We start from the raw sequence: 57671 nt of genomic DNA on the forward strand, positions 1-57671 counted from the left end.
AGGTTGGCAAACATCTGTTTTAAGCGCCGGTTTTCTTCTTCCAAATCCTTCATTCGTTTGATGTCCGAGGCTTCCATTCCACCGTACTTTGCCTTCCAATTGTAATAAGTAGCATCGGAAATACCGTATTCCCGGCAAACGTCCTTTACTAGTCTCCCTGTTTCTACTGCTTTCAAAATACTAATTATCTGGCTTTCGCTATATCTCGATTTCTTCATCTTGTTCTCCTCGGGTCATGATTATACACGGAGAACTCTAATTTTAAGTGGGACAATTATAAGGGGGGATTACAACACCGCTGGCTTCCTAAAAATCTTATTGCATAAAGCACGGTATGTAGGCGAAAAACGCATTGTAGAGGTTTGGCCAGGATCCTGACGAATCTGTCAAAGGGAACTCATTTTACGATTCATGCCACAAGCTCCACTTTTTTTATGCCTAATAAATTACATGTAAGTACATAAGTCAAATGTATCCTTTTCAAGCTCCAATGGTGCTTTCTCCACCGCACGCTTATCCAGAGCTTTTGTAAGTTGCTCCGCTAGCTTACTAGTTGGTGTAACCCTGGTATCTACTATTTCAAAGTCCAGGTTAGACTTTTGTTTGATTTCCACAATGGCAAATGATCCATCGCATAACTCAAAGACATTATCAAGATACTTATTTTGTTCTAGTGGAATACATTGAGTCATACGTTTAACTTCAGGCAAATCTAAAGGTTCATCTAAAAAGCCGCCCACAAACACTTTGCCACAATTATCTAGTAACATCTGTACTGATAAACCGCACCCTGAATTAGTTGTAATGTTATATACACCAATATCAATGATTTCTTTAAAGGGTAATTTTTGTAATTTAGCAGGCTTATGGCAGGTATGAATACAATTATTATCTGGTTGCACATAAACTTCACCCGTATCGGCCAAGAACGCAGTAAAATCAGTTGTTGAATGAATTTTAGTTATAGGTGGAAGGCCATAAAAAACTCTTGGTTTTATGGGTGAGAACATCGCAGAATGATCAAAACTGCCACTGTAATAAACTTTACCTTCCGTACTCAAGAAAAATGCTGCTGCATGCCAATAATGAATTCTTGTTATATTGCACCCTTTTAAAGCCGTCACTTCTTGAGGTATTGAAACATTATTTTTGTGCCCTAAACCCAATTGACCATACCGATTTTCACCAAAACTATACACATTATTATTTTCATCAATGAGAAATGAAGACATATGACCCAAAGTAAAATCTTTGATTGGCGGTAATCCTTCAATTTTAGTTGGTTTTTTTCGATCGTTTGTATCACCAAGGCCAAGTTGTCCCTCATAATTACAACCTAAAACGTAAACTGAACCATCCCCTGTTAAAGCCATCGAATGAAGATCCCAACGTGCATTATCTTGTTTTTTGATATTGGCCACACTGGGAAAATCGTTATTTTTATCGAGTACAAAAGTTGCGTTGCTATTATCAACAGCTTCTTTTTTATAGATTATTTTAGTCATTATTACTCCATTAAACTGTTTTTAATTTATTGATGTTGGGATGCATGTTCAAACATTTTAGAAGAGTGGCAACACGATATGACAACCTTACTCAATCTTTTATCGTTCGTTTATATTGCTGCCACCACCCTTTTGGTTAATAAATGTCGACAGCACCGGGGCAATTTCGTTATTAATTAAAGGTATATTACGATTTTCACATCCTTCAAGTTTCCAAACAACAATGACATCAATTTGTCGCCCTTGCCTGGTTAAGAAGCTCATCGCGCTTTGCCTTTCTTTTGCACCAAGAGCCTGCTTTCATACTTGGCCAAAAACCCCTTGAAATTCGTCTGTCGAAAACCCTTTAAATATAAGGATAAAAAGTCTTGATTTTTGTATGGCCATAAACTACTGTTTTCGGCCGCTGTAAAGATAACCAAACTGCAATACATGAAACTCTATTCCAGATAAAAACCACATGCTACACTGACAGAACTTGAGACAAACTTCAAGCCAACATTTGATGAGATGGCTATCTTAATCGATTTGGCTCAGCCCAAACTGGCAATGAAGTAATTTACTCTTAATTTGATGGTTATTAATTTAGTTGCGTTTATCTTGGGATTAAATCACTTTGCCTCCCAGGCTACTCGCATTTTTTACATCGCACTAGTGAATTAAAAATTAAGAGGATTTTATTCACTCTCTTCATCATTGACATCTGGTTTGGGTTCTTTACTTTTAAGTTCGTTAAATAATAATGCTCCACGTTCTTTATCTTGCTGCGATAAAGTGGGTTCAAGTCGGGCAAGCTCATTAGCTGCTTGCTCATTATTATTGGAGGCCGCTAATTTTAACCAAGCGTAAGCTTTGCCAAGATCTTTCTCTACACCTAAGCCTACCAAATATAAATAGCCTAATTTTCCTTCAGCCATCATATTACCCTGCTCAGCAGACTTGGCAAACCAGAAAGCAGCCTGATTATAATCTTTATCTATTCCTGTGCCTGTTAACAGCAATTGTCCTAATTCGGCTTGAGCTTGAGAATTTCCCTGTTCTGCAGACGCTTGAAACCAATGTGCTGCTTTTTGGGGATCGGCTTCTACACCAAACCCATTAAGATATTGATACCCTAAATAAGCTTGAGCATTTTTATGGCCTTGATTGGCCGCATTGGCAAACCAATAGGTTGCTGCTTTTTGATCCTGGGCTATCCCATATTTACCTGTATATAATAATCCTAAACTGTATTGTCCCTTGGCATCACCCTGCTCAGCAGATTTTTCATACCAATAGAACGCTTTTTCTACATTTTTTTCTGTTCCTAATCCCATCATATATTGATAAGCCAGGTTAACCTGTGCTTTTGAATAACCTTGTTCTGCTGATTTTTTAAACCATTCAAACGCTTCTTTTTCGTTAGCCTCTACGCCGTCACCGACAATATACATTAAACCTATATTGCGCTGCGCAATGGCATTGCCCTGTAAAGCAGCTTTCATATACCAGGCGAATGCCTGTTTCAAATCTTTCTTGACTCCTTGTCCATTATCATAAAGAAATCCCAGGCTTAATTCTGCCAATACATTATTTTTGGCTGCTGATTTCTCATACCATTCATTCGCTTTAACATAATCTTTATTGACACCATACCCATTTTGGTACATACGTCCCAACAAATACATCGCTTCATCGTTTCCCTCATTCGCTGCCTGGACCAGATGAGAATAAGCAGTAGTGTAATCACCGTTTTCATAAGCAGAAAAACCAATGATTACATCGGCAAAAGCCGAATTAATATAAAGACAAGCAGCGAAAATGAGCAGTCGCATGCTTACTCCCAAATATTTCCTTATCTAAATAGTAGAATATTAGAGCAACAAATCAAATAAAAGAACAATATTGGTTATCAACTCTACGTGAAAGATCTCTTCATTGATATGTTTAATATCTTCAATTCTGTTTCTTTCATCGGAGGCTATTCCTTGGCATATCCATAATTTATCGAATGTCTATTGAATACTACCCATGATAAGTGTAATATTTGAAAAATATGTTTCTAATAATGGCATTACGATGAAAAATTTATTAGATTTAAGTTTGGCAGAAGTTCATGAAAAGTCCTTCAAATCTCAAGCAAAATTAATCTCGTCTGAATATAATGATCCTCCCAATAAATTATTGCAATATTTAAGAAAATTTACTTATCAGGGGCAACCACTTAACTTTACTTTATTGAAAAAATTAACTACAGAAGAAGCATTCATGGCTTTCGGTGATAGTTATTACCGGCCCTTCAAAGATTGCTTTCAGTCTGGAAAGCAATCTGGAAAGTCTAAAAATAATAGCCTGTCCCAAACAATTACTTTTCAACTCGTTGATAATTATTATATTAGCACTGTGCCCATAGACAATGAGATAGGTAGCGCATTAAATAAAGCAGCCTGTTCTTTAGGCTTAGGCCAAAATTTCTTTGGCTATAAAGTAAATGACTCCGTTATTAGGCTCTCCACGGAAAAATATACCCGTTGGCAAACTTTGACACATAAAAATAATTCATTTGAAGTTGAAATGAATTTATCTCAAAAAGAAAATAATTCCATTAACTCTCTCCAGCCATCAACTCCCGACAGGGATGAAATAGATGATCTTGCAGAGATATTATTTGATAACAATCTGCCTCCTCTTCAATCGACATTCGTAATGAATAGTGATCTGCTGAAAAATAATAATTCAGCACTATCCGAAGATATCATTGAATCTGATTTCAACACGCCTGTTGCAATAAATGGTAATCCGTATAGATTTTTCTCCCAAACCCAGCAATTAAACGGAGCAAATGGCAATGATGCTCTGCCCATAGAAAATAGAATCGTTAAAAGAAATTCTCCATTTGATTCACTTCAAGAAGACAATGAAGCGAGAAAAAAATCACGTGTTGGCTTTTAATTCTCTTAAAATTTTACCAAAATTGATAATCCAGTCGCGTTCATAGTCATTTATGTTCAGTACAAAGCTTTCTTTCTTAAGTCAACGTCATGGTATGAACAGTTACCGTAAGTGTTCACGGGATATGCAAATTTTCTCTTCCAGACTGTGTTCCATGACTCGTCTTTCCCGCGCAGGCGGGAATCCATTCATAAAATTTAGCACCGTGTCTAATTTGTAGATAGTTTCCCGCCTGCGCGGGAAAGACATTGACGTTATATACTTCTTAATTACCTATTCCGTGAACACCTACCAGTTACCTATCATTAGATAAGCTTACTTTTTTACTCGCTTCATTAATCTTTTTTTCTTTTTAATCTGTCGCTCTGTAAGTTGATTTTTTTTGTCCTTAAAGGGATTTGATCCTCCTTTAAATTCCAGCTTTAAAGGAGTACCGATCAAATTCAGATGAGAGACAAAAGCATTGGATAAATAGCGTTTATAGCTGTCTGGTAACGATTCAAGTTGATTACCGTGAATTACGATGATAGGTGGATTATGCCCGCCGGCATGAGCATAACGCATCTTGATTCTTCTTCCTTTTACTAATGGAGGAGTATGTTGAGCGGTAAGATCTTGTAACAATCGAGTCAATTGGGGCGTTGAGAAATTTTGCGTTGCTGATGCATAAGCCTGCTTAATATCCTTAAATAATAAGCCAACCCCACTCCCATGTAGCGCAGAAATAAAGCGGATCTTGGCAAAATTCACAAAGTGTAGTCGTCTTGTTAATTCAGCACGGACATGTTCTTTATGCTCTTCATCCAAACCATCCCATTTGTTAACTGCAATAACAAGTGCTTTACCCGCCTCTATGATAAAGCTTAGTATATGCATGTCCTGCTCAGTCAACCCTTCCTGAGCATCAAGCAACATCATACAAACATGAGATTCCTTGATCGATTGGAGCGTTTTTATAACAGAAAACTTCTCAATCTTTTCATCAATACGGGAACGTCGACGTACACCAGCTGTATCAATTAAAACATAAGGTGTATTGTCTCGTTCAAAAGGAATTGCAATACTGTCACGTGTAGTACCTGGCATATCATAGACTACTACTCGCTCTTCACCGAGAATACGATTAATTAAAGTCGATTTACCTACATTGGGTCTGCCTGCAAAAGCAATTTTTATGGCTTTAACATCCGTATCTTCGACAGCTAAAGAGTCTGTTTCAAGAGGAATAGTATTTAATAAAGCATGAATTCCCCGACCGTGCGTTGCTGATACAGGATGAATTTCTTTAAAACCTAAAGACTGGAATTCAGAGCAGGCAATCTCTTCATTAATACCGTCTATTTTATTAACAATAAGATAAACTGGCTTATTAATTTTCCTTAAACGTAACGCAATACTTTCATCGATTCCTGTTAAACCAACCCGCCCATCCACTAAAAACAATACCAGATCAGCTTCTTCAAGTGCTATTTCTGACTGTTTGGACATTAGCTCATCGACAGCTAAATCATCAACACCAATACCTCCTGTGTCAATAACAATAAATGGTTTGTTTTCAAAAGACGCTTGTCCATATTGTCTATCACGCGTTAGCCCAGGAAAATCAGCAACCAGAGCATCCTGAGTTCGTGTTAAACGATTAAACAAAGTGGACTTGCCCACATTAGGGCGACCTACAAGAGCAATAACAGGTATCATCAATTAACTCACAGAAAAACGGCTTAGTTTGCCATTTGTAGACATAACGTAAATATTATTACCTGCTACAGAAGGAGCAGTTGTTACGGCTCCACCCACCTCGGTGCGGGACAATAAATCACCATTTTGTGTTGCTATAATATGGAGTAATCCGGTTTTATCTCCCACCACCAAACGATCGCCCATTAATACAGGTTCCGTCAAACCTCTTGCCTTTAAAGCGACCTGTTTCCAGCTGACCTGACCATTCTGACGATTAATAGCCCAGATGATGTCCTCACTATCGGTTAAATAAATTGTTTTACTATCAATAGCCATATTTTTATACACAGAAGCTGGTTTTCGCCACAAAAACTGACCATTATCCAACGATAAAGCGCCGACATAACCTTGATAACTCGCCAGGTATGCTATATTACCGCGGATAATAGGATCAGCATCAATATCAACCAATCGCTCAACGTCACTGGAACCGCTCGCATAAGCAATACTACGCTGCCAAATCAAACGCCCTGTTGCTACATCCACAGCGTCCATTTTGCCATCGGAGTAACCTACCAGAGCTAATTTGTTATCAACGACCACAGGAGACGAACTTGCCTTCAAAATAAGGCTGGGTGCACCATGATCAGACAACCACAATTTTTCCCCATTCGCGAGGCTAAATGCATACAAATTACCGTCAATGGTTTTAGCGATTAGCTTATTAGCAGCTATAACAGGCTTGGACAGTACTTCACTCGAAACTTTTTGCTGCCAAAGTTCGGTACCATCCGTTTGTTTTAATACAACGATTGTTGAAGCATCAGTTCCCAAAGCAAGAACACCCGCTGCGACAGTAGGACCACTAATTATTCCGGTAGTTAATTTTTTAGACCACAGTAATTGACCTTTATTCTTATCTACAGCCTGGACTAAACCGCTTGCATCGGCTGTGTAGACAATATTACCTATAATTTCTGGTTTTAATTTAAAATTTGCGCCTGTTTTTTGGGATCTGCCGATAGGCAAAGACCATTTTTCAACTAATTTTGCTTTAGCTTTAAGTGGAGTTAACGCAGTTGGCGCAGGCGTATTATCCTGGCCCAATAAATAATCATCCACTTTGGAACATGCCTGTAATAACAGGCATAAAACCAAAAATAGTAATTTTTTGTTGTGCAACATATTACCTCTTTAATTAATGGCAATCGGACTAAAAATAATAACCTGTTATTCAGTCAAACTGTTTATATCGCTATTCAGACAGATTGCTCTTTAGTATCAACAGGCGATTGAGTAAGCGCGGCCAATTCATTAGATTTCATCTCAAGAAAAAGATTGACCATCCCATTTGTATGAACCTCCGCTACTGCGTCTTTATAAGCAGCAACTGCCTGTTGGTATTTTCCAGTAGCAGTGTATATGTCGCCTCTTAGTTCGTTAATAATGGGCATATAAGCTTTATCATCAACAGTGGTCAATTGAGCCAGTGCCTTATCATAGGACTTTTCCGCCGCAAATAAACGCGCCATCCGAATTCTCGCCACCTGTTTTAAAGACAATGCTCTGGAATTATTAGCCACATGTTCTAATTCTTTTATTGCTTTATTATAATTGTCACTGGTTATAAAGAGCCTGGCCAGGATCAGACGAGCTACATCCGAATAAATTGTTCCATCATAATTATTAATCAGACGATGGGCATAAGACTGGACAGCCTCATTATTTTGATGAGAAAAAGCAACCATGAGATGCTCATAAGAAGCAGAAGCTTGCGTTTTGATCTTCGCGGTATGCCAATTCCAGTATTTAATACCTGCAACAGTTAATAACACCAATGATAAAAGGATTGTAATAAGGTTGCTGTATTTATTCCACCATTTTTTTATAGCTTCTAACTGCTCTTCTTCTGTCATATAAACAGACATTGTATTCTCCTACGGCAATCTATGAATTAATCTAAATTAACAGGCGAACTATCGATAGATTTTAAATGGCTTCGTAAATAATCAGGCAAATCTTTCTGTAAGATAGTTATTTGTTCATCGCGATTACGTAAATTTTTAATACTAATTTTTTCATGGGCTGTTTCTTCTTCTCCCAGAATCAAGGCAAAATCAGCACCACTTTTATCTGCTTTTTTAAATTGACTTTTAAAGCTCCCTCCCGCCGTATTAGTAATAATTTGCCAATCGTGATTATCAGCGCGCAGTTTTTCTGCAAGCAACAACGCAGTTTGCATTGCTTCCTCATTAGTGGCAACAATAAAAAACGAAGGTATTTTATCTGTTTCTGGGGATATAGCCAGCGTTTCAAGCAACAAGAGCAATCGTTCTGCACCCATAGCAAACCCCACCGCCGGGGTTGGGGTACCACCTAAATGTTCAACCAATGCATCGTAACGACCACCTGCACAAACAGTTGCCTGACTACCTAACTTATCGGTTACCCATTCAAAAACGGTATGACCATAATAATCCAGTCCACGTACTAAAAAAGGATTAAATGAATAAGAAATTCCTAATTTTGTTAATCCTTCACAGAGCGTTTCAAATCGTTTTCTACTATCAGAACCGAGTGAATCAATCAATTGAGGAGCATTGCTGATTAAATGTTGCATGTCAGGATTTTTACTATCGAGAATGCGCATAGGATTTCTATCCAGACGTCGTTTACTGTCTTCATCAAGTTGTTCAAAATGCATCTTGAAATAAGTAATTAACTCTTGTCGATACGTTTGCCGCTCTTCCAATTCACCCAGTGTATTGATTTGCAAATGAACTGCTTTATCAATGCCTAATATTGTCCATAAGCGCTGACAAATAGCTATAAGTTCTACCTCAATAGCAGCACCAGATGTGCCTAAAGCTTCAACTCCTAATTGATAAAACTGACGATATCGCCCCTTTTGAGGTTTCTCGTGGCGAAACATAGGACCTGTATACCAAAGTTTTTGTTGCTGGTTGTATAGTAATCCATGTTCCAGGCAGGCACGCAAACAGCCTGCTGTCCCCTCTGGTCTTAGTGTTATACTTTCCCCATTTAAATCATTGAAAGTATACATTTCTTTTTCAACAATATCAGTGACCTCTCCAATTGTGCGTTTGAAGAGCTGTGTGTTTTCTAATAAAGGGAAACGAATTTCCTGATAACCATATTGCAATAGACAATGAGCAAATAGTTTTTCAAGTCGCCGCCATGCAGGAGTTTGATGAGGCAAGATATCATTCATGCCTCGTATCGCCTGAATTTTATCAACCATCGTGACTCTCCATAGGGGGCACTTGATTCTCGTTATGTGAAGTCGAGGTAATAACCGACTGCATTTTTGACAGATCAGTAAGTTTTAACTCTGTGTCAGTTTTGAATGGAATTGTTTTTGCCTCTGCGTGAGCGTTTTTTGTGGGAAGCCGTTGGCTCTCTTTATTTTTTTGCCACCAGAAACCCGCTGCAATCAATGCGCTTATTGTAATTAATCCCGTTAACAAACGTACGGCTCTTTCACTTTTATTCGATTCTCGCTTACCTTGCCATAAAGCCTTTTCAAGTTTCCGTTCACTCGAATACATGCTGTTAAAAACTTCAAGTAAAGGTTCGGCTGGAACGGCAAGTAATTTCGCATAAGCACGAATATATCCTTTAATAAAAACGGGTTCAGGCATTTGATCAAAATTATTGGCTTCCAGGAGTTCGATAATTTTGACTCGTAAGTGAAGTTTCCCGGCAACATATTCCTGACTATACCCCTTTGCTTCACGTACATAGGCTAATTGCGTTCCTGGTTTTTCCTGAGTTCTATTATGAATTTCATCCATTGTTATTGTTGTATTCATGTTTTGCTCCGGTATAGTCAGTAAAAGGGTTTAATTGACTTAGACGCTGCTTATAAACAGACTCAGCGTCCGGCTTGTTTGCTGTATGGGCTACTTTAATAGCCAGACTAAGCAGGCTTAAATCCTCTAAAGTAAGCTCAGGGTATCGTTGCAAATAAAACAACGCCTTGACCGCATGATGTTGCCCCAGTTCTATTTTAACTAATTCATACAAGGACTGTTTGCGTTGAGGATCCTGATTTAATGCTTTAGAAAAATAATATTTGGCTTTAGGATAATCAGGAATAGCTGCTGCGCACAATCCAGCGTTTTCATAAGCGCCTGCGGTATAAATATAATGAACATCTTTGACTGCTTTCAGAAAATAGCTCTCAGCTTCTTTATATTCACCCAATCGACATAGAAAGGTACCATAATTATTCAATTGAGCGCCACTCCCTGGTGCCAGGGATAATGCTTTTTGGTAATACGTGCGAGCTTCTTTTGTGTCTCCCGTTTTTTCAAAATAATAGGCCATGGCAACATTAACATCAGGGGAGTCAGGAGCCAAATCCAGCGCTGTAAGTAACTTATGCTTGGCTCTGACGCTATCACCTTGCTTTAAATAAGCAATACCAAGCTGTGTATTGTAAGAAGCTGCCTCTTTCAGTTTTTGTGTATTCTCTGTGTTTTGGGCTCTTTGTTGGCAGGCCTGTAACACGATAAAGCTGAAAAACAGTAATAGGCGAATTAAATTTAACACAATAATTATACGTTCTTAAGAGATGGGCTATTATAGCGCTTTAAAATAAGTTAAGCATCTTTTTCCTCAGAAACACAACAGGATAATGGTCTATTCTAAATAATATTGGAGCAGGTAACCCTCTCTAACCTATTAATTTACGAAGAGCGTATTATGAAAGTCATCCTGTTTTTAATATTAAGCGGCCTCTGTCTTGCTTCTGTCGGGGCAACTATCATCATTAGAGGGCAAACATCTCCCCTGGAATACCAGCATGAAGCGTATTACTTGCCTTTAAATTTTGTTATTCCTCCTGGCACTACGAACTTATTCATTACCATGGATGGGGTTGATAAGGTGTGTTTTTTAGATAAAGCTCATCCAGGAATGTTCGACCAAATTTCTGAGGTTAGTATAATTATCAATGGCATAAAAACGGAATGGAATTGTTTTCCCTATAAAACGACTGTTTTTGAAGTTCGTCCCTAGCCAATTATTGTCGTGAACCTTCTCTCATGTCCTCAGAAGAAGTTTGTGGTACAAAATGTAATTTTTGCCAGCGTCTTGCCCGACTTGTTCTGTCCTTCACTTCCCCCGCAAGTTGACCACAAGCTGCATCAATATCATCTCCTCGCGTCTTACGGGTAATGGTGTTGATTCCTTTGGCAATTAATTTTTCGCGAAAAGCATCAATGGTAGCCTGAGAAGAGCGTTGATAGTGTGTTAAAGGGAAGGGATTAAAAGGAATCAAGTTCACTTTGGATGGGATATTTTTTAATAATTTAATAAGTTGTTCAGCATGCTCGGGTTGATCATTGACATCTTTTAGCATGACATATTCAAATGTTACCTTTCGCTTGGGTTCATTTTTAAAATAATGTTTACATAAGGCCATTAATTCAGCTAAAGGGTACTTCTTATTAATAGGAACCAATTCATTACGCAGCGTATCATTAGGAGCATGTAAAGAAACGGCAAGAGCAACAGGACTTGTCTCGCGCAAACGGGCAAGCTCCGGCAGAACACCTGATGTGCTTAAAGTAACACGTCGTTTGGATAAACCATAGGCAAAATCATCCATCATAATGTCCATGGCGGCTACCACATTATCAAAATTAAGGAGAGGCTCTCCCATTCCCATCATCACGACATTGGTAACCCGCTTATCATGCGCCCCTTTATCCTGTGATAATTCACGCACGGCTAACCACACCTGACCAATAATTTCAGCGGTAGTTAAATTACGATTAAAACCCTGTTTTGCTGTTGAACAGAAACTACAGTTTAAAGCACAACCAACCTGTGAGGATACACAAAGCGTACCCCGATTGGTTTCAGGAATAAAAACTGTCTCGATACAATTGCCGCAATCGAGCTTTAATAACCATTTATGAGTGCCATCATTTGACTTTTGGCAGGTTATAATTTCAGGCAAACGAATTTCAGCAATCTCTTGAAGTCTTTCACGTAATACTTTTCCAAGATTACTCATTAAGGAAAAATCCTGAAAACCAGCCTGATGAATCCATTGCATCAGCTGTTGAGCACGATATGGCTTTTCACCCAAAGAGCTAAAAAACTCGCGCATTTGCTGATAATTAAAATTCAACAGGTTAGTTTTCTGGTTCATTATTTATTCTCAAACGGCGTTGAAACCGATTATCGTTTACAAATTTCATGAGGTTCAAAGAAAAATGCAATCTCCTGTGCGGCAGTCTCAGCACTATCGGAACCATGAACCGCATTGGCATCAATACTGTCAGCAAAATCGGCACGAATGGTACCCAGGGCAGCTTCTTTAGGGTTGGTTGCGCCCATCAATTCACGATTTTTGGCAATGGCATTATCACCTTCCAGTACCTGAATCATTACAGGACCAGAAATCATGAAAGAAACCAAATCATTAAAGAAAGGACGATCCTTATGAACAGCATAAAAGCCTTCTGCCTGAGGACGAGAAAGTTGAACCATTTTGGCTGCTACAATCTTTAATCCGGCTTTTTCAAAACGAGAATAAATTGAACCGATAACCGATTTGGCGACAGCATCGGGTTTGATAATAGAAAGAGTTAATTCATTTGCCATAACGCACTCCAATTGACTAGGTAAAGCGCGATATTATACACGAGGTTATCCTTTGGTGGTAGAGCCTGATTTTTCTATCTGGCTTTTGCATTCCAAATAACACTTAAGATTCTCCAATATCTTGATCAAAATACAGTGACTCCCGATTTTCTTCGCTTTGCACCTGATCATAGTGATATTCGGGAAGTTGTTTTATCAAATCATTGACACGAAGAATTAACTTATAAAAATCGGTACGCCAATTTTTTAACTGAGCACTTAAATCCGATGTTTGATTAATAAAATCAGCCAGAGGTGTTTCAATTTCCGACATAAATTCTTCAAAACCGACTACCTTATCGATAAAGATCTGTTTTTCTTCTTTTGTTAACTTTTTTCCTGCAATAGTTTCAATTCTTGGCCATATATTATTTTCTGAAGCGAGTGTTCTCTCTGTAGAAAGCAAACCATTAAGAACCAGGGTAATTAAATTTTCTTCGATAGTAATCCCATAAGCCTTTAGACTTGCATGAATATTTCTTGCTGCTTCAGCTAAAATTTTTCGCCACTTTTCGGCATATTGAATAAGACTTTTTTGAGTTTCAGCAATCAGCTTATTATGATCCAGTTCACACGCATGAAAAGCTTCTCCCATCGCAACTAAAGCTTCACGCTCTTTTTCGAGATCCTCCCGCGCAAGACCTCCTGGAGAGTCTTCTCCTTTGCCATTTTCACCCGACAAAAGATAATCAATAAATAATTTTTGAGCATAAATTTGATAGTCACGCGCTTGTTGCAGAATAATACCATTGAGAACGTTTTTTAAAGGGACGCGCAATAATCGGTGATAAAAAGTGGTTGGATTTTTTACTGTATTTAACAGATCTTCGGGTTGAAGACGAATTTTATAGTATTCTAAAATTCGCTCGACAGTGATTAAACCATAGGTTGAAAGCCAACTCGTTAATTCATTTCCTGCTTGTTCTTCGCTCATTATTAATCCAATTTGATTTGTAACAGACTGTAGTATATAAAGCACTATTTAATTATAGTGTAGATCTACCATGCTAAGCCCGGACACTAATGATTTGCAAATGTTAATTCGCTTTCTACAAACACCCACGCCCCAAGCGTGGCTGGATATGGCCATTAATAATTTGTCTACTCTCTTGATTGATCATGCTCATTGTGAGCGAAAAGCCGCGGCAACGGCAATTAATTTTATCGCGAAGTACCCGGAAAAATCAGAATTAGTGGAAGTCATGTCCCCGTTAGCGCGAGAAGAATTATTACATTTTGAAAAAGTACTGGCTTTATTAACGTCACGACATATTCAATTTGGTCCCTTGCCTCCCTCTGATTATGCGCAAAAAATGCATGATTTTGTGACAAAAGGAAACAATAAAGAACGTTTGCGAGATCAATTAATAATTGGAGCAATTATAGAAGCACGGTCTTGCGAGCGCTTTAACACGCTGGTTCCTTATCTTTCAGACGCTTATCTAAAAAAATTCTATGCTTCATTAGTAAAATCAGAAGCGCGCCATTTTCGGGATTATTTATACCTCGCCGAGCTTTATGGCGGAGATATAAAAAAACGTATTAATTTTTTTATACAAATAGAAAATCAATTAATTACTTCAGACGATAAGGTATTTCGTTTTCATAGTGGAGTTCCAGCTACTTCCGCATAACCTTGCAGATAAAGGCTATTTGTAGCTTTCCTTGCTAATTTTGTGCAGGAAAAGCTACCTCTTGACCTGATTCTTCGGAAACTGTTTTAAGCAGCAGGAGCGGCGCTTTTAACCGCCATATTAAAACGATTAGACAAGAATGCTTCAAGCCCATGGTCTGGATCTTCGTTTAAAGCGTTAAAATCGCCCTGAGTCATCTTGTTACCCGCTTTATCCACTAATTCAAGTTTATCTTTTTTCGGAGGTACCCCAGGCGTTGCAATAGCTTCATAACCATGAAGTTTTGCCCATGCAATGATGCCTGTGTCAAAGGATTCCTGTAACTTTTGACTTACTTCGTCATTTCCCAGGGGTTTATTATTCTTACTAATAGTTGTTACCAAACCTTTAGCTTTATTAATCTCAACATAAAATTTAACATCAGGCAGTTTTCCATCTTTCAATAATTTTTTGGTAAGAGCATCAGAAACAATGCCTCCTGTTCTTTCCCAAAGTTTGTGAGTTAATGGATTATTTACCACAGGATTTTTCGTAACAACCTTCCATATTACATCTTCCTTGGCTATAGCTTTATTTAAATCCATCAGCGCATGTACCAGACCCATCATGCCAATTGCCCAGTCGTTATATCCAGCAAAATCTTTTTCAACAAGTTGATTTGCATTGATCTTTACCTTATCCCAGTAAGAACAAGGCTTGCCACTCTGATCGGTGGTAGCAGTATTAATTTTGTGCTGCTTCTTCTCTTCTCTAATTTGTGAATTAAGTGCTTTCATCTCTTTCTGGGCTTGCAGATATTCCTGTTTCAAAGACTCTTTTAACAGATTGTCTTTTTCATTTTGAATTCTAAGTTTTTCGCTTTCTGAAAGAACCATATCTAATCCCTCACACAATTAAATTCTATAATATTTGTCTTATAATAACACAAAACTTGAGGACTTTCGTCCCAGTCGCTTAACACATATTGACTATACCTATTACTATTATATACATGATTACTTAAGCCAGGCTTATGTGTATGGCCATGAATTAACATATTTACTTTATGTTTAGCCATGTGTTTAAGCATTGGCTTTTGTATGACATCCATTTGCGAACGGGATTTCTGCTTATTCATTTGACTGTGTCGTCTTACTTTATTGACCATTTGAACGCGGATACTAAAAGGAATAGAGAGAAAACACTTTATAAACAAACGATTTCGTGTCAACCAGCGAAACCATTGATGTGTCTTATCTTTGGTACAGTATCTATCGCCATGGACTAATAAAACTCGTTTATCACCCAGCTGGATAACAGTTGGCTCCGAAAGGATTGTTATACCGGCATGCCGGGCAAAATCCTTACCGACTAAAAAATCACGATTACCGTGCATAAAATAGACATTAACGCCTTGCGTAGTCAGCCATTTTAAACGCAAAGCAATATGACGCCCCCAGTCATCAAGCCCATCATCGCCCGCCCAGGCATGAAAAAAGTCACCGAGAATGTACACTGACTGCGTATTGATAGCAGCCCATTCAATAAATGCAGTAAATCGCTTCAAAATTAAAGGTTCATCAGGGTGTAAATGTAAATCAGAAATAAAAACCGCTTCACAGGCTTTATCTTGTAACGTTAACATAAAGGCTCTACATTGATGTGTTCATTTTCCAAATAAATCTGACAAGGTCCCGCGTGCGATTCAATGGCATCACTCAAGCGATAAAAACCGGCAATAGATACCAGTTCAGCATCCAGAGATTGACAAAAAATTCTCGCCTGTGTATCACCGGAAATACCTGCCAATGCCCTGCCACGTAAAGTACCGTAAACATGAATATTGCCATCAGCAAGAAGTTCTGCACCATGACTTACTGACGCGGTAATAACCAAATCCCCCCCTTTACTGACTACCTGTTGACCGGAGCGCACCGGTGCCATTTGCAGTTTGGTTCTTATTGGTTCTGTTACTACCTGCTCCTGGGCATTTTCTTCAACAAGCAGTTTATCATGAGCAGAAGAGCTATTTAGAACAGCAATTCCCTGACATTGGGCCAGCGTAGCAAGAAAAGGATTAGCACCCTGAATAGCAACAGGCAAAAGATTATATTTTCGCATGCATTGAAAAAAGATCTGCAAATCAAATTCTACATCAGGCAATGCACTGCAATCGAGAATGATTGGGGTTTTGTCAAAAAAACGAGGTGCTTTTGCAACAAGTTCTTCCAGGTTTTGTTCAAATTGAACACAATCCCCACTCAATAATTGCATGACTGTTAACGTATATAACCTGCCCTTTAGCTTAAATGTCTGTGATTTCAATACATTATCTACCATAACCAAGATATCCATCGCTCTTTTTTTTGTTTATACTATCATGTGAGGATCAATAACAGAAGGACATCGATGTGGATAAAGTGTGGTTAAAGAGCTATCAAAATAATGTTCCCTACGAAATTAAAATCGATGAGCAAGCCTCTCTTGTCTCTTTATTTGAAGAATCATGCCACAAATTTTCCAGGCGGATTGCTTACGTTAATTTAGGTTGTGAGTTAACTTACGAAGAACTGGAGAAAAAAAGTCGTCATTTTGCCGTTTATCTCCAACAGCTAAACTTAAAAAAAGGAACACGTATTGCGCTCATGATGCCTAATTTGTTGCAATATCCTATCGCCTTATTTGCCATTTTGCGTGCTGGCTATATTGTCGTTAATACTAACCCTTTATACACACGTGATGAAGTAGTCCACCAAATGAATGATTCCGGTGCGGAAGTACTGGTTGTTGTGGCTAACTTTGCCCACACCGTTGAAAAAGCGCTTCCCTCCATTAAAACCCTTAAACATGTTATTGTGACGGAAATTGGTGACATTTTCCCACCTGTTAAACGCTTTATTGTTAATGCAGTAGTAAAATATATAAAAAAATTAGTGCCCACTTATCAGCTTCCCCATTCAGTAAAATTTAATGAGGCTTTAAAACAGGGAGAAAGCGGTACAATAAATTCAGTTAAACTGACCAGTCAGGATATTGCATTTTTACAATATACGGGAGGCACAACAGGCATTGCAAAAGGAGCCATGCTTACTCATGGCAACATGATAGCTAACCTGCTTCAAGCCTCTGCATGGGTTGAACCCTTAAAAATTAATGAGCAGGACATTATTGTTACCGCTTTACCGCTTTACCATATTTTTTCACTTACTGCTAATTGTCTTGTCTTTCTCAAAGCCGGCGCAAAAAATATCCTGATAACCAATCCGCGTGACATTCCTCATTTTATCAAGGAAATTAAACACAGTGGATTTACAGCCATTACCGGTGTAAACACCTTGTTTAACGCGCTTTTAAATAATCCAAAAATTAAAGACATCGATTTTTCCGCCTTAAAACTTGCTCTGGCAGGCGGTATGGCACTGCAAAAAAATGTCTCTCTTAAATGGCGTGAAATAACCAAAACACGGGTTCTGGAAGCCTATGGTTTAACAGAAACGAGTCCTGCGGTGACCATTAATCCTCTTTATCTTGAAACCTATAATGGGAGTATCGGCTTACCCTTACCTTCGACCGATGTTTCCATCCGTAATGAAGACGGTGTAGAGGTACCTGTTAATGAAACAGGCGAGCTTTGTGTAAAAGGACCTCAGGTGATGCTGGGCTATTGGCAACGCCCTGATGAGACTGCCCAAGTTTTTTACTCTGATGGCTTTTTGAAAACAGGTGATATCGCAAGAATTGATGAAAAAGGTTTTGTCTATTTGGTCGATCGAAAAAAAGATATGATTGTCGTATCAGGTTTTAATGTTTATCCTAATGAAGTAGAACAAGTTATCTCCATGCATCCCGGCGTACTGGAAGTGGGCGTTGTTGGCGTAATGGATAACGATTCGGGAGAAAGAGTAAAAGCTTGTATCGTGAAGCGCAATCCCGACTTGACTGCTGAACAGGTTATTGCTCACTGCCGGGTTCATTTAACCGCTTATAAAGTCCCCAAAATTGTAGAATTCTATGACGAACTTCCCAAAACAAACGTGGGTAAAATTTTAAGACGTGCATTAAAAGAAGATAAAGAGACAAGTGCTGCCTAATGTAGATCCGTGCAGCATTCTCAACACTTATAATGAAATGTTCCAATAGAAAGACTTGGTTTATCCTTGGCTCTTATCTATGGTTATTTCACAAAGCCAGGTATAAAAATAATTGCTTATGGGTCCCGTTTCTGTTTCCGAGACTGGATTTAAATCAAGTCATTTAAAATCAAAAGCAGTGTACTTCTCTTGCAAGCTAAATAACCCTGTCGATTCACCCATTTATCCTAAAAAGCATATCCACATCTTGAGTGGATATCTGCTTTTGGATACGTTTACTTGCGATTAATTCGTTTTCAGATCAAATTTTAATCAAATTAGTGTATAATTAAACATTATGGCGTTTAATTAATAATACTATGTTTGAAGCCCTGCCTCAATCAATGCTTTTAGATCTTTTTAATTATCTGGATAAAAAAGATATCGTCTCTATTTTAGCTGTTAATAAGGGGCTGCGAGAGCAAGCTAATTTATATTGGCGAAATCAATTTAAACAGGATTTTCCTGCATTTTCTCGTACTTTATTTAATCCCGACGTCCAATGGATAGTAATCTATGAAACAGTAAAAAAATTAGAACATAATAATAGAGAAGTCAACAAAACAACCATTAAGGACTGGACCACCCTCCTCAAGGCAGTACAGCCGACCCACATTAATCATATAGAAAATTGGTTAAAAAATGGCGGTAAAACAAGTATGTCGCTCCTCCATTTTGCTATGAAAAACGGATATTCTGAAGCCACTACATTGCTGATAGAAAAAGGAGGTGAGCTTCATACTGATCAGGATGGTAATACCCCGCTTCATCTTGCTGTAAAATATAAACATTTCGAAGCGGTAAAGCTTTTGATAAGAAAAGGAAGTGATATTAATCAAATTAACAAGCATGGCAATACTCCCCTTCATCTTGCCATAGAAAATAACGATAAAGAAACGGTCAAATTTCTACTTGAAAATGGCGCTGCGCTTAATCAAACTAATTATGTCGGTGACACTCCACTTCACATTGCCATGGAAAATTATGATAAACAAATCATCGAAATACTGTTCAAAAAAGACATTGACCTCCATAAAAAAAACTTAAGAGGAGAGACATTTCTTCATAAGGCCGTAGACCTTGGAGACAGTCATTTAATCGATTTTTTCATAAAAAATGGTGTGGAAATCAATGAAAAAAGTATAGAAAATAAAACAGCCCTTCATTTAGCTGCTCGTAAAGGCCATTTTGAAGCGTGTAAAATTCTTCTAAGAAATGGCGCTATGACGAATGTAAAAGATAATTATGATAACACGCCTTTCTCCGAAGCAAACCGTTCAGGAGAGTCCAATATTATCAATTTATTCAAATTAGATAACTACAGAAAAACTTTGTTAAAAAACATAGAAGAAAAAAAATCAGACAATAAACCTTATCATTATCGAGGAAATTTTGCTTCCTTTTTTAGTTCCCTAGGTGTTGATTTAGCCAGTCATTCTATAGAAGAAAAAGAAAAAGCATCAACCGTTTTATGGAAAGTAGTTACCGGAGAACTAACAGGACAGGCTGCAAAAGATGAACTGAAAAAGCATCAAAAAGCATTTACTAATGGTGAATTATGTTCTATTTATAATGACTTAAAACCAATAATCCAACAACAGGTTTCAATCAAACTAAACGAAATCCCATCAGAAGAACCTGATTCCAACAACAAGAGTAATTATACTATTTAGATACACCTCATAGCCTAAAAAGGCATTATTTTTTCTTTAGCCGGCGATGATATCCACATAGTTTTCATAAACTGATTTTCCATTCAAACCCAGATCTGCTTTCTCACGAAGAGTCTTGCGAGTCTCCGAAAAAAATGCTGCAAGATTATTCGAAAAATACCGCTTAGGCAGATAAGGTTTTCCCGAGTGAGCGTAAGACGGTTTCCCTTCTATCACCGATTGATTTAAAAGTGCACCAGGTACAGCTTGTGCTACCCTATCAGCTGCGAAGGACGCATCAGCCCCATTGATATTAATCCTTAAAAACGCATGTTGTAGCAATGGGTGATTGATAGAGAATGCTGGTCTTTTAAACCGATCTAATAAATTATCTGGTAAAATAATTTTAAATTGTTCGTGTGCACTCGAGTGCCTTTCATAAACCGCGAGTATAGCACTAACATAACTGTCTAAATCCTGGATGCCAGGATGAAGACCAAAGCGTACTTGTACATTAGGATGACCAGGCAGCTCTGCCAATAAGCATTCTAGAAATCCTATATCAGTTATAACAGGTTGTGTTGTACTACTTACAAAAGCCAATGTTGAACTCGTCGATACCTGCAACCTCTCTCTAATTTCTTCTGAATTTCGTGTTGAGTCGTATGAGTATGCATTATTTAGGCTCAAGTGGCCGGTAATATGTACTTTACTTACGTCATCGATCTCAAAATCATCGATTGCGTCAGCTAATGGTAATGCCCAATGAACATTGGGTTTGCTTTTTAATTTAGGCACGTATTCCCATAAACAATGAGTCTCGGGCTTAAACATAAATTCATAGGCCATCAGGATGGGCGTATCTTCCAAAGCTTCTGCAATTTGAAAAGGGATTTCATTGCTTACCGAAGGCACACCAAAATAAGCATAGTTTATATTTTTATCCTTGATATACTGAATGATAATATCAAGTTGGTCTTTTGTACAAAGTCCTACAGAAAAATTTTCCACACTTAATATTTCAGAGAGCGTATGTTTTAGGACAAGCGATGAAGACTGAAAATTGCTTATACGTTGTTCTGCTGTTTTAGTGAGTGCAATAAGAAGCGTTTCATTTTGACCTTTCTGCTCCATGGATTTGATCGTATTCAATGCTAAATCTGTATCACCTATACTACTAACAAAAAACGCTACCCTCACAATCACCTCACTGGCTTAGCTTACTTTTAAAGTGCTCAATTATAAAACATCTATCATTTGTTTGTAAACTCAATCAACAAGTGTCTTTGGTTTAAATTAACCCAATAGAGCCTACCGGATTAACTGCATCATAATACGTGCTGTTGCGCCCCATACAAAGTGAGGAGTAGCGGTGTATTGATAACTTTTAATAGAAAAACCAAAGCGGCTAACCATTATTTCCTGGTAATTTGAAGCCTTGCTCACATCGTTCATTGACAAACTAAAAATATCGGAAACTTCATTATTATCAATGGAATAAGGAGCGATTGTTTCAATGGAGGATAACCAGGGATGAATAATATACCCGGTTAAAGTTCGTTCAGGGGTCATTGGCCTTATGAGTTGGACACGTTGCGATGAAATACCCAATTCTTCTTGTAATTCTCGTAAAGCAGTCTCATACAAATTTGCATCACCCTGTTCCCATTTTCCACCAGGGAAACAAATTTCACTGGGATGATTACGCAAATTAGCGCTTCGTTGAGTGAGAATTAATGAGTCACTAGCGCGTTCATAGAGCACAATCACCGCTGCTTGTTGTTCCGGGTTTTTTCCCCGTTCACTGAAGTCCATTAGTGATCGCTGCTATTTTAGTGAAACATTCAAGATATTCGTCTTCCCAATCAGAGTCAATAACAATCCCGCCACCTGCCGCCAGATGCAGCACGCCATTGCGCGCGGTCAGAGTTCGAATAGCAACATTCGTATCAAAGCGTCCGTGTTGAGAAAAATAACCAATGGCGCCACAATAGATGCCACGTCCGTGTTGCTCCTGCTCTGCAATGATACGCATGGATTCCAGTTTAGGCGCGCCTGTAATAGAGCCACCGGGAAAACAAGCCTGAAAGACGTCTAAAGGAAATTTACTTTCCAGACACAGGGCTTCAATATGACTTACCAAATGGTGAACTGACTGATAGCTTTCAACTTCACATAAAGCTCGTACCTGAACAGAACCCGGCTGTGCTATTTTACCTAAATCATTACGTAGTAAATCGACAATCATAACATTTTCAGCCCTGTTTTTAGCGCTTCTTACTAACTTTTCGCGTAATTGATTATCCAATTGCGGATTTGAGGAGCGTTTTTCAGTGCCTTTGATAGGGGACGTAAGTAAATAATTCTTTTCCATCATAAGAAAACGTTCTGGCGAAAAACCAAGAATATCCGCCTCATCAGTTCTAAGAAATGCAGCATAAGGAACCGGATTATTCATTCGAATCTTTTTGTAAATCACCCAGGCATCCCCTCGATAAGGCGCATTAAACGATTGCGTATAATTAACCTGATAAGCCCGCCCTCTTTTTAAATCCTGATGAATGGAATAGAAAGCATCCTGATACTCACTTTTAGACAGCATTGGCGAGAATGGTTTCTCAACGGTAAAAAAATCGAACTCCTTATTAGTTTCCTCCCAACGAGCCAAAATTTCCTTTGAAATCTCTGCTGTTTCTAAACGATCATTTGCTGCAAACAAACAAACCTGTTGCAAATGGTGATCAGTAATAATTGCCCAATCATACATCCCGATATCGACCAAAGGCATATCTTGAAGATTGGTCTGGGGAGAAGAAGCCACTCCTGCCAACCAGGTGGCCAGATCATAAGAAAAATAACCTATCGCACCGCCTTGAAACGGTAAATCAATGACCGATTTTTTTCGCGGAAGTAACTGCTGCAGGTGCTTGAACACCTGTTGTTTATGATCTGATTCACGAGGAAGGATTATTTTTTCATAAGGAAAAGCACTAAGGATATCATAGCGTCCCACTGTTTTATCACTGCTTTCTAAAAGAACAAAACCCGGCAATTTAGCCAAATTTTGGTAATTATTTAGTAAATTCTGGTTGTAATTCAAATTAAAAACACTAAATTTGCTCACAATTTTCCCATTTTAAGCAAGGAACTATCTATTTTCTCTTCTTTCCGAGATCAAAAGCCCCTGAGAATTATAATGAACCTCAGTATACCATTGAGATCTATAAAAAACCTGTCAATACAGATAAAGTCAACAACTGGTTTTTGCAAAAAATTATGAGTATTCTATGCCATACGTTGTTAACAAGGAGACAGGCTGTGACAACAATTGCTCGATTTGAAGTACCTTTTATTCAATTCATCAATGAAAATGGTGAACCATGTAACTCTTTACCTTCATTGATTAATGACCAATCAATACTGAAAGAGCTTTATCGCGTTATGGTACGCGCCAGAACTTTCGACAAAAAAGCCATTGCGTTACAACGTACTGGAAAAATGGGTACTTATGCCCCGATTAATGGACAGGAGGCTATTTCAACGGCGATTGGTCACGCCATGCGACCTGAAGATGTGCTGGTTCCTTATTATCGTGATTATGCCGCACAGTTTCAGCGCGGCGTTAAAATGTCTGAAATTTTATCTTATTGGGGTGGCGATGAACGCGGCAGCCAATTTGCCTGCGGTTCTGAAGATTTACCCATTTGCGTACCTATTGCTTCACAGTGTCTGCATGCCACAGGAGTAGCCTTTGCTTTCAAGTACCGTAAACAGCCTCGTGTTGCCGTGGTTTGTATTGGTGAAGGAGGAACCTCAGAGGGTGATTTTTATGAAGCAATGAATGTTGCAGGAACGTGGAATTTACCTGTTGTTTTTGTCGTTAATAATAATCAATGGGCTATTTCTGTCCCTTTATCAAAACAAACAGCAAGCCCCACGATTGCTCAAAAAGCAATTGCTGCCGGTTTTGATGGTATCCAGATTGATGGTAACGATGTAGTAACCTGTCGTCATGTTATAGGTGAGGCCATTGAAAAAGCCCGTTGTGGTGAAGGACCTACTCTGGTCGAAGCATTAACTTATCGGCTTTGCGATCATACCACTGCCGATGATGCTTCCCGTTATCAGCCGCGTGACGAAGTTGAAAAAGCAAAATTAAAAGAACCTGTTAGCCGTTTTAAACATTATTTGGAACAACGGAAATTATGGGATAAATCTCAGGAGGACACCTTAAGCAAACAATGCGCGGAAGAAGTCCAGCAAGCTGTCGAAGAGTATTTGGCTCGTCCCGCGCAATCGGTCGCCAGTATATTTGATTATCATTATGCTGAATTACCAGAATACCTCATTGAACAACGTGCAATAGCCATGGAGGAAGCGGCTCATGCCTGAAATAACCCTGATTGAAGCAGTGACACAAGCCTTGGCGTACGAATTGGCTCAAGATGAAAATGTTGTGGTTTTTGGTGAAGATGTCGGTAAAAACGGTGGGGTTTTTCGCGCTACTGTCGGTTTGCAGGAACGTTTTGGCGAGCAACGTGTTTTTGATTCTCCTCTGGCCGAATCAATGATTGCAGGACTTGCCATTGGTATGTCCTTGCAAGGATTAAAACCGGTGGCTGAGTTTCAGTTCATGGGATTTATCTACCCCGCTATGAACCAAATCATCTCCCATGCAGCTCGCATGAGAAACCGGACACGAGGTCGCCTGCATTGTCCTCTGGTGTTTCGTGCCCCTTTTGGTGGAGGAATACGTGCACCAGAACATCATTCTGAAAGTACAGAAGCGTTGTTTGCTCATATTCCTGGTCTACAGGTCGTCATTCCCTCCTCTCCCAAAAGGGCTTACGGTCTCTTGCTTGCTGCAATCAGAAATCCTGATCCGGTTATTTTTCTGGAACCCAAACGTATTTACAGACTGGTTAAACAGCCGGTAGAAGACAATGGCCAGGAATTACCTTTAGGTCGATGTTTCACTTTACAGGAAGGGGAAGACGTCACCCTCATCAGCTGGGGCGCCAGTATCTATGAAACAATGCAAGCGGCTAAACAATTAGCTGAAGAAGGCATTTCTTGTGAAGTGATTGATGTAGCAACTATCAAGCCGCTGGACATCGACACTATTTTAACCTCAGTTGAAAAGACGGGTCGCTGTGTTATTGTGCACGAAGGTGCAAAAACAGGCGGCGTAGGCGCTGAGATTTCTGCTCAGTTAATGGAAAACGCGATGACGGATTTATTAGCCCCCGTACAACGGGTAACGGGTTACGATATAGTGATGCCCTATTTCCAATTGGAAAAACATTATATTCCCAGCGTTTCCCGCATTAAAGACAGTGTCATGAACATAATGGAGTAATAATGAAAATTTTTAATTTACCTGATCTCGGCGAAGGATTGCCTGATGCTGAAATTCATGAATGGTTTGTTAAAGAAGGTGATTCCGTTACATTGGATCAACCCTTGGTATCCATGGAAACAGCCAAAGCGGTGGTTGACGTTCCCTGTCCGCAGGGAGGAACCATTATTAAATTATTTGGTAAACCTGGCGATGTTATAAAAACAGGCGACCCTTTGGTCGGTTTTGAAGCGGTAGAAGCTCCTCGGGCAGATAAAGGTACTGTTGTGGGTAACCTTGAGGAAAGTACCGATGTCAGTGATGATCATTTTATTATTGGTTCAGGACGCACGCCACCTCATCGAGCGAAAACAACACCGGCTGTTCGTTTATTCGCAAAAAAAATGGGGGTAGATTTAGCAACCTTAAGCGGTAGCGGCGAGCATGGTTTAATTACCCGTGAGGATGTTCAAAAAGCGGCGGAAAAACGAACTCAATTGCCTGAAGGATATGAGGCTCTGCGAGGTGTTCGCCGTGCCATGCTCAATAGTATGGTCCAGTCACACCAGGAAGTAGTCCCCGTCAGTATTTTCGATGAGGCAGATATTGAAGGCTGGACTACAGAAAGCGATATCACTGTGCGATTAATACAAGCTATTGTGTATGCCTGTCAACAGGAACCGGCCTTAAATGCATGGTTCGATACGACACATGGCGCACGTAAATGTTTTAAAGAAGTGCATCTGGGTTTAGCCATGGATAATGATGAAGGACTGTTTGTGCCTGTCATCCATGATGCAGCATCTTGTTCAGGCCAGCAGTTGCGTAAAATGATTAATGACTATAAAAAATCAGTAAGTGAGCGTGCTGTAGCACCTGAAAACTTAAAGGGTGCAACTATTACGTTATCTAATTTTGGAAAATTTGCCGGCCGTTTTGCCAGTCCAATTATAGTCCCTCCTATGGTTGCCATTTTAGCAGTGGGTCGTTTATATCAGGGAGCTATTGTTAATAATAACGGTAAAATTGAATCTCATCGCTTATTACCATTGTCTTTAAGCTTTGATCATCGAGCGGTCACAGGCGGAGAAGCCACCCGATTTTTAGGCGCGGTGATAGAATCTTTACAAAAAAATTAAACCTCTTACCCAACAAGTTTTCTCCTTGTTGGGTTCAAATTGTCAGGAGTGTTTCTCCATCAGGATATACTTCTGGCCTGGTTTTATTTTCTTGCATATAAAATAATGGAGAATAGAACAAGTCCCATGCCTGTTAATTCAAGTGAAGTTAACCCCTCCCCCAGAACAATCCAGGCAAGGATGACCGTTGCAATTGGCATGATGGCTGTGGAAAGAGAAGCCATTATTCCATCAACATGTTGGGCACCTATAAACCAAAACACATAAAATAATCCGGAACTTAATCCGATAATAAACAAAATAAACCAGGTTACCCTATGGATATTCATTGGTTCCCAAGGTATAAGAAATAGTACTGGCAATAATAAGAGCGCGTTAATTCCATTAAGCAATGCGGATGTTAAAAATAAAGGCAGACGATTTGCGTATAGTTTACAAAGCACATAGTAGGAAGCCTCTGGCAACAAAGCCAATAAAACAATGCCGTCACCAAGAAAAGAATGGGAATCGCTAATCCCGTTTAATTTATCATAGGCGATAATAAAAAGTCCTATTGTAGCAAAAATAATACATAATGCCTTTTGAGCCGATATTTTTTCATGCAAAATAAACCATGAGAGAATGGCAATAAGTGCTGGTAAAACACTGGTAATGATGCCTGCTACATTCGCATCAGTATAATTTAATCCGGTAAGCATCAGAGAATTAAATAAAACGCCAGCCGATAGGGCCTGCGCAAAGATAAAAAGCCAATCTCGATGTGTCAGCTCGGAAAAATAAGTTGCCAGCGAATTTTTTCGGGAAGCAGGGTTTGCCCAGTGTAAAGGAAGCAATACCAACGTTGCCAATAAAAAGCGAATTTCTAATAAAATTAATACTGGAATGGAAGAAAGAAGCAGCTTTGAGGTAACAATATTTACTCCAACCATAGTTTGTGCCAAGACAAGAAAAACTACCCCTTGTATAAAATAATTCTTTTTCATCATATTTATTTCTTTGTATGGATTGGATAGTCTCTATCCGGTTTTTAAAAATCGGACAACTCAGCATGGTTCTTATTTTGTTGAGATTACACTTAATCACAGCATTAAGGTTCACATAGAATACTATAAAAATAAAAGGCGAAGAATATCTTCTAAAAAAATGAGTAATTCTGATTTAAAAAATTTATAATCATCTGGTTTGTTTTTTGATAAATAAGATTTAAAATCATCCTTTACTTTATTACTCCACTACAAAGCTCACGAATTTAAGTGAGATGAATTCACTTTGAGATCAATATGACAGACAAGATCTTTTATTGGCAAGGAATAATGGGCGATACACATATTCTTGCCAAATATAATGACGTAATTTCCGCCCTGCTTTCAGGAAACTATGCTGAAACGGGCCTGGATTTAAAAAAAATGAAAGGCTATCGTGTTTATAGCGTACGAGTCAACAAATATGATCGTTTATTGTTTACCACAGTTGAAATTGCAGGCAAATCACATCTTTTATTATTGGAAGAAATATTAAATCACGATTATCAGAAATCAAAATTTCTAAAACCAGGTGTATTGAAGAACTATCTGGAGAAAAATGCGGAAGCAATTAGTGAATCCATTCGCCATGATCATTTCGAAGAGGAATTGCCAGACCCTTTGAATCTACCCAAACCGGATAACGAAAATAAAGAAAATTTGGTCTATGCTCCTGTGGAATATCATAAGAAAAAATTTATCATTCTCGATGAAATTCAACAAAATGCATTACAAAATTTATCTGCGCCACAGATGTTGATTAGTGGCCCTCCCGGCTCAGGAAAATCATGTGTTTCTTTATCCCTGTTAGCCCATTATGTTGATTCACAAATTGATCTGCTGAATAAAAAAATTCTTTATGTGACCCAATCGCTACCTTTAGTCTATGCAATGCAGCAAATGTGGCAAGATCTTCCTCAATCTCAGGGACTAATATCAGATAACGTTCAATTTAAAACCTATCGGATGATAGTAAAAGACTATCCGGAGGCGGCCGGAATGACTTTTGCTGAGATTTCGAACGATGAAAGCTACGATCAACCGAATAAAAAAAATTTTTATTCTTGGCTACCCACCTACATTCGCGATTATCAAATCCTGGTAAAAACTATAAAAAAAGGAAAACAAAAGGACAATAACGATAGAATAACTCTTCCCTTGGTAGAAGATCATTTTCTGCGTCCCGAAAATCACGAGCGAATTTATCAGGCTTTTCGTATTCATTCTTTCACCTTGGAAGAAGAAGGTAAAAAATCCTTGCTTTTTACCAAGGAACAAGAAATAAAATGGATAGCGGACGCCTATCAAGCTTATTTAACTTATCTTAGGCATAATCAACTCATTGATCCTGCTTTCTTTCAGCTAGAAGTTACGCCCATCTATGATTTAATTGTAGTGGATGAAGGACAAGATCTGTCACGGCAACAACTTATACTGTTATTTAAAATGGCAAAAGATGGAAAAATTTACATCGCTCTTGATCCTCATCAAAGTTTAGCAGATGCCAAATCAATACGGCCTTTCCTTTTACAAATGTTTCCTCAGATAATTCATGTAGAATTGCCTGCCTCTTACCGCTGCCGAGAGTGTGTTTTTCCTCTGATCAATAAAATTATCAAGATTAAGCATAAAATTGCTGGCGGTATTGCAGACAAAAATGCATACCTTGAAATACGTCCTGGTAATCAAGCGCAAGAAAATTCAGGGCAACTGGTTTGGATAGACAACAAATTATCTCCAGAAGACCTGGCATCCATCCAGCATATGACCAGGGGAGCTGATTTTGCGATTGTGACTCATCCGCAGTTTAAAAAAGAAGCCGCAGCCCGTTTTCCAGGAGCCTCTTTAATATTCGATATAACAGAGATTAAAGGGCTTGAGTTTAAAAAAGTATTAGCTTATCGTCCGTTAGACCTTGATGCGTTCACCAAAGTAAATGCTGCGTTTATTGAGGTAGAAACCAGTGAAGAAAAAATTCATCGTGCCAAAGAAGGCAAAGCTAACGATACGCTTACCCCTTTCCTGAATCAATTAATTACAATGTTTACACGCGCTGAATTTTGCTTATTCATCTATCAGGATGAACGTCATCAAGTGAAGCAGCTTATGACTGCACTGCGCTCAACCACTCAGCCGGCAACCTCTTTTACTTTCTCTCATGCGAATGATAATGATTGGAACTCCGTAATCCTTCAATTAATCCATAATGGAAAAATTAAATCTGCAAACAGGTTGATTGAAGAAAAATTAGAAGGGAAACCAGACGAAGTAATTCAGGAAGCGTTAAAAAATCATGAGCAAATGCTCAACTTACATCTCAGAGAATCTCCACCGGTAATAGAAGACTCACCACCCTTCCTTCCTGTTAAATCCAGGAAAAAGAAGAAATTATCAAATACAGAAAAAGAATTACTCTATCAGGCAGCCAGTGAAGGTCGGCTGGAAGTGCTTCAAGAATTATTATTAAAAAGAAGAGTTAATCTGAACACCCTTAGGGATGATTCCGGCAATACTTTACTTCATATTGCAACCATTACCGGCCAAGTAACCATTGTCAAAGAGTTAATACATAGAGCAGCTGACGTTTTTATAAAAAATAATGCCAAGGATACCCCGGTTCAGGCTGCCCTGAAATTATTAAAATCCACTAAAAAAGATTCTGCAATCGAAATCAACATTAAAGATGCCGTACGATTTCTATTACCTCTTGTTAAGCAAAACGAAATCAACGTGGCTGATTTTTATGACGCGATTAAACATGGAAATATAAAAAAGGTAGCCTTGGCATTATCTCAAAATGAAGAGTTGATTAATCAATGTGATGGAGGAATGTATCCTCTTATGTGGGCAGTTGGCTATGGTCATCCAAAAATTGCCGAACTATTACTTGAAAAGGGTGCTAACCCTGATTCACAGAGTATCGATGGTTCGACAGCACTGATGTATGCTTGTAACAATTGTAGTGACGTAATGGTTAAATTGTTGCTTGAAAAGGGAGCTAATCCTGATTTACAGAACAACGAAGGGATGACAGCACTCATCTATGCAGCAAGAAAAGTCGGGAACGTTAAGCTAATGGAATTACTACTCCAAAAAGGAGCTAAAGTGAGTACCGCGAGTAAAACAGGTATCACAGCTCTTAATGTTACGATTCACCTGATTATTAATTGCTATTCACAAAGAACTGTAATTTTTCCACAGCTAAGAAAAAGTGTGAAACTACTTTGTGGATACGGTCTGAATTCAAGAGATATTTCAAATTCGATTTCTTCTCTGCAAAATGCAATAGAGGCAAAAGAACAGAAGGAGCATTTATACCCGTTAACAAATAAAGCCATAATGAGTGATTTAATTCATAGTTTAAAATCTGCACTTTCTTCCGGCAATCATTTAAAAAATGCTATTGCCTCTTCTCATGGTATTTTTCAACCAGAAAAACAAAAAAACGAACCAATTGGAGTTAATTTGCAATCTGACAGTGTAAGTGTAAAAACTACGTAAATAATTATAAGTCTGATCTCCGATGATATAGAGAAAATAATAAGATCCTGCAATACCCATATAATGGGGTTTAAGTACTTGAAAGTAAAACGACCCAATCACTCCAGTCGTTCTACTTTCTAACGCGTGACTAGTGGTTCAAGCATAATGATCGTTTGTGATGCTTCGATTACTTCTCATTTATCAATTAAACCATTTCTGTTAAATCATCTTCATTTTTTATTTTATTTTTTATTTTTGCAGAAAAAGGATCGTTTGAATGACGACGTAACTCTTCATCAGCAAAATCATCCACCGCGATTACTGCCTGCCTTGCATATTCAGCCTCTTTCAATTGTTGGGCCTCCTTCGCATCAAGAATCCCTGCCTGCTGAGCCTCATCAATTTGCTCAAGTAAAGTGAGTGTATGCAAGACCCCTTCTTTAACAGCACGACTCACTTTCTTTTCAAGTGCTTCAACGGCAATGATTTTATAAAAAGTTTCTTCAAGACGCCCCAAAGCGCAATTAGGCAATGATTCGGTAAAAACAAATCGGGTTAAACGCGATCGGGAATCATTAGGTCTGGTAAGTATATGAGCTAATTGATGGCCTAGTTGATCAGAGGGCCTTAAGCGTTGACTGCCAAAGGGACGAAGAATTAATTTCAGCACAATACGAGCCCAACGCAAGGGAAAATTTTCAATAACTCCCTGAATGGCCAATTCCGTTTCATGTAATAATTGCTGACAAGACCATTCCAGAAGTGGAATATCCTCAGCAGGTTCCCCATCATCGTGAAAACGTTTAAGAACAGCGGATAGTAAATATAAATGACTTAATACATCACCCAAGCGGGCAGAGATTTTTTCCTTCCGTTTTAATTCGCCACCCATAATAATCAGGGAAAAATCAGCAAGAAATGCCAGGTTAGTACTATAACGATAAACAAGTTGATAATAACGTTTTGCAATTCCTTTGGGGGTAAAAGTAAAATGAGCATCCGTAAAAGCAAAAATTAAGGATCGCGTTAAATTGGCCAGTATAAACCCGGCATGCCCCCAAAATGCTTTATCAAATGCCTTGAGATCATTTTCTCGAACACTTTCCAATTCCTGAAACAAATAAGGATGACAACGAATAGCTCCCTGTCCAAAAATAATTAAATTACGTGTTAAAATATTGGCTCCTTCCACTGTAATACTAATAGGCGCATTTTGGTAACCACGCCCCAAGTAGTTATTAGGGCCTAAACATATGCCCTTGCCACCATGAATATCCATTGCGTCCATAACAACCCGACGAGCGCGTTCTGTTGTATTATATTTCAATATCGCTCCCGCTACCGAAGGTTTGGCACCCTGATCAATCGCAGCAGCAGCCATTGCCAAAGCAGCGTCAATAAGATACGTATTTCCGGCGATGCGTGCCAAGGGTTCCTCTATTCCCTCAAAATTAGCAATGGGCTGATTAAACTGCTTACGAATCATTGCGTAAGCACCGCTGGCCAAAGCACCCGCCTGCGTCCCTCCGGCAGCACTGGAAGGCAAAGAAATAGCACGGCCAGCACTTAAGCATTCCATTAACATTCGCCAACCGTTACCAGCCATGGCAGCGCCGCCGATCAGGTAATCCATCGGGATAAAAACGTCTTTTCCTTGCGTAGGACCATTAAGAAAACCTGTATTCAATGGAAAATGACGCCGCCCTGTAATAACCCCCGGTGTGTCCGCAGGAATTAATGCACAACTGATTCCCACATCAATCCCTTTTCCTAATAGATTGTCAGGATCAAACAGCCGAAAGGCCAAGCCAATGACTGTCGCAACCGGACACAAAGTAATATAACGTTTATCCCAGTTAAGACGAATACCTGATACTTCCTGCCCATTAAACATCTGGCGACATACAATTCCCTTATCAGGGATTGACGCCGCATCAGAACCCGCATTAGGCCCTGTTAAGGCAAAGCAGGGAATTTCTCGTCCATTCGCCAGACGAGGAAGATAAAATTCTTTCTGTTCTTTGGTGCCATATTTTAATAACAATTCGGCCGGCCCTAAAGAATTAGGCACAGAAACGGTGCTTCCTACTGTTACAGAGCGTCCATAAAGACGAGCTAAAATGGCCACCTGAGCTGTAGCCGAAAAATCCAGACCACCGTATTCTTTGGGAATGATCATGCCAAAGAAACCCTTTTCTTTGATAAATTGCCACATTTCAGGCGGCATGTCGGTACGGACATGAGTAATATCCCAATCATCAATCATACGACATAATTCGTTAACCGGGCCTTCGATAAAAGCCTGCTCTTCGGCCGTTAATTTGATGACAGGTGTATTAAGTAATACATTGAAATCAGGCGAGCCACTGAATAAATCACCTTCCCAGCTCACTGTTCCAGCTTCCAGCGCTTCGCGCTCGGTAGAGGACATTGCGGGCATGCTTTTGCTGATAACAGCAAATAAATGACGAGACACCAGATATTGGCGTAAAGGTCTTATTGAACTCAATACCAATATTGCAAATATACCCCACAATACTGTTTGGGCAATAAAACCAGGAGAGCCATATTGCTCCACTAATAAGGCCAATAAAGTATAACTAATAGTCCATACCATTAAAGAAGCTTGCCTTGTTACTAAAAAAAGACCCGCGGACAATACCAGTAAAATAATCAGACCATGTAGCACTATTTTCTCCTTTGACTATAATCCCTGTTAGTTATGTTTATACACCCGATTCTGCGCTCTGGCGCCCTTCCAATTCGCCTTAAGTCAAAATCTCTACCCGCGGCATTACCAAGAGTCTGTTCTCCTATTTCTCCAGTATAGCATCCAGTATTGCAAAAACCTGTTCTGCGGTTTTCTCTGGATATTCCATAGGAAACATATGCGTCCCTTTGATTTTATAATTAGAAATATGATAGTACTTTTTCATATAGCGTCTATCAAATCTGTCCACCACCTTGCTTTCATCGCCATAAATCAGCGCTGCGGGAACAGTTAATTTTTTTTCATAGTCAGATAGACTATGAGGAATTGTTCGGTAAATTAAATATTCGATATGTCGATCAAAACGAAGCACATAACCTTCTTCTTTTTTTTCCAGACCGTAATCAATATAGTCCTGCAAACAGGCATCAGTAAACGTTTTAAATAATTCCTTGCTTTTTAGATAGCTAATAAGCTGTTCTTTATTCTGCCAGTGCTCCTTGCGCCCACGAGTGCGGTAGGCTGGCGTTATTCTATCAATGACACCAAGCGCTTTCGCCAGACGGACAACATTGGATTTAAAGCGACCAGGTAAAGGCGAATCCAGCATCACTACGGCTTTAAAAAGAGAAGGTTGTTTTGTTGCCGCTAAAAGACTTAACGCGCCTCCAAAAGAGTGGCCTACAGCAATAACTGGCTGAGTTGCCTGTTCCCTGATACTGTTAATTATTTCCTCAACTAACAACATCCAATTGTCTGTTACCGGAAACCTGGGGTCGTGACCAATTTTATCGATATAGCAACAATCATAGCGAGTTTGCAGGCAATTAAATAATTGCCTGTAACAAAGGGCAGGAAAACCATTACCATGAGCGAAATGAATCAGATCTCTCACTGGATCACCAATTTTTGACTTTCGCGTTTAAGAGACAATAATGCAAAGCAGAAATACAAGGCACCCAGTGCTGATAAAATAATTCCTAATCCGGCAGGAACCCAGTTTAATGCCATCAGAACCCATAAAATGATCATGGACGGCGTGATACTGACAAGCAATAATCGGCAAGCCTGTTTGTATCCAACTGGAAATTTCAGCAGATAAGCTACCAGTTGCCCCATTAAAGCCACCGCCAGAAAAATAGTTAAAAATAGTGAGAAAAACATAAAAGCAATCATTGGATAGAGCAAGACTGTAAAAAAAATCTTTAAATGCCTAAGCTTTGATGCCTTCACCCATTCCTTTCCTACAAACACCGTATTAGTATTTTTATCAAACGTATACACATTGACGGGCATGTCGGCTTTTGTTTTGTCTGTCTCTGCAAAGAAAAAATGAGGTGTAGGGAAATGATAAAAAAACTTGTCTTTGGTGATAAGCGATTGTAAATGAGGATAAGTCTCATTAATTGTCGTTACTGCCCCTGTCGTATCTATTATGGAAACAATCTGATTTTTTTTATTCTTTATAAAATAAGGCATAGGCTTATCAAAAGATACTATACCGTTTTGAATATAAACCGCCGGTAATTGTTCCAGGGGTTGGATAAGATCTTCATTAAAGAATTGATTAAAATTAATTGCGGTACGTAGGTAAAACGGGATTGTTACAATGAGCATTAATAATAAAAAATAAAGTACGCCAAATCCCTTCCAACGTTTTCCTACATCAATGTATAAAAGGGGATTAAAGAAAGAATGATACCATGCCTGCCAATAACGATAAAATGGCCGATCAATATCACGTAACTCCTTATTGTCCTTAGTCACACCATCCTCCTAGCCGTAAACCCGTTTTCTGATGGAATAGATTAGCTTTATTTATCACAAGTTCCAAGCCAAGGCGATTATCAACGATTTCGGTATCTCCAGATGCCCTTACCGCAAAACGTGCTTTGCCACAAAGGCTAACCCCTTGAATGAGTTTATCTGCACCCATATCGTCAATAAATTCTACCTTGACAGGGATAGTTTTTTCTTTATCCGGGGAAACAATATTTAAATGTTCGGGTCTGATTCCTACAACCACTTCTTCATTATGAGAAAGTGTTTTTATTGCCAAGGGTAACGGTAACTCAATACCAATATCCGTTTCTATTTTATTCGTGACAGAATTTACTTTAGCCGATAAAAAATTAATGGGATAATGACCTGTAAAGCTGGCAACAAAGAGTGATGCAGGTTCTTTATACAAAGTCTGGGGCGAACCAATTTGTTCGACTTGCCCATTATTTAATACTAAAATGCGTGAAGCCATAGTCATAGCCTCTGTCTGATCATGCGTTACATACAATAATGTGGTATTTAATTGCCGGTGTAATTTTTTTATCTCTTGTCGCATCTCCGCTCGAAGTTTGGCATCCAGATTAGAAAGTGGTTCATCAAATAGAAACACCGCAGGAGAACGTACAATGGCTCGTCCCATAGCCACTCGTTGACGCTGTCCGCCAGAGAGCGCCTGGGGTTTGCGTAATAAATAATCGCCAAGTTGCAGCAATTCGGCTACTTCATTAACTTTTTGCTGAATAAGTCCGGTTTTCATGCCTCGCATTTTTAAACCATAAGCCATGTTATCAAAAACAGTCATATGGGGATAAAGCGCATAGTTTTGAAAAACCATCGCCATATCGCGTTTGGCAGGTGGAATCGAATTCACACATTGGTTATTAATTAAAATACGCCCGGCGCTTACCGTATCCAAACCCGCAACCAGACGCAACAATGTTGATTTACCACAGCCTGAAGGCCCTACTACAGTGACAAACTCGCCTTTATCTATACTTAGATTAATTCGCTCAAGAATTTTTTGTTGAGCATGAAATTTACTGACTTCTATTAAATTAACGGTAGCCATTAATGTGTTAACCCTTTTTCAAACCAGCGTTGCATGGTTATCACTACCAGACAAGGCGGTAATAAAGCAATCAGAGCAATAGTCATAATGTAATGCCATTGAGGCACTTCGTCTGCGACTCCTGCCAGATAATGAATTCCCATCACAATGGTAGCCATTGAACTATCTGTTGTAATCACCAACGGCCAGAGATACTGATTCCAGCCATACACAAACAGGATGATAAATAACGCCGCGATTTGCGTTTTAGATAAGGGTAGCAGGATATCCAGAAAAAACCGAACTGGCCCTGAACCATCCAGTTTGGCAGCGTCGACCAACTCTTTGGGAACAGTTTTAAAAAACTGTCGAAATAAAAAAGTAGCCGTTGCTGAAGCCATTAATGGCAACGTTAAACCGGCAAAACTATTCAACCAGCCAAACGAAGCAATAACCTGAAAAGTCGGCACGATTCTTACTTCCACAGGCAACATCATGGTTGAAAAAATTAAAGCAAAAGAAAACCGTTTAAAAGGAAACTCAAAATAAACCAGAGCAAAAGCTGACATTAACGCAAACATTATTTTGCCGGCGGCAATCAAAAAAGCCATGAGCAAACTGTTCAACAAGAGTTGCCACACTGGTTGACCTTCCGCGGCAACAAGCCCCTCGGTGAGTACAATTTTAAGATTGTGGAACAATGCGGTACCTGGCCAAACAGGTAATGGAGCCTGCATCATGGCCGTGCTTTCATGGCTGGCAGCCACGATCGCCAAATAAAGAGGCACGAATAAAAGAATAACAAAACCTGACAATATACTATGGATCAACCAGCTTTTCATATTAATCATGCGTAATGAACCTTTTTCTCCAGATAGCGAAACTGAAGCAACGTCAATGAAATAACAACCAGCATGAGTATGACAGATTGAGCCGATGAACTTCCTGGGTCCATTCCAATAAAACCATCTTTATATACTTTATAAATTAAAGTAGTACTGCTATTGCCCGGTCCTCCATTGGTCATGATATCAATGATGCCAAACGTATCAAAAAAAGCATAAATTAAATTCATTATTAATAGAAAAAAACTGGTTGGAGAAATAAGTGGGAAAATAATTTGCCAAAAACGTCGCCATGACGAAGCGCCATCGAGTATTGCTGCCTCAATTAAAGAAGGGGGGATCGCTTTGATAGCCGCAAAGAAAAAAAGAAAGTTATAACTGAATTGTTGCCAGCTTGCTGTCAATATCACCACAAACAACGCTTGTTTGGCATTAACCAGATAATTAAACTGAACTCCAAAACTTTGCAAACCCTGTGCCAGCCAGCCAATAGAAGGCTGGCAGAGAAAACGCCATAAAATAGCGGCAACAGCGGGCGCAACCGCATAAGGCCAAAGCAACAAGGACTTATAAATAGCCTGACTTTTCCAACGACTTTGTAATAAAACGGCTATCAGCAAACCGAGACTCATGGTGATTAAAGTCACAAAAAATGCAACGATTAACGTAACCCATAAGGCCCGTCCATAGCCAGGATCGTGTAATAAATCTAAAAAATTTGTTAACCCGGCAAAACGGTTATGCAAACCAAAAGAGTCACTAAAAAAAACCGACTGAACCACTGCAGAGCATGTTGGCCAAATAAAAAATAGTAACGTAACCAACATCTGTGGAAAAATAAACAATAAGGCTATTTTCTTATGGTGAATATATTTTGCCATTCAACAATCAGGTTGTTAATCGAATCACAAAGTATATAACGAAGACTTTTCGTTTTGCGAGTTAATCTTTAAAATTGATTCCAAAGAGTATTAACTCGCATCATTCTATAAGCTGGTTTTTTATTTTTGATTAAAATATTTTCAATAAGCTCTTGTCATAACTCAAGTATATCGATAAAGTTCAAGCATTATGATACGTAAGGGATTGCTTATGCGTTGTGTATTAATTGATAATCCAGGACAACAGAGCCGCCTGGTTTTTAGTGAACGACCAACCCCCATCTGTGGTCAAAAGCAACTTTTAATACGAGTAAAAGCAACTGCATTAAATCGTGCTGATTTGATGCAACGACAGGGAAAATACCCCCCTCCTCCTGGCGAATCAGACATCCCCGGAATGGAAGTTGCCGGGGAAGTTGTAGCGGTAGGTTCTCAAGTCAAGCGCTTCCAGGTGGGTGATCGTATTTATGGTTTGGTCGCAAGTGGAGCTTATGCGGAGTATTGCTGCATACATCAGGATCTTGCAGCCCCTATTCCCGACAATTGGGATTTCACTTATGCGGTAGCTATTCCTGAAGCATTGATGACAGCTCATGCAACTCTTTTTTCTCTGGGTAGATTAAAAGCAAAGCAAACTTTATTAATTCATGCGGCAGGTAGTGGCATTTCCTCGCTTGCTATTCAAATGGCGAGTTATAAAGCGGCTAAAGTGATTACCACAGCAAGTAGCGCAGAAAAAATTACCAAGGCGAAAAAACTCGGCGCCTCCCTTATTATTAATTACAAAGAAGAGGATTTTGTCACAATAATTGAAGAACAATCGGTGGATTTGGTAGTTGATTTTATCGGCGGAAATTATTTCGACAACCATTTAAAACTGCTTAAACCTCAAGGGAAATTAATACAAATTGCCTGTATGCAAGGTCATCTTGCCGAGTGTAATCTGGCAACGATTATGAAAAAACGCTTACAAATTATTGGTTTCGTTTTACGCCCACAAACCATTGCTGAAAAATCAAAATTATGGCATTCAGCCCAACAACTTTGGTCTGCTGCTTTAGTGGAGCAGTCTATTATTCCTGTAATTGACTCTGAATTTAAATTTGAAGAATTGGAAAAAGCGCATACTTACATGCAAAATAACGCACATTTTGGAAAAATTGTTATACGAATATAGCTCTGGTCTAATGATGTGAGTCAATAATATTTTAATCAGTTAACTTGTTGTTATTATGTGCAAATTATCTGACTTTTTACTAGACAAAGCTATCTAACTTAATTTTTTGATTGCAGCTCATGATTTAACTTTGAATTTCAAATAAACCTTATTTTATTATTATGAAATTCGCGTCAATGGCTATTTTTTGTTCGGTGCAAAGCAAAATTCCAGCCTATCTGACTCTATTAAATTTTCTGTTTTCAGTAATTTTATTTGGCATGTATGTAAAATAAATGGAATTGTTTAGTATTCAAAATTTAGATGCGTTTACCCTGCCCTGACCACACCAATTAGAATACAATTGAACCACAGTTGCTAATAAGTAGTCACTGAGTTTATTTCAAAAATATTGGATAAATGGGCTTATCAGAATCACGTGACTTTGGATTGTTCAAGACCTGGAAAACCAACAGACAACGCGTTCATTAATTCAATATAGGCTTTAATTCGTCCTATGGAATAAAGTAAAAATCCAGCCTATCTGTCTATATTAAATTTTCTATAAGATTTTAATTTGTTTAATGCTTCTTCAATTTTTTCAAGCTGTTGCAGACTGTTAGTTTTCGCTTCAAAAAAGCGCCAGCTGGTTCCTTTTCTTGAAGAATTGCCATACATATAGGATAAAGGTACATTAAGAACATCAAAGAATTTTTGTTTATGACCGCGATGAGTACCTAAAACAGGTTTAGCTCCTTGAATTGCTGTCTGGCACTTGTCGACATAGTCTTCTGAAAAATTAGGGGCTATTTTAAGAAAATCAGTAGTATATTGCATCAGTTTCTCATAAAGCCCTAAACTGACTTGTGCAGCATTGACATATGGCGGATTTTTAATTCCTTTTATCGTCTGTTGGCAAGCAAGTAACTTTAATGATTCCAATTGATATTGTATTTCTGGCATCGGATCTTCTGAATTTTTTCTGAGTCGATGATTATGTTTTTTCTCCAGTGATTTTAGCCATTGATCTCGATCAGATTCTGATAAATTTTTATGGATCAATGCGCGCAGAGTTTGTTTTAAATCAGTTTCTGAATTAAGAATAGCCATTAATTGCTTTGAAGACAGTAACTTCCAACTTTCTTCATTAGTAGTTAGTTTAAGCGTCTGCCTTGAGATAATCTCTGTGTATTGAGGCACTTTATTTACAGCTACTTTTTCCTGGAGCTTTTCTGACTGACTAAAATTGCGCTGTTTATCAAATGCTTCTAATACTACTATTTTACCAGCGAATTCATTAAAATCTCAGTTGAGCAAGTGTTAAACTTGCTTTAAAGAGTGTTGCAGCATCAACATGAAAAATCTCTCTGCCATCAGTTAGAATAATTTCATCATTTTCGTGGAGATAGCCAGTAATAAAGGCTGTTTGGACAGGATTTTGAGAAGACGATCCTGCATACTCTGAAATTTCATCTCTGGCAAAAGTGACGAGAGGAAGGTTTCCCTGTTGTAATTCATGAATAAGCTCCTTTAAGAAAGCGTAATAATCCTCTGGGTTGATGTCTAAAACATGGGTTTGATAATTGAGCGCTTTACCGCTGTTTACCCATTCTTTTAACGCCGAACTTTGCTCTTCAGTCAGCCGTATTATGGGCGATGTTTTAGGTTGATGTTGCTGCCAATGCTTCGCCCATCTGAGTAAATCCCGAAAGCACAAAGAAGGATCCTGTTTTTGTTCTTTTATCAAAGTTTCCACCATCTCTCTGGCAATTTTTTGCGGCATAGAATATTGCTGGATGAGAATTTCGATCATATTTTCCAAGGAGTAAGGTTGCAGATAAACATGCTGGAGTCGATGCTTTATAGGCAAGGTAGTGGCTTTTCTGCCTTTAAAGCTAATAGGGTTTTGCGTACCTAAAAGCAAAAATCCGGGCTGTTTAGCGGGTTGATTAGCCAAATCATGGCCTTCTAACAACGCATTGAGCAATCGTTCTAACATAGGGGAGCTATTGATTTCATCAATGATGACAATTTTTCCTTGATGAAACGCATTTAAAAGAGCCTCTGTTTTTTCTTCAAACCCTAACGAGACTGGTATATGAATAAAGTCTTCGGGTTCGCGAAGCCCTTGAGATACCAATACTTTAATGAGGAGATCACTTTTACCAATCCCTGGTTGTCCTTCAAGCACAAGGCCCCCCAAACCTGGTTGGCTGATAAGATCGTTGCATCGTTTTTTTCTTAAACCAAGCTGCCAGGATAAAGCACGTAACGCTGGCTCATTCGTATCATTTATTGTGAAATCTTGCAAATTTTCCGCAGCAATAAGTGGTTTACCGGGTGGCGTGTAAGGAGCAAACAACGGCCAGTCTGATGAGGGAATATGATTTTTTAAAATATCAAAACTAATTTGCTGCACCAAGTCCTGCAAGGAAAGTTTATCATCATAAAGAGCCTCTGCTAACTGCCTTATCATCAGATATTCTCTCGGCGTTAAAATAAGCTGATTGGGGTAATGTTGCTTTATGCGTGCTTCAAGTTCCAGGATAAGAGGCTTAATGTTATTGGGTAATGACAACAACTCCAAAGGAATCGGTAAGAATTCCAGGATAGGATGAGGATTCTCAAAGAGTTTAGGTTCACGACGTTCACCACCATAGGTAGCCGGATTCCCGGCGAAAATTACTTTATGTTTCGCGCTTAGAGGATAATATTTTCCCTGGTGAAAAATTGCAGGTGGATTATTAAATAATCCTTGGAAGCAAGACCAATTTTTGTGAGTTATATTAGCTTCGTCAATGAATAAAATGGCGTATTTATTTTCCTCCTTTACGGAGGTATTTAACCAGTCTTCGATGCTTTGTTCACCGTACAATACTTGATGCGAATTTTTAAGCGTTTTTTGGATAAAACTGGTTTTCCCTACGCCCGTCACACCTTTCAAAAAGATAAAGGGGGCTTCAGCCAGGCCCTTTTCTACAGCAGCCTGTCTATCGGCAAACTCAACAAGCAGGACAGGATTATCAGTTAGGGGTTTTGGCTTATAGAAGGCTGAAGGAATAAGACTTGGGAATTCATTTTTCTCTCTACCTATAATAATAAGGGTTCCTGCTGGATCTTTTTCTTGAAAGCGTTGCGCTAAAAGTGGGTGTAAGGCTTCTTTAAGTTCTTCAGTCCATTCCCCTTTTAATACGACAGTCCGGTTTTTTTTAAGCTTTTTCTCCAGAAATCCTGGCTTCTGTGTAAAATGAAATTGCAGATTTTGTTCTTCAAAATGGGCATTCACGCTGGGAAGCAAGTCTGCTACATCCAGTTCGCTAATATCAATAACAAGAGCATCCTGTGGCAATTTTTCTGGCTCATGAATTAAAAATTGCGTACGAGGAGATTCTTTCCAGTACTTGACTGGTAAATCTTCTGGAGGGTTTAAAGATTCTAATAACGTAACTTGCGGCCCCACATGCATGACAAGATTTTTATGATGTGCTTTGGCACATTGAGTTAAAGCATACCATTGATTCCTTGATAAAGGTACTGTTAAATAAATCGGTATATTCTCGTCAGAAAAGGACTCGATAAGCCCTGACGCTTGAGTAAGATGGTGTTCTTTATCAACCAGGTAGTCGCCAAGGAACTTGCTTAACGTGCCTGGATTTAAGACAAAATAATGGTCTGGTAAGTCTTGGTCAAGCGACCATTGAATGCACTTTTGCGCCGCTTCAAAATCAATAGCTTGATAAAACAGCAATTCAGGTTCTTGCGGATGATTGAGTTTAAAATCATGCACAAAACGTTGGAACTCAGGGTCCTGGATGGGGGGATTTTTTAGTACCAGGCGTTTTGGCTGGTGTGAGAGTTTATCTTCCAATTTACCGGGCTGATAAATGAGTTGATTTTGCTGCATGGTCCAACAGCCCTTGAGGTGGGCGTTGAAATGCTCAATTCCTGCCAGCTCAATGACAGCATCATTTGGTTCTAATCCATCAATAAAAGGAGTAGAAATTTGATCTGGCGGTTGTTCCAGATTATTAATCACCTGGTCAAAGCGAGAATAAAAATCAGCGCCTTTGTAGGCATCGGGCGCTTCCGGATTGATAATGCCTATTAACTGGCAAGGCAGGTCAACGCCATCAACATGGGGTTTCTTATCATACATTCCATTAAATTGAACAATGTCCGCTGATGTAAAACGAGAGTAGTCAATAATAATGAGTGCTTCAGGATTGGCCTGCATAAAATCATAGAGGGCGCCGCCAGGACCCTTGCGAATAATACCTGTATTATTATCCTGTTTTTCAATGAACGGCTTTGAACATTTTAATTGTTGTGGATCACTGATATAAAAAACGGGTTTCTTTGTTTTTTGACAGAGTTCCTGTAAATGATAGGCATAATTTTCAGGATGACTCGTCGTAATAAGGGTATTTGCTTTGTGATTGATTAAATTAAAACCCAATGAAAGAGAATGTTCACGGCGCAAGGGAACCCTTACTGCTCTTTGTTGTAATTCTGAATTTTTTTCCTCTGGAAGATCATCCGTAAAAGTTGGCTCGGTCAATTGATCACTTCTGCTGGAATTTGGCAAATCATCAAATGTTTTCTCATTCATCACAATATTGGAGGGATACCCTCCTAAATCACAGCGCACCCAGGTATCATTGTAAAAAACTTCAGCGAAAAAGTGACAGTCATTGTCAATAATATTCACTGGTATATAGGGAAATTTTTGGGTCATGAGATCTTTAAACGCAATCCCTCGATGACGACAAGCCCCTACTTCCAAAGCGACAATAGCATTTATGAAATCTTTACCATTTTTAAACCCTGTAGAATCAAATGAGTCCTGCTTATAATTTCGGAATTTTTTGATCATTTCCTGGATTTCGACTGGAAGTTCCGTGATCTGTTTTTCTTTAAGAGGCGCATCGAGTTGGATCTGTAAGGAGATGGTTTTAGAAAAAAAGACCTTGGGCGCTCTGACATAATAAAACCCATCGTACGGGTTTTTGCTAAATTCAAGTTCTATATTGGAGTTAGTATAAAATACTTTTAATTCTTCTTCGGAGCTTACTGAAGGGATAGGTTGCCATTCTTTATTGACATTCATTGAGAATATTCCTAAATAATGGGCCTGGTGTCTTCCTCCTCGTAGTTTGCTAAACTCTTCTTTTAAAGGCTTTGTGCTTTTCCGAACTGTTTCGTTTTTAGTAAGACCTTTAATTAGGCTTACTGGTCGTAATAAAAAGGGGGCGCTGGTATTGTTGGTAAACTCTAATGCATTAAAAGCGCGTAAGCGCAGCTTCGATGGCTCTGGTGTGTAAGGGCTGCCTATGAATTGGCGTGTAAGATTGTAGGTTTGTTTTTTGAAAGAAGTATCTGCATCGAACGTTTCGACTTTGCGCCTTTTAACGAAATTCGTATGGTTAGTATTTGCTGAATTGCTCTCAGAAAGAGCAGAATGAGTTGATCTGCGCTGGTAATTTCGCAACAACCTCTTGGCATTCTCTGGAATAGGGGCTTTTAATAGCCCTTCTAATAGCTCTTCTAATTCCTCATCTTTGAAACTTTTAAGCTCTATTGTCCTGATATGAGGAGCCTGTTTTAAAATATTAACAAGCACTTCAATAAGCACTTCGGTAGGGTCCTGACTGTAAGACACCTCAAGTTTTTTAAGATGTGGAAAATTAAAATTAAAATTAAAATGACCATCCCAATCTTTAATGCCGCATCCTACAAACTTAAGCTCTTCCAGATGTTCTGCTTTTCCTAAAAGGCACTGTAGATGAGTACAACTAAATCTATTAAATTCAGCGCTAAACGTTGTAAGATAAGGCAATTCTATGCTACCTAGCGAGATTGGCTCACCTAAATCTGAGTTTGCGAGCTTCATCGTATGAAGAACTTTAGTTTTAGTCAAAACAGCAAGGAATAATTGAATATCCCCATTACGGGTAGAGCCAAACGTCAAGTGTCTAAGATGCGAAAAATCAAGTTCCTCTACACTGCCATTTATCATCTCGCAATTAGGGCCAAAGGAGAGCGCTTCAAGATAAGGAGCACGAGTCGATATTTCTTGTAAAGACACTTCGCGTTTAGCTTTGTTTTTAGGGTCGCCCAAAATAGTAAGGGTTTTAAGATGTCGAAAATACGCATTGTCCGGGATAATCTCTCGGTCAAAAAAATCGATTACAAGCTCTTGAAGAGACTTCGCACTCACTAAAATGGCGTGCAAAGACTCGTTATTTACCTGGGTATGTTGTGCATTAAATTTGATAAGATGCGAAAGATCCAAATCATTTAAATCACCTTTTAATAGTTTTGTATAACGTAAATCAAGCTCTTTCAGGCAATTCGATTGAGCTAAAATAGTTTGTAAAAATTGACTATTAATGATTGTGCAACTTGATAATTCTAGTTTTAAAAGAGAGGAAAAATTTGTATCTTTCAAGGAAAAATCCAATTCCATATGATATAAATTTAACTCTTCAAGGTGATTCGATCGAGCTACAATAGCCTGTAAAAATTGAGTATTTTCGCAATTACTTAAATCAATTTTTTTAATAGAGGATAGATTAATCTGTTTCTCCCATTCCAAATTATCATTTTTTATATCACTCAGATACACTTCTTCAAGCTGCTGCCCATGAATCAGAATTTTATGGAGCAAAGCATTAGTATATACGCTACGCGTTAAACTTATTTTTTTAAGATGTGTAAAATCTATTTCTTCCCAGGAAATGCTTTCTGTGTTGCAATTATATAAATATAACGTTTCAATATTTTTAAGCTTCTTTAAAAGAATTGAAAGAAAATGACTGTCTTCACAGGAGTTAATATGCAATGTATTTAAATCGCTTAAATCAAATTGACCGATATGGCTTGAATCGTTTGCCAAGAGTTGAGCAAGGCGTGTTTGGTTTTCTTTACTGAGACTTTCAAAGGTAAGCGATTTTATTTTATTTCCCTGTTTATGAAAAAGATCTTGAAGCGTTTCAAAAGAAACATATTTCTCGTCAAAGACAACAGTATGATAAGGAGTGAAAAACTCCGTAGTAAAATGAAGAGAATCCAAGGCAGAAAACTCTTCTTCAGACATGAGTATCATCTCATCTCTTGGGATAATTAATGTGCTGGTAACAAGGTCTAGAGGAGGACTGGTAGCATTCTTCAATTCATCGTTACTCTTTAAAAAACAAGCCTGATGTCTGGAATTAAAATAAATACATGAAAAACCCATGTTTATTAAAAAATTAACAGGACTGAAATACAGATCTTTTTCAATCCCAATAGGCAAAAACAGCGGTAAAAATACCAGAGTCTTTTTTTTCAAAGTTTCCATACTTAAAGCACTATGGATAAAAGCTGGTTGATTATTTAATAATCGCTCGATACTAATACAATTAGAAGGAATGGTTGAAAATGCATTTTGTCTCTGACTATTTTCACATAAAAAGCTGTTTTCAGTAATTTTATTTGGCATATATGTAAAATACAATATCTTATTGCGTAAATATAGCCCAACAAAAGGCTTCGAGCAAGCTTCAGTATGATGAATCACTTCACTAGATTTTTTTCGTTTATTATGGGTTTTGGAGTAGGCATTGGATTATTTTTTTCTACTATTCATCATTGCGTTAATTCTTAATTAATGCACTAAAACAATTTTCAGTTACGAGCTTGTAAATCAGCTAGTATATTATTACGTAATAAGGATTTTATCCCACGCTTCATCTATAAAAACCAGGATCTCAAGAAAATTACTGATACATTTGGTTTTTTATCGAATCAGATTAATTTTATAGAGAGAAATTTTGGAGATCCTGCTGATTTGGTTATTCATATTAAACACCTCGAACATGCCAAATTAATTTTGAACGTCCTGCGAACAAAACTTGAATATAATCAGATTTATGGTTCATGGGAGAAATATTATCCAGGTTTATTTAAACACGACACAATAAAACCAAAATTTTTTATTTCTATTTCTAACAGGCAGGCTCTTAAAGATTTTAATTTCGCTGTATATCACTATAACCCATCTGAAAATTCAGACAAGCCCATCAATTTAACTAGCGGATAATACATTGCTTTGTGATTCGATAGTGCAGGGTCTGCCATAATCACTCTCGATGTATTAACCAATATTGTTTGTTTTTAATTCATAAAGACTTATAATTTTTGCTTTTTAAGCATTAAATTGTCTAATGAATAAAACAATTTCAGTGTATTTCAGTGGATCAGGTTTCTCAATCGAGAAAAAACACTTATTAGCCGGGCATCTCTATGACAGAACAGAGGAAAGTGAATCTCAAATTAAAATGGGATTTAATGGTTGTGGTGTCGATTATGGCATTAGTGGAATACTTTTTGGCTCGGGCCTCGATGAGCAATGCGAGAGGGTCATTAATTGCCTTGTACAAGAAATAAATGCTGGCCACCAAATAACTTTAAATGTTTATGGCCATAGCCGTGGAGGCATAGCTGCACTGTTACTTGCCAAACAATTGGGCAACATTGATAAAGAAAAACTTACTATTAACCTGGTTTTGCTCGATCCAGTGCCAGGTAATTTTATTATCACTTCAATTATTGACCCATTTAACCTAAGTTTAGCCAATAAAACCATGGATTTAAGTGACTGCAAGCCATTAAGGAAAGTTTTGGCCTTATATCCACACAAACCTCTTCTTGCTCATACCCCTTTATTAGCGTCCTATCCTCCCGAGACAGAAGTCGAAGAAGAAGTCGTTAATGGTTGTCACTCGCAGGCAGAACATATTGCAAAACATATTTTTGCTCCCCCTGAATTAGTAAAGATTCGTGTAGAAGAATTCCTGGTACAAAATGGTACCCAACTTCCAATAGACTTTGATTGTAAAAATACTGAATCAATGAGGCAAACCTATCTTAGGTCTTATCGGAGAGAGTTGGCTTATGTCGAGAAGACCCTGTCAAGAAATACCCATTCAGCCCGAGGAATGGTAATTACCGCGACACCTGGAGCAAAATATTTAAATAGTCGTCATAAAACACTAGCAGGGGATAATTCACAAGAACCTGTGTGCTTAACTATTCAACCTGAAAAGGGTGTTTTCTCCTGGTTTAAACGATTTTTTACTCATTATCCTTTAGTCGGCCAAGCCCTTAAATGGACATTGATTGCTTTGTCGGTGGCAAGCTTATTGTATTTTACTGGTGGCTTAGCAGCCCTTCCATTATTAGCACCGATCGTGGCCAAGTTCGGAGCATTAAGTCTCCTGACATTTTCACCCATAAGCGGTGGTGCTTTGGCTGCATTATGGTATGGTGCTGCAAAACCTGTTTTATCATGGTATGTCCGCAAATTCTTTTATCTTCACTATTCAATCCGTAAAATAGAAGCACCAGAAGTAGAAAATCCAGACTCTACAAAAAAACTAATGGACACATTAGCTGTTGATCGCCCTTCAGCTAATTCACCCACTGTTGGCTCAGCTCCTTATCAAGGGAAATCACTTTTACATTCTACAAGAGAAAAAGGTAAAGAAAAGTTGCCCCAGGAAAGCACCCTTTCCTTCAGCCAATAACATAAAAACTCCAGGAGTACTAACGCTGGAGTACCTTAGCTCAAACACTACTAACGAAATAATTATTTTCCCAAGTTAAGTTTATTTTTACCATTGTGGCAAATTGCCATTAATTATCGCTATATGCTATAATTAATTCAGGGGTAAAGATGGAGATAAACATGGCTCAATCAGTAAGATTATCAGACAAATTAGTTAAACAAGCCAAAACTGTGGGTGAAGTAATGTCTCGCTCTGGAGCTGGGCAAATTGAACACTGGGCAAGAATAGGAAAAATTGCCGAAGAAAATCCCGATCTATCCTATGAGTTCATTAGAGACAGTTTGCTAGCAAAAGCGGAAATAGAGAATGGATTGGTAGATGACTATGAATTTAATCATCAGACAATCTAATTCATTTAAAAAAACTGTAAAAAAACTATCTAAACAGGATAAAGCTATTCTTGATCAGGAAGTCAGGAAATTAGTAAACAACCCTGATCTGGAAGAACGTAAAAAGGGAGACTTGGATTTTTTACGTGTTCATAAATTCAAAATCTCAAACCAGGAAGTATTATTAGGTTATATGTATGAAGAAGATGAAATTATATTAACTTTGCTGAAATTGGAAGCACATGAAAATTTTTATCGCGATATCAAAAGGTAACATCTAAAAAATTACCGTAGAAATATATTTAACAAGTTATAAAGATTTTGTGTTTCAGTACTTCCTGAAAAACCTTTCTTTTTTTCGCAGATTTTGTAAATAACCCATGACTCTGGCTGCTTTGCGGTGTTTAACACCGCTTTAACTTAAGGTGGACTGTTAATTCCGAGCTTCTTCTTAATGTTCGTCGTAAAAGTTGGGTATAAATCGGTTCATTGGAGGCTAATTGCATGATGGTTGTTGATGTAATGCATGAAACTATTAAAGGCAAAATTAAAGAATAATTTTGTGTCATCTCTACAACTAAAATAATTCCCGTGATCGGCGCCCGTACTGATGCCGCAAACAATGCGCCCATGGCTGCCACAGCAAACATGCCGGGATGTACAGTCAAATCCTGCATAAAAAACTGTAATCCATAAAAAGCAGCTGAACCAAGCAAAGCGCCTAAAGCCAGCATTGGTGCGAAAATACCGCCAGGAACACTCGTTGAATAGCATAGCATGGTAGTAAAAAATCGAATAATCAATAAAAAAGTTAACCCGGAAATAGAAGGCGATAAAATTAAAGCCTGATGAATAATATGATAACCGCCCCCTACTACATCGGGATAAACATAAGACAAAAAACCTACTATTGCACCGATACCTGCCACATAAAAAATATGAAATCTGGGGTTTAATCGGTCAGTCCACAATAAACTCCCCATCAGCATTTTATTAAACAGCAAACCGGCGAAACCTACAATAATACCTAACGCTAAAAATAACCAGAGTGATTTAAGGCTGGGGAGCGCAAAAATAGACATGGGAATGGCTGGCTGCGCCCCCATAATAAAATGCAACGTGATTGTGGCCACAGCGCAGGCGATGATAACTGTTTTTAAGTTCACAAAAGTAAAGTTAAACTGGTTTCGCATTTCCTCTATGACAAAAAGAACGCCTGCAAGAGGGGCATTAAATGCCGTAGCCAGACCTGCCGCAGCACCGGCAGCAATAAAAACATCACAGCGTTCACGGGAAAAATGCAACAACTCACCCAGCATTTCCCCCAGATTTCCTCCCAACTGAATTGTCGGCCCTTCCCGCCCAATCACGAGCTTTGATGAGATAGCCATAACCCCTGCAAGAAACTTAACCGGTAACAAATGCCGCCAAAAAATAGGACGCTCATGCAGCAAAGCCCCTTCAATTTCCTGAACACCGCTCCCCGCTGCTTCAGGAGCAATAGCACGCACCATAAACCAGGCAATAATAACCAACATCATAGAAATAAGACTTGCAGCCAACTCTGGAGGAAAACCTTGCTTCTTGCCATAGACGATGGATTGTGTAATCACATTTTCCAAAAGATGAATGGCAATCTGAAAAAAAGATCCAACAACACCCGTTAACAGACCCAATAGAACAGCGACCGCATAGATGACCAAAATTTTATCGCGCATTGTTTTTAATCATTCCCATTAGATTCGTAATAATTCGTAACCCTGTATTGGGCAAGGAAAGAATTGTTTTCGGATGAAATTCCTTGCACAGATTTCAGGTTATGCACTTACTAAATAGTCATTATCACCTAAATTAATAAAAAAACCATAAAATGAAGGATCATAATTCCTACGTTCCTCGCTTTATGCCCGGAACCCAGTTTCGATCGCTATTCAAGATCGTTTGGATGCTGCGTATAAAGTACAGGGTGAGAAAACTAAAAACTTTCACCTGTTTTAAATACTTTATCAATAGCCATAAGGCTTTCTAACAGAGGTTTCATCTTATCCAATGGCCAGCTATTAGGACCATCACTTAATGCTTTATCAGGTTCGGGATGAGTTTCCATAAAAATACCGGCAACGCCAGTAGCTACAGCAGCTCGTGCCAAAGCGGGAACAAATTCGCGCTGACCGCCGGATGTGCCGTTATTACCACCCGGCAATTGTACCGAGTGAGTAGCATCATACACAACTGGACAATCTGTTTCCCGCATGATTTGGAGAGAACGCATGTCGGATACCAGATTATTATAACCAAAGCTTGCCCCACGCTCACAAACCATCAATTGTTCATTACCACAGGCTCTCGCTTTTGTTACTACATGTTTCATTTCCCATGGGGCCAAGAATTGGCCTTTTTTAATGTTCACTGGTTTATTCATTGCCGCAACTTTTTGAATAAAATTAGTTTGACGGCATAAAAAAGCAGGCGTTTGTAACACATCAACCACCGTGGCCACTTCAAGCAAAGGAGTGTCTTCATGGACGTCAGTTAATACGGGTACACCAATCTGTTGCCTTACTTTTTCCAGAATCATTAGCCCTTTTTCAAAACCCGGGCCGCGATAACTGTTGACTGATGAACGATTAGCTTTGTCGAAAGACGATTTATAAATAAAAGGCAACTTAAGCTGACTGCAAATATCTTTAAGATAACCTGCTGTTTCCAGAGCCATTTCTTCACTTTCAATTACACAGGGGCCTGCTATTAAAAACAAAGGAGACTCAATGCCTACTTCAAAACCACATAATTTCATGCCTTATCCTTTTTCTTATGAAAATCACGCGCTGCTAAAACAAAGCTTAGAAAAAGCGGATGCCCATCCCGTGGTGTCGATGTAAATTCAGGATGAAATTGACAGCCCACAAACCAGGGGTGCTCCTGTAGTTCAATCATTTCAACTAACATATTATCAGCAGAACGACCCGAAATAACCAGACCCTGTTTTACTAATGCTTCAATGAATTGATTATTCACTTCATAGCGATGACGATGACGCTCAACAATTTGCGGTTTATTATAAATTTTAAACGCCAGTGAATCATTATCCAACTGACACAATTGAGCACCCAGGCGCATTGTACCGCCCAACACCGTATTCTCATCACGCTGTTGAAGGCTACCATCTTCAGCTAACCATTCACTAATCAAGCCGACTACAGGATAAGGTGTTGTTTTATCAAACTCAGTCGAATTAGCCCCGGCAAGACCTGCTACATTACGCGCGAATTCAATCACCGCCGTTTGCATGCCTAAACAGATCCCGAGAAAAGGAAGTTTAGTTTCACGTGCATATTGAATGGCTTTGATTTTACCTTCAATGCCTCGCTCGCCAAACCCCCCAGGAATTAAAAGCGCATCCACATTGGCCAGTAATTCAGTGCCATGTTTTTCAATTAATTCAGCATCGATATAAACAATATCCACTTTAGTCTGGCTATGAATCCCCGCATGAAGCAGCGCTTCATTAATAGACTTGTAAGCGTCATTCAAATCCGTATACTTACCTACCATCGCCACTTTTATCGCCATCGTCTGTATAGCCTGTGCCTCGACTACCTGTTGCCACTCACTGAGATCAGCAGGTTTTAAATTGAGAGCCATTTTTTTTACTACAATGTCATCCAAACCCTGGTCATGAAGAATCATGGGAATCTGATAAATGCTTTTAGCATCTTCCAAAGAAATCACCCCTTCCTTTTCTACATTGGTATAAAGGGCAATTTTCGCTCTGTCACTTGAGGATAAAGACTTTTCTGAGCGACAAATTAAAATATCAGGTTGAATACCTATCGAACGTAGTTCCTTTACAGAATGTTGGGTAGGTTTTGTTTTGGTTTCTCCGGATGTTGCAATATAGGGGACTAAAGTAAGATGAATAAACAAAGCGCGCTGCGCGCCGAGTTCTATACGCATTTGCCGGATAGCTTCAAGAAAAGGAAGGGATTCAATATCACCCACTGTTCCACCAATTTCAATCATTGCAATATCAAAACCATCAGCGCCTTGTTTAATGGAGCGCTTGATTTCATTGGTAATATGAGGGATAACCTGAACTGTCCCCCCTAAATAATCACCACGCCGCTCTTTTTTAATGACCGTTTCATAAATTTTACCTGAAGTGAAATTATTACTTTTAGTCATTGTTGTGCGTACAAAACGCTCATAATGACCCAGATCCAAATCCGTTTCAGCACCATCGTGCGTTACAAATACTTCCCCATGTTGAAAAGGACTCATTGTTCCCGGATCAACATTCATGTAAGGATCGAGCTTTATAAGAGTGACATTTAAGCCACGTGCTTCAAGAATTGCTGCCAGAGAGGCAGAAGCTATGCCCTTGCCTAAAGAAGAAACGACACCGCCCGTAATAAAAATATAATTCGTCATAGATGATTCCGTTTAAAATGCAAAACCGCCTCACAGGCGAAACCAATTAAACTGCGCATGTAAACGGGGTTTAATTTTAACAAAAGAAGCACAGAAATAACACTTATTTCTACCTTCAGCAAGCTTTGGTTTTTGCTAATAAATGGAGTCCGCGTTCGCAAAACAATATTTTTGTAGCCTTAATTATCATCCAACAAGGCTTTAACTCAACAAAAACAGAATCAATAATAACGCAGTAATAAAAAATATTATCTTGAGATAAAAGGAGAATCGCGAATTTCCAAACCAATGCTTCACATACGCAAATGGATGGCGAAAAATTAATTGCCTTAAAATAGCTGTAGCTACAGGAACCTTTTTCCCCTGATTGGAAACTTCATGAAGAGTAATATCCGGATGGAAATTACCTTCAAGAATAAACCATTTCTCATTGAAAGGAATATTAATGTCTTCACAAAGAACATCAAACCCAACAAAATCCAATCCTGCGGCTTTAGCTGCATTGATCAAACAGAGGGCATTTTTTTTATTTATTTTTTTCCCTAAAGATAAAATATCGCCACCCCTTCCTGTATTTGCTGTATAGCAAAGCCTCACTCTCTTATTTGCAGGAGGAATGCTGGTAAGATCCAGCCCCTGTTCTGCGAGACATTGCTGGTATTCTTCGTCAACTACCAGCGGTGAAACAGTTAGCGTGTGAATAACTTTTTCAATGTCCTGATTTTTTATAGCAATCAATTGAGCGATAGTGTGTTTTCCATCACCAGTAACACTCGCCCCAAAACGCTCTACTACACCAATAACCCGATTTTTTAAGATTAAAACACGATATTCTCTTAAGTCAGGATGAAATTCCTCTATCTGCATGGCAGTATATCGTTGAAGCCCTTTCGTGAGACATGCGGATAAGTGAGATATTTCTTTAATATTACATAAAACATCTTTTCCACGGCTTGTATCACTTACAGGCTTCACTACCAAAGGGAATTTCAGATCTTTAACAATCTTTTCCAGAGAATACTGCGTAAACGTTGTCTGATTGACAATAAGTGCTTTAGGAACCGAAAAACCATTCCTGGCAAGCAAAGTATTTAAAAAAAATTTGTTTTTTGCAATGAAAATACTCGCTCCTTGATTGAAAGGAGTAATAGTCGCCATAAAATAATAGTTTTTTTTGCCTAATGAAATTTTCAGGCTTCCTATTTCTGGTATATAAACAGCATCCAGACCTAAAGCCTGGGCACGTTTATAATAAACTTGTGTGCTTCTATTCATGCCCTATCCTTAAACAGCAAAAAATAGACAACCTGGCAGATCATTTTCTTCTCAATCAGAATTAGAAGATATTTTATCGATTTGAGTCAGAATGCTTTGCATTGCAATAGCACAATCAGCCGCATCAATGCCTTTATGGCCATGTCGTCCTCCAAGACGTTCCCAGGCTTGAGCTTCATCGTCTGTCGTCAAGACACCAAAAATCACCGGGATGTTATAATCCAGTGCAACGCGTTGACAACCTTGACTGACTTGTTCGCAAACATAATCATAATGACTTGTTTCACCTCGTATTACAGCGCCCAACGCAATAATAGCCGCCACTTTTTTTTGCATAGCCAGCCGTTGGACTACAAGAGGAATCTCCACTGCACCGGGTACTTCAACGAGAGTAATATCCTGTTCAGACAAACCTCGCCGAATTAGCTCTCGGAGTGCTCCACGTTGCAGTTCATTAGTAACAGGACGATTAAAATGACTGACTACAATTGCAATGGGAAAAGATTCAACGCTGTCAACAGGTTCCGCTGTGATATGTTTCATAAACACCCTACTCAACTGTCAATAAATGACCCAGTTTTTGCTGCTTGGTTTTCAGATAGCTTCGATTTTCAGAGGTAGGTTGCACTTCCAAAGAAATTCGCTCGCTTACTATTAAGCCATATTTTTGAATAGCTTCCACTTTTTTAGGATTATTAGTTAATAATCTTAATGTGTCTACTCCCAAATACTTTAAAATTTGAAAAGCAATCGCATAATCTCGGTTATCAGCAGGAAAACCCAGTTGTAAATTCGCCTCGACCGTATCAAATCCCTGCTCCTGTAAAGCATAGGCTTTTAATTTATTGGCCAAACCTATCCCTCGGCCTTCCTGTCGCAGATAAACCAATACCCCTCCTTCACTGGCTATTTGAGTTAATGATTGCTGCAACTGCGCACCACAATCACATTTACATGACCCAAAAACATCGCCCGTAATACATTCAGAATGAATACGTACTAATGGAACCTGATTGGTGAACTTTGGCGCTCTAACCAAAGCAAAATGTTCCGCCGGATCAAGTTTGTTGCGAAATACTGTCATTGAAAAATTACCGTATTCCTGCAAAGGAATACGGGTCGTTGCCGCTTCTTCCACCAGGGTTTCGTGACCAATACGATATTCAATCAAATCGTTGATAGTGACCATAGGGATGTCATGTAGTCGGGAAAACTGCGTCAATTCATCACGCCGGCTCATCGTGCCATTTTCATTCATGATTTCGCAGATGACCGCAGCAGGTGTTAAACCGGCAAGACTAGCTAAATCCACACTCCCTTCCGTTTGCCCTGCTCGCTCCAGCACCCCTCCCTTCCTTGCGCGCAAGGGAAAGATGTGTCCCGGGGTAATAATATCACCGGGAACGCTATCCGGTGCGATAGCCACTGCAATGGTACGTGCTCTATCTTTTGCTGAAATACCGGTTGATACACCGCTGGCCGCTTCGATGGACACTGTAAAAGCCGTACCGTAAGGTGAGCGATTGTTGGAGGCCATCATGGGAAGCTGTAGTTTATCAATCAGTGGTTCAGCCATAGGTAAACAGATAAGCCCCCGGCCAAAACGAGCCATGAAATTAATGGCTTCTGCGGTCGCATAATCTGCTGCGATGACCAAATCACCTTCATTTTCCCGTGCTTCATCATCCAATAATATGATCATACGCCCAGCCTTTAACGCTGCAATGGCCTGCTCAATAGTTGCAAAAGGACTTATCATATGGCTTCAACCTCATTTCCCAATTTTCCCGCTATCTTGAGCTGATGCGCTACAATGCGGGTTAAATAATCAAATTCTACATTTAAACATTGGCCAATTATCAGTTGGCCTAACGTGGTGTGCGCCAGAGTATGGGGCACTAACATTAATTGAATGGTGCCTTCAATGACCCGATTAATCGTTAAACTGACTCCATCCAAAGTAATGCTGCCTTTGCATAAAAGGTAATTATCCGACTCTATTGAAAAATCACCGACTGTTATTTCAATACAATCACCCAGGACACGTATCGCTTTACAATAAGCGAGCGCGTCAACATGCCCACTCACATAATGACCGCCAAAACGAGCCGTTGCCAGCATGGCACGCTCCAGATTCACTTTATTACCTGCTCTCAATTGACCCAGTGTGGTTAACGCCAGGGTTTCAGGCGATATATCAAAGGCCAGACACCCTGCTTCAGCAGGTAAAAGCGTCAGGCAAACCCCATTGACCGCGATACTTTCACCCACCGTTAAACAGTCCAATGAAGACTTAATCAATAAACGACGAGAAACGCCATTGACAATATTGTCTGATACTTCGCCTTGTTGCTCAATTAATCCAGTAAACATTACTCCTCCTGCCAATCCAGACATGCTATCACATTGTCTGCTTTTATCTGCCAGGTCACGGC

The 57671-nt window shown here is 38.9% G+C and carries 49 protein-coding genes (1 of these 49 running past the window's edge); 13 read left to right on the forward strand and 36 right to left on the reverse strand.

Translation table 11 applies throughout. The features are described from left to right. From T345_RS0107380 to T345_RS0107400, 4 genes are all read right to left on the reverse strand, one after another. On the reverse strand, positions 1–218 hold a 218-nt coding region (locus T345_RS0107380), incomplete at its 3' end, for a transposase (RefSeq protein WP_028388775.1). Between the two features lie 228 nt (positions 219–446). After that, positions 447–1505, reverse strand: coding sequence for an RCC1 domain-containing protein (locus T345_RS0107385; RefSeq protein ID WP_028388776.1), 1059 nt, complete (start codon positions 1503–1505; stop codon positions 447–449). Positions 1506–1604: 99 nt separating this feature from the next. Further along, positions 1605–1769, reverse strand: a complete 165-nt coding sequence (locus T345_RS15040; protein ID WP_156935634.1) for a hypothetical protein — start codon at positions 1767–1769, stop codon at positions 1605–1607. Positions 1770–2182: 413 nt separating this feature from the next. Then, entirely contained in the window at positions 2183–3319 is a 1137-nt protein-coding gene (locus tag T345_RS0107400; protein WP_028388777.1) for a tetratricopeptide repeat protein, read from the reverse strand. Positions 3320–3563: 244 nt separating this feature from the next. Here T345_RS0107400 and T345_RS0107405 point away from each other — a divergent pair, with 244 nt between their 5' ends. Then, positions 3564–4436 (forward strand): hypothetical protein, encoded by an 873-nt coding sequence (locus T345_RS0107405; protein ID WP_028388778.1) that lies wholly within the window; start codon positions 3564–3566, stop codon positions 4434–4436. A 315-nt stretch (positions 4437–4751) separates the two neighbouring features. On the opposite strand, the gene der is transcribed toward T345_RS0107405, so the two are convergent. The 6 genes from der to pilW all read right to left on the reverse strand — a co-directional run bounded on the left by der (position 4752) and on the right by pilW (position 10691). Then, entirely contained in the window at positions 4752–6134 is a 1383-nt protein-coding gene (gene der / locus T345_RS0107410; RefSeq protein WP_028388779.1) for a ribosome biogenesis GTPase Der, read from the reverse strand. Positions 6135–6137: 3 nt separating this feature from the next. After that, entirely contained in the window at positions 6138–7301 is a 1164-nt protein-coding gene (gene bamB, locus T345_RS0107415) for an outer membrane protein assembly factor BamB (RefSeq protein WP_028388780.1), read from the reverse strand. A 74-nt stretch (positions 7302–7375) separates the two neighbouring features. Then, positions 7376–8044 carry a YfgM family protein gene (locus tag T345_RS0107420; RefSeq protein WP_028388781.1) on the reverse strand — a complete coding sequence of 223 codons (669 nt, stop codon included), beginning with the start codon at positions 8042–8044 and terminating at the stop codon, positions 7376–7378. Positions 8045–8070: 26 nt separating this feature from the next. After that, on the reverse strand, positions 8071–9378 hold the full coding sequence (gene hisS, locus T345_RS0107425) for a histidine--tRNA ligase (protein ID WP_028388782.1): 1308 nt from the start codon (positions 9376–9378) through the stop codon (positions 8071–8073). Next, positions 9371–9949, reverse strand: a complete 579-nt coding sequence (locus T345_RS0107430) for a helix-turn-helix domain-containing protein (protein ID WP_028388783.1) — start codon at positions 9947–9949, stop codon at positions 9371–9373. Before T345_RS0107430 ends, hisS begins: the two co-directional genes overlap by 8 nt. After that, a complete protein-coding gene (gene pilW, locus T345_RS0107435; protein WP_028388784.1) occupies positions 9924–10691 on the reverse strand; it encodes a type IV pilus biogenesis/stability protein PilW in 768 nt (255 codons plus the stop codon). Before pilW ends, T345_RS0107430 begins: the two co-directional genes overlap by 26 nt. Before the next feature lie 153 nt (positions 10692–10844). Here pilW and T345_RS0107440 point away from each other — a divergent pair, with 153 nt between their 5' ends. Next, positions 10845–11159, forward strand: coding sequence for a hypothetical protein (locus T345_RS0107440; RefSeq protein WP_028388785.1), 315 nt, complete (start codon positions 10845–10847; stop codon positions 11157–11159). 4 nt (positions 11160–11163) lie between these two features. Here the strand turns inward: T345_RS0107440 and rlmN are convergent, their stop codons facing one another. The 3 genes from rlmN to T345_RS0107455 form a co-directional block, all read right to left on the reverse strand. Beyond that, positions 11164–12300: a dual-specificity RNA methyltransferase RlmN gene (rlmN, locus tag T345_RS0107445; protein ID WP_028388786.1), complete on the reverse strand. Its 1137-nt coding sequence runs from the start codon at positions 12298–12300 to the stop codon at positions 11164–11166. 29 nt (positions 12301–12329) lie between these two features. Then, positions 12330–12755: a nucleoside-diphosphate kinase gene (ndk, locus tag T345_RS0107450; RefSeq protein WP_028388787.1), complete on the reverse strand. Its 426-nt coding sequence runs from the start codon at positions 12753–12755 to the stop codon at positions 12330–12332. Positions 12756–12858: 103 nt separating this feature from the next. Further along, positions 12859–13728, reverse strand: coding sequence for a hypothetical protein (locus tag T345_RS0107455; protein WP_028388788.1), 870 nt, complete (start codon positions 13726–13728; stop codon positions 12859–12861). A gap of 70 nt (positions 13729–13798) precedes the next feature. Between T345_RS0107455 and T345_RS0107460 the strand changes: the two genes are divergently transcribed. After that, positions 13799–14428 (forward strand): MiaE family protein, encoded by a 630-nt coding sequence (locus tag T345_RS0107460; RefSeq protein ID WP_028388789.1) that lies wholly within the window; start codon positions 13799–13801, stop codon positions 14426–14428. 86 nt (positions 14429–14514) lie between these two features. Here the strand turns inward: T345_RS0107460 and T345_RS0107465 are convergent, their stop codons facing one another. The 3 genes from T345_RS0107465 to minC are packed head-to-tail and all read right to left on the reverse strand — an operon-like array spanning position 14515 to position 16747. Continuing rightward, the gene (locus T345_RS0107465) at positions 14515–15303 is read right to left on the reverse strand and encodes a hypothetical protein (protein ID WP_028388790.1); all 789 of its coding nucleotides are present in this window, start codon (positions 15301–15303) and stop codon (positions 14515–14517) included. 2 nt (positions 15304–15305) lie between these two features. After that, positions 15306–16052, reverse strand: coding sequence for a UDP-2,3-diacylglucosamine diphosphatase (locus T345_RS0107470; protein WP_028388791.1), 747 nt, complete (start codon positions 16050–16052; stop codon positions 15306–15308). Beyond that, complete coding sequence (gene minC, locus T345_RS0107475; RefSeq protein ID WP_028388792.1) at positions 16046–16747, reverse strand: septum site-determining protein MinC; 702 nt, start codon at positions 16745–16747, stop codon at positions 16046–16048. Before minC ends, T345_RS0107470 begins: the two co-directional genes overlap by 7 nt. 71 nt (positions 16748–16818) lie before the next feature. Here minC and T345_RS0107480 point away from each other — a divergent pair, with 71 nt between their 5' ends. Together T345_RS0107480 and T345_RS0107485 are read left to right on the forward strand one after the other, a co-directional pair. After that, positions 16819–18498 (forward strand): AMP-binding protein, encoded by a 1680-nt coding sequence (locus tag T345_RS0107480; RefSeq protein WP_028388793.1) that lies wholly within the window; start codon positions 16819–16821, stop codon positions 18496–18498. A 359-nt stretch (positions 18499–18857) separates the two neighbouring features. Beyond that, the gene (locus T345_RS0107485; protein WP_028388794.1) at positions 18858–20210 is read left to right on the forward strand and encodes an ankyrin repeat domain-containing protein; all 1353 of its coding nucleotides are present in this window, start codon (positions 18858–18860) and stop codon (positions 20208–20210) included. Positions 20211–20246: 36 nt separating this feature from the next. On the opposite strand, the gene T345_RS0107490 is transcribed toward T345_RS0107485, so the two are convergent. From T345_RS0107490 to pabB, 3 genes are all read right to left on the reverse strand, one after another. Further along, positions 20247–21323, reverse strand: a complete 1077-nt coding sequence (locus T345_RS0107490; RefSeq protein WP_211249731.1) for a hypothetical protein — start codon at positions 21321–21323, stop codon at positions 20247–20249. A gap of 177 nt (positions 21324–21500) precedes the next feature. After that, positions 21501–22004 (reverse strand): NUDIX hydrolase, encoded by a 504-nt coding sequence (locus T345_RS0107495; protein ID WP_028388796.1) that lies wholly within the window; start codon positions 22002–22004, stop codon positions 21501–21503. Beyond that, positions 21991–23313, reverse strand: coding sequence for an aminodeoxychorismate synthase component I (gene pabB, locus T345_RS0107500; protein WP_028388797.1), 1323 nt, complete (start codon positions 23311–23313; stop codon positions 21991–21993). The genes T345_RS0107495 and pabB overlap by 14 nt, the downstream gene beginning before the upstream one ends. Positions 23314–23507: 194 nt before the next feature. Between pabB and pdhA the strand changes: the two genes are divergently transcribed. Genes pdhA through T345_RS0107515 form a run of 3 tightly spaced genes read left to right on the forward strand, consistent with a single transcriptional unit; the run spans position 23508 to position 26666 of the window. Beyond that, the gene (gene pdhA, locus T345_RS0107505) at positions 23508–24581 is read left to right on the forward strand and encodes a pyruvate dehydrogenase (acetyl-transferring) E1 component subunit alpha (RefSeq protein ID WP_028388798.1); all 1074 of its coding nucleotides are present in this window, start codon (positions 23508–23510) and stop codon (positions 24579–24581) included. After that, on the forward strand, positions 24574–25548 hold the full coding sequence (locus tag T345_RS0107510) for an alpha-ketoacid dehydrogenase subunit beta (protein ID WP_028388799.1): 975 nt from the start codon (positions 24574–24576) through the stop codon (positions 25546–25548). The genes pdhA and T345_RS0107510 overlap by 8 nt, the downstream gene beginning before the upstream one ends. 2 nt (positions 25549–25550) lie before the next feature. Beyond that, positions 25551–26666: a dihydrolipoamide acetyltransferase family protein gene (locus T345_RS0107515; RefSeq protein ID WP_028388800.1), complete on the forward strand. Its 1116-nt coding sequence runs from the start codon at positions 25551–25553 to the stop codon at positions 26664–26666. A gap of 83 nt (positions 26667–26749) precedes the next feature. Here the strand turns inward: T345_RS0107515 and T345_RS0107520 are convergent, their stop codons facing one another. Next, complete coding sequence (locus T345_RS0107520; RefSeq protein WP_423202097.1) at positions 26750–27649, reverse strand: DMT family transporter; 900 nt, start codon at positions 27647–27649, stop codon at positions 26750–26752. Between the two features lie 297 nt (positions 27650–27946). Between T345_RS0107520 and T345_RS0107525 the strand changes: the two genes are divergently transcribed. Continuing rightward, a complete protein-coding gene (locus T345_RS0107525; RefSeq protein ID WP_084273762.1) occupies positions 27947–31189 on the forward strand; it encodes an ankyrin repeat domain-containing protein in 3243 nt (1080 codons plus the stop codon). A gap of 187 nt (positions 31190–31376) precedes the next feature. On the opposite strand, the gene T345_RS0107530 is transcribed toward T345_RS0107525, so the two are convergent. The 6 genes from T345_RS0107530 to T345_RS0107555 all read right to left on the reverse strand — a co-directional run bounded on the left by T345_RS0107530 (position 31377) and on the right by T345_RS0107555 (position 38437). After that, the gene (locus T345_RS0107530; protein WP_028388803.1) at positions 31377–33860 is read right to left on the reverse strand and encodes an acyl-CoA dehydrogenase; all 2484 of its coding nucleotides are present in this window, start codon (positions 33858–33860) and stop codon (positions 31377–31379) included. Between the two features lie 124 nt (positions 33861–33984). Further along, on the reverse strand, positions 33985–34776 hold the full coding sequence (locus T345_RS0107535; RefSeq protein WP_028388804.1) for an alpha/beta fold hydrolase: 792 nt from the start codon (positions 34774–34776) through the stop codon (positions 33985–33987). Next, positions 34773–35648: a DUF1189 family protein gene (locus T345_RS0107540; RefSeq protein WP_028388805.1), complete on the reverse strand. Its 876-nt coding sequence runs from the start codon at positions 35646–35648 to the stop codon at positions 34773–34775. The genes T345_RS0107535 and T345_RS0107540 overlap by 4 nt, the downstream gene beginning before the upstream one ends. Further along, positions 35641–36732, reverse strand: a complete 1092-nt coding sequence (locus T345_RS0107545; protein ID WP_028388806.1) for an ABC transporter ATP-binding protein — start codon at positions 36730–36732, stop codon at positions 35641–35643. Before T345_RS0107545 ends, T345_RS0107540 begins: the two co-directional genes overlap by 8 nt. After that, positions 36732–37553: a sn-glycerol-3-phosphate ABC transporter permease UgpE gene (gene ugpE, locus T345_RS0107550; RefSeq protein ID WP_084273763.1), complete on the reverse strand. Its 822-nt coding sequence runs from the start codon at positions 37551–37553 to the stop codon at positions 36732–36734. Before ugpE ends, T345_RS0107545 begins: the two co-directional genes overlap by 1 nt. 5 nt (positions 37554–37558) lie before the next feature. Continuing rightward, entirely contained in the window at positions 37559–38437 is an 879-nt protein-coding gene (locus T345_RS0107555) for an ABC transporter permease subunit (protein WP_028388808.1), read from the reverse strand. A gap of 211 nt (positions 38438–38648) precedes the next feature. Here T345_RS0107555 and T345_RS0107560 point away from each other — a divergent pair, with 211 nt between their 5' ends. After that, on the forward strand, positions 38649–39614 hold the full coding sequence (locus tag T345_RS0107560; RefSeq protein WP_028388809.1) for an NAD(P)H-quinone oxidoreductase: 966 nt from the start codon (positions 38649–38651) through the stop codon (positions 39612–39614). Between the two features lie 519 nt (positions 39615–40133). Here the strand turns inward: T345_RS0107560 and T345_RS0107565 are convergent. Beyond that, the gene (locus tag T345_RS0107565; RefSeq protein WP_131777753.1) at positions 40134–40793 is read right to left on the reverse strand and encodes a hypothetical protein; all 660 of its coding nucleotides are present in this window, start codon (positions 40791–40793) and stop codon (positions 40134–40136) included. A 97-nt stretch (positions 40794–40890) separates the two neighbouring features. Continuing rightward, a complete protein-coding gene (locus T345_RS0107570; protein ID WP_028388811.1) occupies positions 40891–47073 on the reverse strand; it encodes a midas domain-containing protein in 6183 nt (2060 codons plus the stop codon). A gap of 724 nt (positions 47074–47797) precedes the next feature. Between T345_RS0107570 and T345_RS0107580 the strand changes: the two genes are divergently transcribed. The 3 genes from T345_RS0107580 to T345_RS0107590 all read left to right on the forward strand — a co-directional run bounded on the left by T345_RS0107580 (position 47798) and on the right by T345_RS0107590 (position 49804). After that, positions 47798–49159, forward strand: a complete 1362-nt coding sequence (locus T345_RS0107580) for a hypothetical protein (RefSeq protein WP_028388813.1) — start codon at positions 47798–47800, stop codon at positions 49157–49159. A 161-nt stretch (positions 49160–49320) separates the two neighbouring features. Then, the gene (locus T345_RS0107585) at positions 49321–49551 is read left to right on the forward strand and encodes a ParD-like family protein (RefSeq protein ID WP_028388814.1); all 231 of its coding nucleotides are present in this window, start codon (positions 49321–49323) and stop codon (positions 49549–49551) included. Further along, complete coding sequence (locus T345_RS0107590) at positions 49520–49804, forward strand: type II toxin-antitoxin system RelE/ParE family toxin (protein ID WP_028388815.1); 285 nt, start codon at positions 49520–49522, stop codon at positions 49802–49804. The genes T345_RS0107585 and T345_RS0107590 overlap by 32 nt, the downstream gene beginning before the upstream one ends. A gap of 130 nt (positions 49805–49934) precedes the next feature. Here the strand turns inward: T345_RS0107590 and clcA are convergent, their stop codons facing one another. The 8 genes from clcA to ribD form a co-directional block, all read right to left on the reverse strand. Then, on the reverse strand, positions 49935–51248 hold the full coding sequence (clcA, locus tag T345_RS0107595; protein WP_028388816.1) for a H(+)/Cl(-) exchange transporter ClcA: 1314 nt from the start codon (positions 51246–51248) through the stop codon (positions 49935–49937). A gap of 257 nt (positions 51249–51505) precedes the next feature. Continuing rightward, positions 51506–52327: a 3-deoxy-8-phosphooctulonate synthase gene (gene kdsA / locus T345_RS0107600; protein WP_028388817.1), complete on the reverse strand. Its 822-nt coding sequence runs from the start codon at positions 52325–52327 to the stop codon at positions 51506–51508. After that, positions 52324–53961 carry a CTP synthase gene (gene pyrG, locus T345_RS0107605; protein ID WP_028388818.1) on the reverse strand — a complete coding sequence of 546 codons (1638 nt, stop codon included), beginning with the start codon at positions 53959–53961 and terminating at the stop codon, positions 52324–52326. Before pyrG ends, kdsA begins: the two co-directional genes overlap by 4 nt. A gap of 201 nt (positions 53962–54162) precedes the next feature. Then, positions 54163–55236, reverse strand: a complete 1074-nt coding sequence (locus T345_RS13855) for a hypothetical protein (protein WP_051555195.1) — start codon at positions 55234–55236, stop codon at positions 54163–54165. A 51-nt stretch (positions 55237–55287) separates the two neighbouring features. Next, entirely contained in the window at positions 55288–55779 is a 492-nt protein-coding gene (gene ribH, locus T345_RS0107615) for a 6,7-dimethyl-8-ribityllumazine synthase (protein WP_028388819.1), read from the reverse strand. 7 nt (positions 55780–55786) lie between these two features. Then, positions 55787–56995, reverse strand: a complete 1209-nt coding sequence (locus T345_RS0107620) for a bifunctional 3,4-dihydroxy-2-butanone-4-phosphate synthase/GTP cyclohydrolase II (protein WP_028388820.1) — start codon at positions 56993–56995, stop codon at positions 55787–55789. Continuing rightward, positions 56992–57609, reverse strand: coding sequence for a riboflavin synthase (locus T345_RS0107625; RefSeq protein ID WP_028388821.1), 618 nt, complete (start codon positions 57607–57609; stop codon positions 56992–56994). Before T345_RS0107625 ends, T345_RS0107620 begins: the two co-directional genes overlap by 4 nt. Beyond that, positions 57609–57671, reverse strand: partial view of a bifunctional diaminohydroxyphosphoribosylaminopyrimidine deaminase/5-amino-6-(5-phosphoribosylamino)uracil reductase RibD gene (gene ribD / locus T345_RS0107630; protein WP_028388822.1) — the 3' portion only. It continues 996 nt past the right edge of the window; the window shows 63 of its 1059 coding nt (coding positions 997–1059); its start codon lies off the right edge, out of view — the gene reads right to left on this strand; it ends in the stop codon at positions 57609–57611. The genes T345_RS0107625 and ribD overlap by 1 nt, the downstream gene beginning before the upstream one ends.

The sequence above is a fragment of the Legionella fairfieldensis ATCC 49588 genome (assembly GCF_000621525.1).
GTDB lineage: Bacteria > Pseudomonadota > Gammaproteobacteria > Legionellales > Legionellaceae > Tatlockia > Tatlockia fairfieldensis.

What these genes read in the sequence shown, in the direction of transcription:
- T345_RS0107385 (WP_028388776.1), bottom strand. Translation starts at nt 1,505, where the DNA reads ATGACTAAAATAATCTATAAAAAAGAAGCTGTTGATAATAGCAACGCA.
- T345_RS15040 (WP_156935634.1), bottom strand. Translation starts at nt 1,769, where the DNA reads ATGAGCTTCTTAACCAGGCAAGGGCGACAAATTGATGTCATTGTTGTT.
- T345_RS0107400 (WP_028388777.1), bottom strand. Translation starts at nt 3,319, where the DNA reads ATGCGACTGCTCATTTTCGCTGCTTGTCTTTATATTAATTCGGCTTTT.
- T345_RS0107405 (WP_028388778.1), top strand. Translation starts at nt 3,564, where the DNA reads ATGAAAAATTTATTAGATTTAAGTTTGGCAGAAGTTCATGAAAAGTCC.
- der (WP_028388779.1), bottom strand. Translation starts at nt 6,134, where the DNA reads ATGATACCTGTTATTGCTCTTGTAGGTCGCCCTAATGTGGGCAAGTCC.
- bamB (WP_028388780.1), bottom strand. Translation starts at nt 7,301, where the DNA reads ATGTTGCACAACAAAAAATTACTATTTTTGGTTTTATGCCTGTTATTA.
- T345_RS0107420 (WP_028388781.1), bottom strand. Translation starts at nt 8,044, where the DNA reads ATGTCTGTTTATATGACAGAAGAAGAGCAGTTAGAAGCTATAAAAAAA.
- hisS (WP_028388782.1), bottom strand. Translation starts at nt 9,378, where the DNA reads ATGGTTGATAAAATTCAGGCGATACGAGGCATGAATGATATCTTGCCT.
- T345_RS0107430 (WP_028388783.1), bottom strand. Translation starts at nt 9,949, where the DNA reads ATGAATACAACAATAACAATGGATGAAATTCATAATAGAACTCAGGAA.
- T345_RS0107440 (WP_028388785.1), top strand. Translation starts at nt 10,845, where the DNA reads ATGAAAGTCATCCTGTTTTTAATATTAAGCGGCCTCTGTCTTGCTTCT.
- rlmN (WP_028388786.1), bottom strand. Translation starts at nt 12,300, where the DNA reads ATGAACCAGAAAACTAACCTGTTGAATTTTAATTATCAGCAAATGCGC.
- ndk (WP_028388787.1), bottom strand. Translation starts at nt 12,755, where the DNA reads ATGGCAAATGAATTAACTCTTTCTATTATCAAACCCGATGCTGTCGCC.
- T345_RS0107455 (WP_028388788.1), bottom strand. Translation starts at nt 13,728, where the DNA reads ATGAGCGAAGAACAAGCAGGAAATGAATTAACGAGTTGGCTTTCAACC.
- T345_RS0107460 (WP_028388789.1), top strand. Translation starts at nt 13,799, where the DNA reads ATGCTAAGCCCGGACACTAATGATTTGCAAATGTTAATTCGCTTTCTA.
- T345_RS0107465 (WP_028388790.1), bottom strand. Translation starts at nt 15,303, where the DNA reads ATGGTTCTTTCAGAAAGCGAAAAACTTAGAATTCAAAATGAAAAAGAC.
- T345_RS0107470 (WP_028388791.1), bottom strand. Translation starts at nt 16,052, where the DNA reads ATGTTAACGTTACAAGATAAAGCCTGTGAAGCGGTTTTTATTTCTGAT.
- minC (WP_028388792.1), bottom strand. Translation starts at nt 16,747, where the DNA reads ATGGTAGATAATGTATTGAAATCACAGACATTTAAGCTAAAGGGCAGG.
- T345_RS0107485 (WP_028388794.1), top strand. Translation starts at nt 18,858, where the DNA reads ATGTTTGAAGCCCTGCCTCAATCAATGCTTTTAGATCTTTTTAATTAT.
- T345_RS0107490 (WP_211249731.1), bottom strand. Translation starts at nt 21,323, where the DNA reads ATGGAGCAGAAAGGTCAAAATGAAACGCTTCTTATTGCACTCACTAAA.
- T345_RS0107495 (WP_028388796.1), bottom strand. Translation starts at nt 22,004, where the DNA reads ATGGACTTCAGTGAACGGGGAAAAAACCCGGAACAACAAGCAGCGGTG.
- T345_RS0107510 (WP_028388799.1), top strand. Translation starts at nt 24,574, where the DNA reads ATGCCTGAAATAACCCTGATTGAAGCAGTGACACAAGCCTTGGCGTAC.
- T345_RS0107515 (WP_028388800.1), top strand. Translation starts at nt 25,551, where the DNA reads ATGAAAATTTTTAATTTACCTGATCTCGGCGAAGGATTGCCTGATGCT.
- T345_RS0107520 (WP_423202097.1), bottom strand. Translation starts at nt 27,649, where the DNA reads ATGAAAAAGAATTATTTTATACAAGGGGTAGTTTTTCTTGTCTTGGCA.
- T345_RS0107525 (WP_084273762.1), top strand. Translation starts at nt 27,947, where the DNA reads ATGACAGACAAGATCTTTTATTGGCAAGGAATAATGGGCGATACACAT.
- T345_RS0107545 (WP_028388806.1), bottom strand. Translation starts at nt 36,732, where the DNA reads ATGGCTACCGTTAATTTAATAGAAGTCAGTAAATTTCATGCTCAACAA.
- ugpE (WP_084273763.1), bottom strand. Translation starts at nt 37,553, where the DNA reads ATGAAAAGCTGGTTGATCCATAGTATATTGTCAGGTTTTGTTATTCTT.
- T345_RS0107555 (WP_028388808.1), bottom strand. Translation starts at nt 38,437, where the DNA reads ATGGCAAAATATATTCACCATAAGAAAATAGCCTTATTGTTTATTTTT.
- T345_RS0107560 (WP_028388809.1), top strand. Translation starts at nt 38,649, where the DNA reads ATGCGTTGTGTATTAATTGATAATCCAGGACAACAGAGCCGCCTGGTT.
- T345_RS0107570 (WP_028388811.1), bottom strand. Translation starts at nt 47,073, where the DNA reads ATGCCAAATAAAATTACTGAAAACAGCTTTTTATGTGAAAATAGTCAG.
- T345_RS0107580 (WP_028388813.1), top strand. Translation starts at nt 47,798, where the DNA reads ATGAATAAAACAATTTCAGTGTATTTCAGTGGATCAGGTTTCTCAATC.
- T345_RS0107585 (WP_028388814.1), top strand. Translation starts at nt 49,321, where the DNA reads ATGGCTCAATCAGTAAGATTATCAGACAAATTAGTTAAACAAGCCAAA.
- T345_RS0107590 (WP_028388815.1), top strand. Translation starts at nt 49,520, where the DNA reads ATGACTATGAATTTAATCATCAGACAATCTAATTCATTTAAAAAAACT.
- clcA (WP_028388816.1), bottom strand. Translation starts at nt 51,248, where the DNA reads ATGCGCGATAAAATTTTGGTCATCTATGCGGTCGCTGTTCTATTGGGT.
- kdsA (WP_028388817.1), bottom strand. Translation starts at nt 52,327, where the DNA reads ATGAAATTATGTGGTTTTGAAGTAGGCATTGAGTCTCCTTTGTTTTTA.
- pyrG (WP_028388818.1), bottom strand. Translation starts at nt 53,961, where the DNA reads ATGACGAATTATATTTTTATTACGGGCGGTGTCGTTTCTTCTTTAGGC.
- T345_RS13855 (WP_051555195.1), bottom strand. Translation starts at nt 55,236, where the DNA reads ATGAATAGAAGCACACAAGTTTATTATAAACGTGCCCAGGCTTTAGGT.
- ribH (WP_028388819.1), bottom strand. Translation starts at nt 55,779, where the DNA reads ATGAAACATATCACAGCGGAACCTGTTGACAGCGTTGAATCTTTTCCC.
- T345_RS0107620 (WP_028388820.1), bottom strand. Translation starts at nt 56,995, where the DNA reads ATGATAAGTCCTTTTGCAACTATTGAGCAGGCCATTGCAGCGTTAAAG.
- T345_RS0107625 (WP_028388821.1), bottom strand. Translation starts at nt 57,609, where the DNA reads ATGTTTACTGGATTAATTGAGCAACAAGGCGAAGTATCAGACAATATT.